Raw genomic sequence first — 54088 nt, forward strand, 5'->3', positions numbered from 1 at the left:
AAGCGCAAGCGTGCGGGGTGGAATCTGGGCTATCTGGAGCGCGTCTTGGGTATCACTATTTAGATGCGATTGCCCTGAAGGGAGTGCTTTGATGCTACTGAATGAATAGCTTCTGATGCTTATTGGATAAGCGCTGCATGGCTATTTTACTTTTGATATGCGCTGATGCCGAGTGGGCGCGGTGGCCGGTGTGGAATGCTGTGTGATGGTGTGTATCAGGGTCTCGGCGAAGAACTGCCGGAGGATGCAAGAATAAGCGCGCACTCAACGTTGAAACTGAGCCGCGAGCGGCGGCTTGCCAGCCCGAGTCGGCTCGAGCGACTGGTTAGACATCGTCTTCGTGCCTTCCATGAATGGAAAGACATACGGAACGCCATTCCCAGTAGCCTGAAAGGAGATGGTTCGCTGCAATTATTCTGTCTATGAGCTTTTCGAGGGAGTCAACGGAGAACTGCAAGTACTCTTGCAGCATGCCCTCTTTGGACCCCTTCAGCCGTACGAACGTGTAGCCCTCTTCGTCGGTACTGCTCCAATCCGCATGCACGACGAGATTTCTCAGTCTTGCGATCTCACCGAGTTCTTGAACTAGCCCAGTAAAGGACTCAGGTTGAATCGCAAAGCACAAATGAAAGTCATCGGAGAAACGTTTGAAAAGATCCAGCTTGGCGCTGAACATGAGCTTCTGAATCACGATGAGGCCAGGTGTATCGCTCCGGTCAGAAATGACCTCGCAAATGAAGGAGTCGAGCGACTTCTCCACAGCATTGAAATACATGACGACCAAGCCAACGAGCGGCAACGAGTCGTCCAGATATGACTCCGCGAGCTCCTCATCCTCGATCGCATGCGACAAATGCTGGACGAATTGTCTGGTTCTTGTTCTCATAAGTCGCCGCGGCCAGCAAAGATGTCTAACGTCTAATTTCAGCGGACGCAGAAGGCGGTCCGTTGGATAGGAATGTTAATCGGGTAAGAAAAATCCGTGAAACCCGGCACGTTTGTGCTGTGGAAACTATAGCTTGCGGGGATCACTGCACCTTGTGTATGCGACCGGCGATTTTGGGCGCTGGTTGTTTGAGCGGTACAACGAAACGACAGCTGGGTGCGGGGAATCGTCTGTTGACTTTTTGGGTGCAGGTTCGCTTGCGCACGGCGCAGCAAAGTTTTAGTATTACGTTTGTAATTACTTGGAGGCTGCCATGCACATGCTCAAACTCACCCAGATTGGAAATTCCGTGGGGGTGGTGCTGCCCAAGGAAGCGTTGGCGCGGCTGAAGCTGGGCAAGGGCGAGTCCATCTTTCTGACGGAAACCCCCGACGGCTACGCGCTCACGCCTTACGACCCGGCGCTGGAAGAAGAAATCAGGGCCGGGCGTGAGTTCATGCACGAGTTCCGCGACACCTTTCACCAGTTGGCCAAATGAGCTGGCGCTGGATCAGCAAGCAGGCGCTGGTGCTGTTGCACGGCGAGAGCCTGGCCACCCACGGCGGGCGTGAAGGCATGCGCGACGAGGGCTTGCTGGAATCCGCACTCATGCGCCCGCAAAACATCGTCGCCTATGCGGATGCGGACAACGCCCCCGATGCCGCCGCGCTGGCGGCCAGCTACGGCGTGGGCATCGCCAAAAACCATCCGTTTGTCGATGGCAACAAGCGCGCGGCGTTTCTGGCGGTGGGTCTGTTTTTGTTCCTCAACGGCTTGCGACTGCAGGCCAGCCAGGCCGAGGCCACGGTCACCATGCTGACCGTGGCCGCTGGCGACATGCTTGAAGAAGACTTTGCCGCATGGCTGCGTGCGCACAGCGCGACGCGGGCATGAGAATGCTGTATGGATTCCAAGACATTTAGCCCTCAAGCGCTCTTGCAGCAAGCGCCACCAGCTATCAAATATATAGCTTGCGACGTGGCGTAACCCGGCGCTGGTGGCTCTATCTGGAACGCGGTCGAGCTTGCGATTTGCCGGGGCGGTGTTTCAGCAGCCTGGGAAGTCCATACAACGCCGCGCACCAAAGGGCCGTGAATACCGTCAGCAGCAGCACGGCGATAAAGGCAAAAATATCGGGCGCTTTCATCAGCGTGGTCATCAGCGAATCCTGGTAATAAAAGAACCACTGGTGGCCGTCGGGAAAGGCCTGTTCGTGAAACCAGTAAAACACCGCCTTGGGGCCGATGGCAAAAATGGCAGCGGCGATCACGGCAAAACCCACCAAAAATCCCCGAAGGATTTGATGCACGGGGGGCCAGAGCATGTGCCGTTGCCACAGGATGAAAATCAAGACGACCCACAGCGCCAGGCTGGCCATTCCCATGCCATACAGCACATCGACCAGATGGGCCACGTCCTGCAGGTGGATGATTTCTGCCTCGTGCAACAGGGCGGCGGGTTGCCCGTTTTTCAGGGGGTAGGTGATTTCGGCCAAGCCCTTGCCGCCCGCATGCACGGCGTCGCTGATTTGCCCAAACAGGCGCCAGTGATCCGGGGGCGTGGTGAATTCAAAATCCGCCTTGAAGCGGTTGTGGGGCGCGTATTGGGCAATGGTCTGGTCCAGCCCCAAAAGCCGGTAGCCCACCGGGTACGCAAAATGGTACTGCGCCAGCAATACCCAGCTGATCCAGGCAAGGGCGAGCAGCTGGCTGGTGAAGAACAAGGGCCAGAAAATGAATCGCTCTGTCATGGCACAGGGGTTTGGATCGCTCCGATTGCTATTTAAATGAGAGCTGCGGGTGAATTATGCATATGCGCTCGCAGCTCATTTCATGCTTGCCGTGGCTCAGCCGGCAGACAGCGTCATGTAGCCCATCATGGGCCAGTAAGTCAGCGAGAAAATCACCAGCAGCACCATGGCCACCAGGGTGAGGACGAAGCCGGTGCGCACGAAGTCGCGCGCGGTGAAGGTGTCGGTGCCGTAGGCAATCATGGCCTGGGGCGAGTTCACGGGCAGGATGAAGCCGATGCTCACCACAAACTGCAGCAGCATGGTCATGCCGATCACGTTGATGCCCGGCGTCTGCACGGCCATGAGCACGCTGATGACGATGGGGATCATGGTTGAGGCCAGGGCGGTGGCGCTGGCAAAGCCCAGGTGGATGACGATCAGAAACAGCGACAGCAGCATCAGGATGGCAAAGGCGCTGGCGTTCTGCAGGCCCAGGTTGGCCACGATGAGGTTGGCCAGCCAGCTGGCGGCGTTGGTCTTGAGCAGGGCCGAGCCCACGCTGATGCCCACGGCAAACAGCACAACGGTGCCCCACGGAAAGCCTTTTTGCGAGTCTTTCCAGCTCATCACGCCAATGCGCGGCGCCAGCATGATGGCGATGGCCGCGATGGTGGTCGATGAGGTGTCCAGGCTGTGCAGCACCTTCTCGGTGGACCAGAATGCCAGCAGGCCCAGCACCAGCGCCAGCAGCTTCCATTCCTTGGTGGTCATGGGGCCCAGTGCGTCGAGCTGGGCGCGGATGGCGGCCTTGCCGCCGGCGATATCGTCCATCTCGGGACGCATCATGCGCGTCATGATGAAGTAGAGCGCAACCGACAGCACGGCCGAGAACGGCGCACCGGCGATGAACCAGTCGGTCCAGGTGATGTCGTGGCCGAACTGCTTTTCGATGAAGCCGATGGCCACCATGTTCTGCGCGGCGGCGGTCTTGATGCCGATGTTCCATACGCTGGTGGTTTGCGCGGCGGTCAGCACCAGCAGCGCGGCAAAGCGGCTGCGCTTGTCCACGCGGAAGGCCAGCACAAAGCCCATCATGATGGGCATCAGGCAGGCAGCGCGCGCCGTGGCGCTGGGCACGATGAACGACAGCAAGAGGCCCACCACCATGGCGCCAATCACGATCTGGTTGGAGCGCGCCTCTACCTTGGACAGCACCGCGAGCGCAATGCGCCTATCGAGCCCCGTGGCCGTCATGGCGGCGGCAATGAAGCAGGCCGCCGCCACCAGCGCCACGGCGCTGCTGGAAAACCCCGACAGCGCCAGGTTCAGTGCCCCGCCGGTGCCCATGTCTCCCTCGGTCTTGCCCACCGCGGGTGCGAAGGCCAGCAAAAAGATCATCAGTGCGCCAATCACTACCGCGCTGACGGCGTAATCCATTGCCTCGGTCATCCAGACGATCACCGCAAAGGCCAGGATGCCCAGCATCACCTGGCCCGCCACCGGCAGGCCCTGCGCAGCGGGCATCAGCACGATGGCGGCCAGCGCAACCAGGGCGGCAATCAGGCCCGCGCGTTGCACCCAGCTTGCGCCGGGCGCCGCCGCAACGGGGGCAGGGGTTGCAGGGGATGTGCTCATGGGTTGTTCCTTGTTGTGGTGGCCGTGCCGGGAGCAAGCCTGGGCTCGGACAGCGCTCCTGAAATGATTGTGCTCCGCTGTGGGTGCAGCGGTTGTGACAAGGCTGACCGGCTTGCTCGGGCAACGGTGCTGCGTTATCCCGCACAGGTCTGGTTGCGTCCCAGGTCCTTGGCCTGGTAGAGGGCTGCGTCAGCGCGTGTGAGCATGGCTTCCAGGGAGTCCTGCGGGCCTTGCCAGGTGGCGACCCCGATGCTGAGCTGGCAATCGAGCGGGTGCCCTGCCTGGAGCAGGACATGGATGCGTTGTGCGACATGGCGGGCTGCTGCGGCATCGGTGTCAGGCAGCAGAATCAGAAATTCCTCGCCACCGTAACGGCCCAGCCAGTCTCCGCTGCGCAAGACAGACGCCGTGCAGGCCGTGAAATGCACCAGCACGGCATCACCGTGCTGGTGGCCGTGCGTGTCGTTCACCGCCTTGAAGTGGTCCAGGTCGAGCATCATGATCGACGGCCCTCGGCCATGGCGGCGGGCGCGCTCCAGTTCCTCGTGGCACCGCTGCATGATGGCGCGGCGGTTGAGCGTCTGTGTCAGCGAGTCGTGCATGGCCAGGTGCTCCAGCTCGGTGCGCACCCGGTCGGTCGCCAGCAGGACGGCGCCAATGGACAGCATCAGCACCGTCAGCACATAGGCGCCGATGTAGGCCGTCTGGAAATGCGAAGGCTCCATCGCGTCGCTGTCGGCCCGGCCCATGACGATCGAAGTGAAGCGCGCTACCAGTACCAGGATGTGCAACGCCAGCACGACCTGCACCAGCCGCATGGGAAAGCCCTTGCCGCCGTGGCGCCAGAGAAAGCGCAGATGCGCGCCATACAGCACCGCCATCAGCAGCGCGAAAATGGCAACCCGCAGTTGATAGCTGGGCGCGACGTAGGTCAGCCATGTCAGCACCAGCAGGGACGCGGCGGCAACGCTGCCCCACAAGATCCACCCTCCGCCATGCCCCAGGAACCGGCGGCTGCCGATGTAATAAACCGTTGCGCCCAGCAGCAGCGCCTGGTTCGCCAGCACGACGGTGAGGAAAGGGGAGAGTTGACCCCGGCCGCTGAAGAGCAGCGTTGCGACCAGCCACAGCACCGGGCTTGCTGCCCAATAGTCCAGCCCGCGGATGCTGGGCGGGTAGTTGCGCCGCATGACCCACAGCACCACCGCCATCATGGCCGACATGAGGCCGCCCAGGGCAATGAGGGAGCGCGGATCGAGTGGCATCTTCCGGCAGGGGGCGATGGGGTGGCGGTGTAAAAAAATGTTTATTTCAGTATAGCCAGACCATGTTTCCCGGCAGGGTGAATTTGTGGGCTGGCTGCCGGTGCGCAGTGCGGCTGCCGGGGGGCTGTGCGGGCTGCGGAAAAGCAGGGCGAAAAAAAGCCACCCACGGACCGGGTGGCTTGCCGGGTGCTGGCGCCGGACCGTTCAGGCAGGGGTGGTCACACGTTCCATGCGCGTCAGCGGCAAGGCTTCGTCGGCGCTGGCGGCGTTCTGCATCACGAAGTTGAATTGGGTGCGCGTGAAGGGCGCGCTGATGCCCAGCGACTCGTAGCCTGCGGGTGCCACGTTCCTCTCCAGGCCCACGATCAGGCCATCGCGCGTGGCGAAGGCAAAGTCGTCGTCGATGTAGCTGTCGCCAGGAATGTTGACCTGCGTGGTCAGTGTGCGCATGCCGGGGGCTGCCACCAGGAAGTGGATGTGCGCAGGACGGTTGCCATGGCGGCCCAGGGCCTCAAACAGCTCGGACGTGGGGCTGTTCGGGGGAATGGCATAACCCGGCGGCAGGAAGGAGCGGAAGCGGTACTGGCCCTTGGCATCCGTCTCGATGCGGCGGCGCAGTTCGTAGGGTTTCATGCCAGGGAAGAAGTGCGAATAGCCGCCCTGCTCATTGGCATGCCACACGTCCACCGAGGCGTGGGCCACGGGCCGGCCGTTCAGGTCCAGCACCTGGCCTTCCATCACGAACACCTCGCCCTTGGGCTCGCCCTCGTCCAGGCGCACTTCGCCCTGGGACATGGGGGCACCGGCCACAAACAGCGGGCCTTCGATGGCGCGCGGCGTGCCGCCTGTGCGGCCGGCCTTGGCGTCGGCTTCGTCGGCGCGGATGTCGATCAGGCGGTCAAACCCAAGGCCTGCGGTGATCAGGCCCGTCTGGCCCGCGGCACCCAGGCGCGTGAGCCAGCCGGCCGCGGCCCAGAATTCGTCGGGGGTCACATCCAGTTCGTCGATGGTCTTGAACAGGTCGGTGACGATGCGCTCGGTGAGCTGGCGCACGCGTGCATTGCCGGGGGCGATCTTCCTGGTGTTGACCAGTTCCAGCAGCTGGGCTTGGGTGAGTTCGGACATGGACGTCTTCTCGGTGGGATGGGGTGGAATAAAGGCAGGTGAAATCAGTCGAGCTTGATGCCGCGCTCGGTGATCAGCTTGGTCCAGCGATCGGACTCACGGGTCAGGTGCTTGGCCAGTTCGTCGGGCGTGGAGCCCACGGGCTCGGCGCCGATGGATTCAAAGCGTTTGGCCACCTCGGGGTCCTTCATGGCGGCCAGCAGGGCTGCGTTGAGCTTGCTGACGATGGCCTTGGGCGTGGACGCAGGCATGAACACGGCAAACCATGGCGATACTTCGTAGCCGGGCACGCCCGCCTCGGCCAGCGTGGGCACATCGGGCAGGGTGCTGGAGCGCTTGGCCGTGGTCACGCCCAGGGCGCGCAGCTTGCCCGACTGGATGTGCGGGCGTGCCGAGGTGATGCTGTCGAACATGTAGTTGACCTGCCCGCCCAGCAGGTCGGACACGGCGGGGCCGCTGCCCTTGTAGGGGATGTGCAGCATCTCGATCTGCGCCAGCGAGGTGAACACCTCGCCCGCCAGGTGGATGGAGGTGCCGTTGCCAGCCGAGGCGTAGGTGAGTTTGCCGGGTGCCTTGTGCGCGGCGGCGATCACGTCCTTGACGCTCTTCACGTCGGGCTGGGTGGCGTTGGTGACCAGCACGTTGGGCACCACGGCCAGCAGGCTCACGGGGGCGAAGTCCTTGATCGGGTCGTAGCTGAGCTTGCCGTACAGCGGCTTGTTGGTGGCCATCCCGATCGAGGTGATCATCATGGTGTAGCCGTCGCCGGGCTGCTTGGCCACGTAGTCGGCACCAATGTTGCCGCCCGCGCCGGGCTTGTTCTCGATGACGAAGGGCTGGCCCAGCGTCTTGCCGGCCTTCTCGCCCAGCGTGCGGGCGATGGCGTCCATGGCGCCGCCGGGCGGGAAGGGCACCACCCAGCGGATGGGCTTGGCGGGCCAGTTGGCCGCGGGGGCCTGGGCGTGCGCAGCGGGCAAGGCGGCAAGGGCCAGACCGGAGGCCAGCAGTGCCAGCGTCTGTCGTTTCATCATGGTGGGTGTCTCTTTATGGGATTGCGAAGGCTCAGATGGCCGAGGGGTGCTGCGCCAAGGGGGTGACGGAGATCTTCATGAACGGGAACAGCGGCAGCCCTTGCAGCAGTTGGTGCAGTTCGTCGTTGGACGCCACATCGAAGATGCTGTAGTTGGCGTATTCGCCCACCACGCGCCAGATGCTCTTCCAGCGGCCGTCGCGCTGCAGGTCTTGCGAATAGGCCTTTTCGCGGGCCTTGATCTCGTTGGCTTCTTCCACGGGCAAGTCGCGCGGAATGTTCACATCCATACGTACCAGAAACAGCATCGGTGTTCTCCTTAAGCGGGGGTGGGGGTGTGTGCGGCCATATCGACATGCACGGCGGTAAGACCCTGGCGGGCGCGGTCGAAGCGCTCGATCTGGGCCAGCGAAACCTCGACGCCAAAGCCGGGGCCATCGGGCAGCTGCAGCTCGAAATCGACGATGGGCATCTGGCGTTCGACGATGTCGTCCACCAGCAATTGGGGGCCGAACAGCTCGCAGCCGTGGTGCTGTTTGCCCAGCGTGGCAAACACATGGGCCGATGCGGCGCTGCCCAGCGATGTCTCCAGCATGGTGCCGCCGTACCAGCCGATGTCGGCCGCTTCGGCCACGGCCGCCACCTTGCGTGTGCGAATCAGGCCGCCATGCTTGGCGACCTTGAGCGAAAACACATGGCTGGCTTTTTCACGCGCCAGCATCATGGCGTCCTGCGGTGTGCACACGGTTTCGTCGGCCATGATGAGGGCGCCATCGAGCGTGGCAGTGAGGTTCTTGAGCACCTCCACGTTCCACTGCGCCACGGGCTGTTCGATCAGCGTCACGCCGGCCTCGACCAGCTGCGGCAGGTAGCGGCGCGCGGTGTTGCCGTCCCAGGCCTGGTTCACGTCCACGGTGAGCGTGGCCTTGCCCTGCAGGCCGCGCGCGATCTGCGACACATGGGCCACGTCGTCCTGCGGCGCGCGGGCGCCGATCTTCATCTTGAAGATGTGGTGGCGCTTTTGTTCCAGGCGCAGATGGGCTTCCTGCAGGTCACGCTCCACGTTGCCGCTGGCCAGCGTCCAGGCCAGGGGCAGGCTCTGGTGCACCTTGCCACCCAGCAGCTGCCAGGCGGGCAGACCCAGCGTGCGGGCCGCGGCGTCGATCAGCGCCATCTCCACCGCGCTCTTGGCAAACGCATTGCCCTTGCAGGCCTTGTCCATGCGCGCCAGGGCGGCTTCAAAACCGCCCGCATCCTGGCCGACGAGGGCGGGGGCCAGGTAGTGGTCGATGGCGTGCAGGATGCTTTCGGGCGACTCTTCGTTCCATGATGGGCCGCCGATGGTGGCGGCCTCGCCAAAGCCCGTGGCGCCATCCTGGAGCCAGACCTGAACAATGACCGGACTCTGGCGGCTGATGGAGCCAAACGAGAGCTTGTGCGGGCGGATCGTGGGAATGTCCAGAATCCGTGCCTGCATGCGTTCGATGGTGAAACGGCTGTGCATCGCTGTGTACCTTTTTTGGATGGACCAGGAAATGACGCTGGCCCACCGGTGGACCAAAAAAATGCAAGGTTAGGTTTAATTCCTATGACGTTCCAATGATTTATTTGCGACTTATCATTCGACTGAATCGAACGAATGAATGGGGGGTGTCTTGATGGAAATCCGGCAACTGCGCTACTTTCTCGACATCGCCCAGACCGAGCATCTCACACAGTCGGCGCAGAACCTGTTTGTCACGCAGTCCACCTTGTCGCACGGGCTGCGCCAGCTGGAGCAGGAACTGGAGATACAGCTCTTTGACCGGCTGGGCCGGGGCTTGCGGTTGTCGCAGGCGGGTGCGGCTTTCAGGGTGCATGCCGCCCGCGCGCTGCAGGAAATCGAGGCCGGGCGCATGGCGCTGGCCGACATGACGGGGCTGCAGGCGGGCATGCTCACCGTGGGTGTCATTCCCACCTTCCTGCACACCCTGGTGCCGGCCACGGTGGCGGCCTTCAGCATGGCCTATCCCAAGGTGAACATCGTGGTGCGCGACCTGCGCGCCGGGCCCATCGAGGAGCAACTGGTCGCGGGCCTGCTGGATGTAGGCATCGCCTTTCACCCCACGCAGCGTGAGGAGATCGAGACCGAGCCCCTGTTCGAGGAGCGCATGCAGCTGGTGGTGAATCGCGCCCACCCGCTGGCGCGCCGCCGCACCCTGGCCGTCAAGGCCCTGGCCGGGGTGTCGCTGGCCATGCTGCCGCGCGCCTTTGCCACGCGCCGCCTGATCGACGACAGCCTGCGCGAGGCCGGCGTGCAACCCTGGGTGCGGGTGGAGATGGAGTCGGTGGAGGGCCTGATCGACGTGTGCCGCTGGGGCGAGCTGGCCTGCATCGTGCCCGAGCGTGCCGCACGCCAGGCGCCGGACATGCAGGCCATCCCGCTGCATTCGCCGCAGATGGTGCGCCACGCCGGCATCCTGTGGCGGCGTGGCGCCTCGCGCAGCCGGGCTGCCGTGGAGTTTGCGGCCTTGCTGCGGCCACGGCATCGGCTGCCCGGTGTGGGGCGGATATTGGAATGAAGAAGACCGATGGCGCTGATGGAAAAACACAAAATGCTCTATAAGTGATAGCAATTGTGCTCATGCGCGAGGCGCTGCGAACGGCGCTGCTGCAGGCGCGTTGTGAGCCCGTGGCGCCGTCCGCCGGTCAGGGCGTGTTCGTCTTGGGCTGAAAATCGCAGTAGGGCGCCACCCGGCATTCCCAGCAGCGCGGCTTGCGTGCCTGGCACACGTAGCGGCCCAGCAGGATCAGCCAGTGGTGCGAATCCACGGCGTAGGCGGCGGGCACCCGCTTCATCAGCTGCAACTCCACCGCCAGCGGGTTCTTGCCGGGCGCCAGGCCGGTGCGGTTGCTCACGCGAAAGATGTGTGTATCCACCGCCATGGTGGGCTGGCCGAAAGCCACGTTGAGCACCACATTCGCCGTCTTGCGGCCCACGCCGGGCAGGGCTTCGAGCGCTTCGCGCGTGCGCGGCACCACGCCAGCGTGCTGCTCGACCAGGATGCGGCAGGTTTCCATCAGGTGGCGCGCCTTGCTCTTGTACAGGCCAATCGTCTTGATGTAGCCCTCCAGCCCGTCCAGCCCCAGGTCCAGGATGGCCTGCGGCGTGCCCGCCACGGGGAACAGCTTGCGTGTGGCCTTGTTCACGCCCACGTCGGTGGCCTGGGCCGACAGCAGCACGGCGGCCAGCAGCTCGAACACGGTGGTGTATTCGAGCTCGGTGTTGGGCAGCGGGTTGGCTGCTTTCAGGGTGGCAAAAAAAGGTTCGATCTGCGCGGTTTTCATGGCGGGCAGTGTAGGGGCTGCGTGTCCGCAGCGGCCCGTGGATGCCCGTGGGCCGGAAATCTGCATGCCGATTGGCGACAATGTGCGATCTCCTGCCCACCTGAAATCCAAGCCATGCAATTTGCCGACCGCCTGAACAATGTAGAAACCTCCGCCATCCGCGAACTCTTCAAGCTGCTGGGCAAGCCCGGCATCATCAGCTTTGCGGGCGGCTTCCCCGACAGCGCCATGTTCGACGTGGACGGCATCCGCGCCGCCAGCAATGCCGCCCTGGCCGAAGAGCCCGGCGCCGCGCTGCAATATGGCGCCACCGAGGGCTACAACCCGCTGCGCGAGCAGCTGGCCGCCTTCATGGCCAGCAAGGGTGCCAAGGATGTGGCGGCCGACAACCTGATCGTCACCACCGGCAGCCAGCAGGCCCTGGACCTGCTGGGCAAGACGCTCATCAGCCCCGGCGACAAGGTGATTGTGGAAGGCCCGACCTTTCTGGCCACCATCCAGTGCTTCCGCCTGTACGGCGCTGAACTCATCAGCGCGCCCATCGATGGCAACGGCGTGAAGACCGATGAGCTGGAAAAGCTCATCGCCGAGCACCAACCCAAGTTCGTTTACCTGATTCCCACCTTCGGCAACCCCAGCGGCGCCATGCTGAGCCTGGAACGCCGCAAGGCCGTGCTGGAGATGGCCGTCAAGCACAACACGCTGATCGTCGAGGACGACCCCTACGGCGACCTGTACTTTGGCGACGCGCCTCCCCCCAGCCTGCTCAACCTGTCGGCCACTGTGCCCGGCAGCCGCGAGCTGCTGGTGCATTGCGGCAGCTTGAGCAAGGTGCTCTCGCCCGGCCTGCGCGTGGGCTGGATGATTGCCCCGGCCGAGCTGCTGGCCAAGGCCACCATGTGCAAGCAGTTCAGCGATGCGCACACCAGCACCTTTGCCCAGGCCACGGCCGCGCAATACCTCAAGGCCGGCCGCATGCCCGGCACGCTGGCCCATGTGCGCAAGGTGTACGCCGAGCGCGCCCAGGCCATGGGCAACGCGCTGCGGAACGACCTGGGCGATGCCATCGAGTTCGTGCAGCCCCAGGGCGGACTGTTTGTGTGGGCGCGCCTCACCGGTGCGGGCGGCAAGGTGGTTGACGGCAATGTGCTGGCCAAGCGTGCCATCGACAAGGGCGTGGCCTTTGTGCCCGGCACGCCGTTCTTCTGCGCCAACCCCGACCACGCCACCTTCCGCCTGTCGTTCGCCACGGCCGATGCGGACAAGATCCGCGAAGGTGTGGCGCGCCTGGCCCAGGCAGTGTGACCTGTCCATCCATGCCAGATACCAACAACCTCGGCAACATCCTCCAGCGCCTGGAAAACCTGGAGGTCAAGGCCAGCTTTACCGAAGACTTGCTGGACCAGCTGAACATGACCATCTACCAGCAGCAGCAACTGATCGACCGGCTCACGCATGAGATCATCGCCCTGCGCCAGCAGGCGCCCGAGGGCGGCTCCAACGGCCCGCGCAACCTGCGCGACGAGCTGCCGCCGCATTACTGAGCGCCAGAACTCCCCATGTCGTCCTCTGCTGCCACTCCGGCGCCGTACCCGCACCTGCTGGCGCCGCTGGGTCTCGGCTTCACCGCGCATCGGATGGGCGGCACGCTGGAGGCCGGCGAGCTGGATGCCAAGCGCGCCATTGACCAGGCGGCACGGCTTTAACGGCAGGCGCTGCAGAGGCGATCACCACAGTACCATGCGGTGCCGGGCTGCACATGGGGTGCCGGGCCGGTGTTCTCCGCTGTTCCCGTTCTTCAGGTCTGTTCCATGCAATACCGCAACCTTGGCAAAAGCAATCTCCAGGTCTCCCGTCTGTGCCTGGGCACCATGATGTTTGGCGACCAGACTTCCCGTGAGGAAGCTGCCGCCATCGTGTCCGATGCCCATGCCCAGGGCGTCAACTACATCGACACGGCCGACGTGTACACCAAGGGTGCCTCCGAATCCATGCTGGGTGGGCTGCTGCGTGGCCAGCGCCACGACTGGGTGCTGGCCACCAAGCTGGGCAACCCCATGTCAGTCCGCGTGAACGAGGTGCACTACTCGCGCAGCTGGATGCTGCGCGAGGTCGAAGCCAGCCTGGGACGGTTGCAGACCGACCATGTGGACATTCTTTACCTGCACCGCGACTACAACGGCATGAACCTGGAGGAGCCGCTGTGGGCGCTCGACGCCCTGCTGCGCGCGGGCAAGATCCGCTACTGGGGCGTTTCCAATTTCCGGGGCTGGCGCATCACGGAACTGGTGCACCTGGCCCGGCAGATGGGCATGCCCGGCCCCGTGGTGTGCCAGCCTTACTACAACCTGCTCAACCGCATGCCCGAGGTGGAGGTGTTGCCGGCCTGCGCCTACCACGGCCTGGGCGTCACGCCCTACAGCCCGGTGGCGCGCGGCGTACTCACGGGCAAATACCTGCCCGGCCAGCCGCCGGTGGAGGGTTCGCGTGCGGCACGGGGTGACAGGCGCATCGCGCAGACCGAATGGCGCGAAGAGTCGCTGCAGATCGCCCAGACCCTGCAGCAGCATGTGCAGGCGCGGGGCGTGACGCTGGCGCAATTTGCCACGGCCTGGGTGCTGGCCCATCCGGCGGTGAGCTCGGTGATTGCCGGGCCCCGCACGCTGGCGCAGTGGCAGGATTACGCGCCCGCGCTCGGCTACACCCTGACCCCGGAAGACGAGGCGCTGGTGAATTCGCTGGTGGCGCCGGGCCATCCGTCCACGCCGGGATACAACGACCCGGCCTACCCGCTGGACGGGCGCTAACCGGTTCGTGGGGCGCGGCGCTGCGGCACCTGTGCCGGCGTCGATTTGCCCCTGGCCGGGGTGAGGCAGTTGCCGCAGGCGGTACGATCGCCCATGAAGAAAACTTTCCAGCTCCACATCGAAGGCAAGAACAGCGACCGCGTCCTGGATGCCATCAAGCATGAAATCCGCAAGTACATCAAGCGTGAGCGCGGCCGCCCCGTGCCTGCCGGCGCGGACTTCTGGGACTTTGACTGCAAGTTCGGCAGCACCGCCGAAAACGCCGCAGTCGCCCATCTTTCCGCCTTGATCGGCCTGATTGACGGCGTGGTCCGCGAAGGCGGGACGCAGTTTTATGTCGAAATCCTGGCCAAGGGCGGGCATCGCCAGGCCCGTCCTGCGCCGGCGGGTGAAGAAGGCGAGGGCGGCGCCACCAGCGACGGCAACGGCGCCGACGGATCCGCCGACTGATCGCCCGGTCTCAATCCTGCCCGGCCGCCGCCTGCGCTGCTGCGGCCGCGGCGCGCAGCTTGTCTTTCTTGCTGGGCCGCTTGCCCTTGATGCCTCCGGTGCTTGCGGGCGCGGCCTCTGGCGGCACTTCGGTGGGCTCGAAACCCGCGATCTGTTCGCGCGGCAGGGCGAGGTGCTGGCGCTTCTCGATCAGGCGCCAATGCGCCTCGGTGTCTGCGCTGACAAAGCTCACGGCCACGCCGGCCTCGCCGGCACGCCCGGTGCGCCCGATGCGGTGCACGTAATCCACGGCAGAGCGGGGCAGGTCGTAGTTCACCACGGCGGGCAACTGGGCGATGTCGATGCCGCGCGCGGCCAGATCAGTGGTCAGCACCACCTGCCAGCGCTCGTCCTTGAATTCCTGCAGCACCTGCTTGCGTGCGCCCTGGCTCAGGCCGCCATGGAAAGGCGTGGCAAAAATGCCGGCCTTGTAGAGTTTTTCGGCCACATGCTCGGCGGCATATTGCGTGGCCACGAACACCAGCACGCGGCTCCATTGATGCTGCTGCACCAGGTGGCGCAGCAGCTGCGTGCGGCGGCTGGCGTCCACTGCAATGGCGCGTTGCACGATGGCGGGCGCACTGCCGGGGGTGTCGGGCACGGTCACGCGCACGGGCTCGTGCAGCAGTCCCTCGGCCAGTGACTGCACTGCGGTGGGGAACGTGGCCGAAAAGAACAGGTTCTGCCGCTGCGCTGGCAGCAAGGCCAGCACGCGGTTGAGTTCGTCGGCAAAGCCCAGGTCGAGCAGCCGGTCGGCCTCGTCCAGCACCAGCAGCTGCACGGCAGAGAGCTTCAGGGCGTTGTGCTCCACCAGATCGAGCAGGCGGCCGGGCGTGGCAACCACGACATCGGCCCCACCACGCAGCGCCATCATCTGCGGGTTGATCGAGACGCCGCCAAACACCACGGCCACCTTGGGCGGCTGCGCCAGGTGCTGGCCCAGGCTGCGAACCACTTCACCCACCTGGGCGGCCAGTTCGCGCGTGGGCACCAGGACGAGGGCGCGCACCCGCCGCGGTGTGTGGGCCGCGCCGGCTTGCAGCCGCTGCAGCAGGGGCAGGGCAAAAGCGGCCGTTTTGCCGGAGCCCGTCTGGGCCGAGCCCACGACATCGGCGCCGCGCAGGATGGCCGGAATGGCGGCCTCCTGGATGGGCGTGGGCGTGGCAAAACCCAGGGCGGTGGCGGCCTGGACGAGGGCGGGAGAGAGACCGAGGGCAGAAAATGGCATGGTGTGGAGCAAAGAATTCAGGCCACCCACCCTGGCGCCACTGCGCACAAGGCCATGGCCCGCAAGAAGGGCGGCGCCGCAGTCTGCGGGCGTGCATTGTGCGCCACCCGCGCGGCTGGCGATAATCGCAGCCTGCCTGCCCCGGCGCTGCACAGGCCTTTTGACACCATGAACCTTGCTTTTGATTCATCCACCATCACCCACAGCATCCAGCTGGCCGTGGCCCCGGTGTTCCTGCTCACCGCCGTGGCCGGCATGATCGGTGCGGTGGCCGGGCGCCTGGCGCGCATCATCGACCGGGCCCGCGTGGTGGAAGACCGGGCCCGCCACTCCGATGAGGCCGAGTTTCTCGAGCGCGCCGTGATCGAGCTCGGCTACCTGCGCACCCGCGGGCGCATGGCCAATGGCTGCATCGGCCTGCTCACCCTGTGCGGTTTTCTGATCGGCGTGACCATCATCCTGCTGTTTCTGGGCGAGACCACCGATTTTCGGGGCCACACCTGGGCCCTGGCGAGTTTCTTGAGTGGCGTGCTCTCATTCCTGCTGGCGCTGGTGCTCTTTTTCGTGGAGACGGTGATGGCCACGCGCATCCTCAATTTCCACATGCTGCGCTCGCCGTTGCCGGCTCCCGTGCCAAAGCAGTCTTGAGGTTTGCCGCATGAAATCCTTGCGTGATCTGGCAGGCCTGGGCGGCCTGGTCTATTCCACCGACCATGGCCGCATGTGCCCCGGCTGCCGCCAGCCGCAGGCGCAGTGCGTGTGCAAGGCCGCGCCCGTGCCTGCGGGCGACGGCATCGTGCGCGTTGCGCGCGAGACCAAGGGGCGCGGCGGCAAGGCGGTCACGGTGGTCAAGGGCGTGGCGCTGGATGCCGATGCGCTGGTCGCGCTGGGCAAGCAGCTCAAGGCCGCGTGCGGAAGCGGCGGCACGGTGAAGGACGGCGTGATCGAGGTGCAGGGCGACCATGTGGAGCGCGTGATTGAGGCGCTGAAAAAAAGCGGCCACCAGGTCAAGCGCGTGGGCGGCTGATGATGGACCCCGCCCAGCTGCAGCGCCTGGTCACGGTGACCATGCCCTATGGCAAGTACAAGGGCCGCGTGCTGGCAGATCTGCCCGGCAATTACCTGAACTGGTTTGCCCGCGAGGGCTTTCCGCGCAGCGACCTGGGGCGTCTGCTGGCGCTGATGCACGAAATCGATCACAACGGACTGTCGCCACTGCTCGAACCCCTGCGCGCCGCCGCCCGCTTGCCGCCGCGCGCGCAAACCGACTGAGTTTTCTTCTGCGCGCCGAGGCTGCAAATCCCGCGAAGGGAAGCGTGCGCGATTTGGGTAAGGTGGCTCTGGCGCGCGTATTGAAAGCGCTATGAGCTATTAAAAACAGAGCATTCAGGCGTTTTTCACCGCGATTGCATCACCCTCGCGCCGCACTGTCCACCAGCCCACCCGCGCCAGCCAGCCCAGCGCCAGCAACGCCGCCAGACCCACCAGCCATTGCCCCAGGCGCGCCTGGTCGTCCAGCAGGTAGGCGTTGCACAGGCGCAGCGGCGTGTCGATGTAGAGTTGGCCCACCACGGCGGTCATGGGCAGCACATTGCCGAGGAAGAAGCCCTGCACCACCAGCCCCGCGGCGCGCCACGACAGCCGCAGCGCCGCGCCCGCGCCCAGCAGTGCAGCGCACTTGGAGATTTCGATGGCGGGTTCGCGCAGCGCCAGGTCGAGCACGCGCGGCACCATCAATACGGCCAGCACCCCGGCCACCAGCACCAGCCCGGCGATGCCGTGGGCGTTCCAGCGGGAGACCACGGTGTGCGCGCGCGGCGGCAGCGCGGCCGCCAGCAGCGCACCGACCCCCATCAGCAGTGGGAACTGCAGCACCATGTGGCGCCACATGCTGGCCTCCAGCGCCTGGCGCAGCGCGGGCCAGGCCAGCAGCGCGCACAAGGCCAGCCCCAGGGCGGCCTGGGTGCGCGGCGTGCAGCGTGGCCAGGGTGTCATGGCGCGTTCCGGGCGAGGTGGCGCGCGTAGTCCAGCGCGAGCTGCTGCTCGGTGATGTCGAACACGCGCACCATGCGGCCGCGCGCATCGAACACCAGCAGCGCGGCGTTGTGCTCGTAGTCGCCCCGGCCGTTGGGCACCACCACCACGCCCAGGCGGCGAAGCAGGGCCTGCTGCTGCGCCGCGTCGGGCACGCGCGCGAAGCGCCACAGCGCCGGGTCGGCGTGCAGCCCGCGTGCATAGGCGAGCAGCACGGCCGGGTGGTCGTGCGCGCCATCGAAGCTGATGGACAGCAGGCGCACGTTCGCGGGGTGGCCCGCCTCGGCATCGGCCTGCAGCGCCGCCTGCAATTGCTGGAAGGTGCTGCCCAGCGACAGGCAGACGGTCTGGCAGCGTGTGTAGATGAAGTCGGCGATGGTCGCGCCGCCGTCCTGCGCCAGCAGCGCGGGCAGGTCGGGGGCGGCCACGCCCGGGCCGTCCACCGCCACGCGTGGTGCGTCCACGGGGTGCAGCGCCACTTCCAGGCGGCGCGCGCCCTCGTCGGTCCAGACCTGGAAGCCGTGCGTGAGCCAATTGGCCGCTGCCCAGCCGCACAGCGCCAGCAGCAGGCTCAGCACGGCGGTGCGCAGCATGGCTTCAGCGCGCCAGTGCCTGCAGCGCGGCGCCGCCCTCGAACGGCGTGGTGCGGTCGCTGGCCTTGCGCTCCTGCGCGATCAGGTCGGGCGCCACGGCAGCGGCCTGGTTGCCCCAGGCACTGCGGACATAGCTCGCCACGGCGGCGAGTTCGGCATCGCCCAGTTGCTTGAAGCTGGGCATGGCGCCCTGGTAGCTTTTGCCCGCCACGGTGATCTCGCCCGTCACGCCGTGCAGCAGGATGTTGGCCAGCACGCGCGGCTCGCCCTTCACCCACTCCGAGCCCGCGAGCGGCGGGAACACGCCCGGCAGGCCCTGGCCCGTGGCCTGGTGGCAGGCTGCGCACTGCGCGGCGAACAGCGCCTTGCCGTCCACGGCAGCACCTGCAGCGGCCGGCGCGGGGCCAGAGAGGTCGGCCACCGTGCGGCGGTCACCCAGGGCGGCGTTACCGAAGGGCTCGGACAGGAAGATGTAGCCCACGCCGAACAGCACCATGGCCAGCGTGATGGCGGCGGCTACCAGCGGCACGGGGCGGATGCGTTCCTCGGGGTCGGCGTTCTCGCGCTGTTGCGCGCGGTGGGTGTCGTCTTGGGACATGGCGGGTGCCTCTCAGGATGCGGGACGGGCGGCCGGGCCGGCGGCGCTGCGCGGCGGGGGCGGCAGCACGGGGTAGGTGTGGTCCAGGCCCTGCAGGTACTTCACGAGGTCCAGCGCCTCGGGGCGTGCCACGACCACCTTGCCCTCGGGGCCCTGGCCCGGCGGCAGCTTGACGACCTCGTCGCCCGGCTCGGCGGCGGCCTTGGTTTCGAACAGGTACGGGTAGGACGGCATGATGGACCCCGGCACATAGGCGCGCGGCTGGTACAGGTGGCCCAGGTGCCAGTCCTTGCTGGGCTGGCGCGCGCCGATGTTGAACAGGTCGGGCCCGGTGCGCATGCTGCCCAGCAGGTGCGGCTTGTCGTACACGTAGTCGCCCGGCACCGAGGCGCGGCCCCAGCCGCGTGCATGGTCGGGGCCGAGGTTGCGGTCGCGCGGCTGCTGCGTGTGGCAGTACACGCAGCCGTTGGCGATATAGACCTCGCGCCCGCGCAGCTGCGCGCTGGTATAGGGCTTGAGTCCTTCGGGCGGCGTGATGTCGCGCACCTCCATGTAGGGCAGCACCACCAGCGCCGCCGTGGCCACGGCCAGGGACACCATGGCCCCTGCCGCCAGCTTGATTTCATTTTCCATGGACCAACTCCAGTGCCTTGGGAGATGCCGGTGCGAACAGGGCGGCCCCCGTGCGCGCCGGGCCGAAGCGCAGCGCCATGGCCAGGAAGTGGCCGGCGAAGACGAGGTGGCTGGTCACCATCAGCGCGCCGCCCACGCTGCGCCACTGCAGGTAGGGGATGGTCAACGCGACCGACTCCATGAAGGGCCGCGAAGCGTCGAGCATGGCCAGGCCTTGCAGCCAGCCGCCGATGGTCAGGCCGACGAAGTAGATGCCGATGCCGATGGCCGCGAGCCAGAACTGCAGCGAGATGAGGCGCGGGTACGGCCACTCCCAGTTGAGCACGCGCGGCAGCATGAAGTAGATGGCGCCGAACAGCACCATGGTGACGAAGGCATAGGCCCCCAGGTGCGCATGCGCCACCGTGAAGTGCGTGAAGTGCGCCACCTGGTTGACGCTGCGCAGCGCCTCCAGCGAGCCCTGCACCGACGACAGCATGTACATCAGCCCGCCGAACATCATGAAGCGCAGCGTGGGCGAGTGGCGCACCAGGTGCATGCGGCCCCACATGGTGCCCGCCATGTTGATGGTGAAGGCCGCCACGGGGATGATCATCATCATGCTCTGCACGATGGACAGCGTACTCAGCCAGCCCGGAATCGGCCCACCGATCAGGTGGTGCCCGCCCACCTGGCCGTAGAAGAAGGCCAGCGTCCAGAAGCCCAGGATGGACAGGTTGTATGAACGCACCGGCCGGCCGATGATCTTGGGCAGGAAATAGTAGATGGCGCCCACGCTGATGGGCGTGAACCACAGGCCCAGCACGTTGTGGCCGTACCACCAGTTGGTGGTGGCCTGCTGCACGCCGGTGTGCACGCCGGGCAGCTTGCCCACGAGGAACAGCAGCGTGATCCACAGCAGCGCCGCCACCAGGTACCAGACGCTCACGTACAGGGATTCGACCTTGCGGTTGACCAGCGTGTACAGCACCGGCCCGATGATGCAGAGGAAGCCCGCGACGATGAACAGGCCGATCTGCCACGGCATCTCCAGGTACTCCATGCCGTCGCTCCAGCCCGCGCCAATGGCGCCGATGGCGCTGGCGATGCCCGCATTGATGAGCGCACCGCCCAGCATCACCCACACGGCGCCGATGAGCGGCGTGCGCAGCAGGCGCGGCAGCAGCCAGACGATGAGGCCGAGCGCGGCGTTGGTGATCCAGCCGTAGAGGACCGCCGTCAGGTGCATGGTGCGCACGCGGCCGAAGGTCTGCCAGGCCTCGCCCACCAGCCAGTCGGGCATGTGCAGCTTGAGTGAGGCCGTGAGCCCCGCCGCGGAGCCCAGCACCAGCCAGAAAATGGCGAAGGCGATGAACATGAACACGGGGAAGGCGCTGGAGCGGTCGGCCTGCACGCGGTGCTCCAGCTCTTGCGGGTCGGGGGCATGGCCCTCGTGCGCGTCGTCGCCCGGCTCGGCGGCAGCCGCTTGCAGGTGAGCACGCCCGGCATCCTGCAGCGCCGGATCGTCGATCTGGCCGATCTCGCCGCGCGCGAAGATGACCGAAGCCGCCCGGGGATTTTCAACCAGCAGGCCCTTGCGCATCGACCAGATGAAGACAAACAGTCCCATGATCGACAGCAGGAAGGCCCCTAGCAAACTCAGTATTGCACTGTCCATGGGTGGGTTTCCTTGTGGTTCTGGCGTGCGCCGCACGCCGCTTTTTTGATGCACTACAAGGACCCATCAGAAATCCTGTGGTACGCGCTGGTGCGTCGGATTTTAAGATTCATGAAAAATGTATATTTATGCGCGCATCCAAGCCCCTGACGGTGGAAGTGTTAAAGCATACTGGGGTGGAACCACGTACCCCATCCAAAGGCCACGAACCGGTTTTAAAGGCGAAAAGGGCGAAAGTGACGGCGGCCTATCTGTAGGCGCTATTGGCTATGTTTTTGATGGCTTTGATGCTCACGCTTTCTCTGCCGGCACCAGCCATTGGCGGGCTGCCGCCATCACGCAATCAGTCAGTCGCTCCAGGCTGGTCTGGGCCGAGCGCGCGTGCACCCAGTACAGCGGCATGGTCATGCCGGTGCCGGGCAGCAGTTCCATCAGGGTGCCGGCGCCGAGCTGGCGCTGGATCAGCCAACGGGGGTGCATGCCCCAGCCCATGCCTGCCTCGCAGCCGCGCACAAAGCCATCGTTGGACGGCACAAAGTGCTTGGGCGGACTCTGGCGCGAGGCCAGACCCTGCCGTTGCAGCCACTGTTCCTGGAGGCGGTCCTTGCGGTCGTAGGTCATCATCGGCGCGTGGGCGATGGCCTCGGTGGTGACGCCGTGCGCGAAATGCTGCGCCACAAAGGCAGGGCTGGACGCTGCCACGTAGCGCACCGATCCCAGCGGCCAGGTGTTGCAGCCCGCAATGCTGCCCGCGCTGGCCGTGACGGCGGCCAGCACATCGCCTTCCTTGAGGCGCTGGGCCGTGTGGTCCTGGTCGTCGATGCGGATGTCCAGCAGCTCGTTGCCGCCGCCTGTGAAAGCGGCCATGGCATCCATGAACCAGGTGGAAAGCGAATCGGCATTCACCGCCAGCTTGAGCGTGGGGGGCGTGGCGTGGCCGTCGGGCATCAGCGTGGGGTTGGTGCGGCGCAGCTCGTTTTCGAGCAGCGCCACCTGCTCCACATGCAGGCACAGCCGCCGCCCGGCCTCGGTGCCGGTGCAGGGCGTGCCGCGCAGCACCAGCACCTGGCCCGTGCGTTCTTCGAGCTGCTTGATGCGCTGCGATACCGCCGAGGGCGTGACGTGCAGCCGGCGGGCCGCGCGTTCGAAGCTGCCTTCGCGCACCACGGCGGCCAGGGCCTGGAGTCCGATGTAGTCAAGCATGAAGAACTGCTAACTTTGATTCAGATGAATTAATTTTACTTAATCCATACCGCCGCCCAGAATCGGTGCCATGTGGACTGCCCATGCTTCTTCTTCGTGGCTCGCCGGATTCACCGTCTGCCTCTCGCTGATCGTTTCGATCGGGGCCCAGAACCTGTATGTGCTGCGCCAGGCCGTCAGCGGCCAGCATGTGCGCGCCTGCGTGGCGTGGTGCGTGGCCAGCGATGCGCTGCTGATCGGCGTGGGCGTGGCCGGCATGGCGCAGTTGCTGGGGCGCTCGCCCGCGCTGGCTTATTACCTCACCGTGGGCGGCGCCATCTTTCTGCTGGCCTATGGCCTGTTTGCCTGGTGGCGCGCGCTGGTTGCGCCGGATGCCAGCCTGGGTGCTCCGCAGGACGCGGCCCCGCGGGGTCTGCTGGGTGTGCTGGGCACCCTGGCGGTGATCACGCTGTTCAACCCCCATGTCTACCTGGACACCGTGGTGCTGGTGGGCTCGATTGGTGCGCGCCAGGACGGCGGCCTCAAGTGGGTGTTCGTGGCAGGGGCGGCCTCGGCCAGCCTGGTGTGGTTTGCGGCTTTGGCGCTGGCCGGGCGGCGGCTGCAGGGCCTGTTTGCCGATCCCCGCGCCTGGCGGGTGCTGGATGCGCTCACGGGCTGCATGATGCTGGTGCTGGCGTGGTGGGTGTGGCAAGGGGTGGCGGGCTGAGGCCGGCTGGCAATGCCAAGGGTGAGTTTGTCGGGGATGCTGCCTTGTGTTGCTGCTCTGCGGCGGCTGGGCCGCGCAGGTGAGCCCGTCCCCATTTTTCGCCACGAAACCACGCACCATGCAACCCGCTTTGGTCATCCGCCACTTTCGTGGTCACGGGTTCGGGCAATCGGTACAACTCAACTACGGCAGCGCCATGAACAGCCGCTGCAGCGACACGGCTTTTAGCCAGGGCCGGGCGGTGAACCTGGATGAAACCCGGAGTTCAATGGCCGGCTTCTGACGGATGATCCCCGGCGCCATCGCCAAACACCGGGTGCGTGCCGAAATACCCGAGAAACAGATTGCGGGCAATGCCGTGGGCAGTGACCTGCAGGTCGTGCGCCACCTCGGGTGCGAACAGTCGGGTGGTCTGTTCGCCCCACAGGCGCACCCACACGGCGAAATGCGCGGGTGTCACGCCCTGCAATGCCATGTGCTTGCCAAAGACGTTGCCACGAAAGCTCTTGCTGCCCAGCGCAACGGTGCTCCAGAAGTCCACCATGCGCGCCAGATGGGGCTCCCACCGATCACGCAGGGCCTCCTCGAACACGGGGCCCAGCAGGGCGTCGGCCCGGACCGCGGCATAAAAGCTGTGCACCAGCTCGGTCAGGCTTTCCACGCTGGGCGTGCGCCACCCGCCGGTGTTGTCCGCATCGTCCGGCGCCTGGCGGGGCGCAGAGGGGTTCAGCTGCATCCGCAACCCGAGGAGCCGCAGCCTGCAGCCGCAGCAGGCGCGGCCTCGAACTGGGGAAACAGCACGTTGTTTTCGATGTGGATGTGGTTGACCAGGTCGTCGCCAAACTGGGCAATGCCGGCGTACAGCGCGCGCCAGGTGTTGCAGGCACCGGTGGGCGGCGTGGCGTCGTGGGTGAGGGCGTTCAGCTGGTCAAGGGCCGCGCCATGGTCCGTATGCTCGGCACGCATCATGCCGATGGGCTGGCCCACGAACGGGTTGCCGCCCGACTTGAGCATGGGAAACAGGATGGCTTCTTCCTTGTGCATGTGCGACAGCAGTTCTTGCTGGATTTCTTCGAGCAGGTCGCCCAGTCCGGTGGGCACATCGGGGTTGGCGCGGTGCACGGCTTCCACGCGGTGCGCCATGCGGATCAGCTCGGGCAACTGCACGCGATGCACGTCATGGTAGCGCGTGAGGATGTGGTCGATCAACGCGCCGGGTTCTTCCACCCCGGGCAGGGCGCTGGGGCGCTGCAGGGCTGCCAGCTCGGCCAGCACGGCATTCACGTCCAGACCTTTCTCGGCCGCGGCCGTTGCCAGGGGGACCTGGCCGCCGCAGCAAAAATCGAGTTTCAGGCGCCGGAACACGGCGGTGGCGCCGGGCAGCTGGACCGCAATCTGGCCGATTTGCTGATCGGCACTCAGGGCGGCAGGGGCGGATGCGGTGGATTCCAGACGGGCGTTCATGGCGAGGTCCTTTTAAGATTCATATGATGTGAATATTTTATGGCATAAAATTCATATCCACTACCTCTTTTAATTGACCTGTGGCAATCCAATGCGTCTGACCCAATGGACCGATTACACGCTGCGTGTGCTGATGTATTGCGCGGCGACTGAAGGGCGTGTGCAACCCGTCACCATCAGCGAGGTGGCGGAAAGCTATGACATTTCACGCAGCCACCTCACCAAGATTGTCCAGGAGCTGTCTGCCCAGGGCCTGCTGGAAACAACGCGTGGGCGCGGCGGCGGCATGCGCCTGATGAAACCCGCCGCAGAGATCAACATCGGTGCCGTGGTGCGTGCCACCGAAACCGATTTCAACCTGGTCGAATGCTTTGACCCCGCGCAAAACCAGTGCCGGCTGAGCAGCCACTGCTACCTCAAGGGCGTGCTGGGCCAGGCCATGCGGGCCTTTCTCGCCGTGCTGGACAAGGTGACGCTGGCCGATTTGCTGGCCGAACCCCAGAGCGTGGTGGCGATGCCCCAGTCGCGCCGCCTAGCGGCGGCGCAGCCGGTGCCGGGGTTGCCGGATGCGGCCGGGTAGCGCCTGAAAACTTCTGTGTGACTGCCGGTTTCTGGCTGGGTGCAGAAAGGGGCTTTTTTCTCAGGTCCGCAGCACTTCGAGAAGCCGGTCCAGCCCCCCCTGGTTGATGGCAATCTTGGCTTGCGCACGCACGGCCGGCTTGGCGTGGTAGGCCACCGACAGGCCGGCGGCACCCATCATGGGCAGGTCATTCGCGCCATCGCCCACGGCAATCGCCTGCGCTGGCGAAATACCCATGAGCGAGGCCACTTCCAGCAGCGTGCGGCGTTTTTCTGCACCGTCGCAGATATCGCCCCAGGCCTGGTCCACCATGCGGCCGGTGAGCAGGCCATTGTCCAACTCCAGCAGGTTGGAGCGGGCAAAGTCGATGCCCAGGCCCGCCCGCACGCGGTCGGCAAAGAAGGTGAAGCCGCCCGACACCAGCAGCGTGGTGAGGCCGGCGGCCCTGGCGGCGGCGATCAACTCTTTGGCGCCGGGGTTGAAGCGCAGGCGCTCGGTGAACACCTGCTCCATGTGCTGCACGGTCACGCCCTTGAGCAGGGCTACGCGCTGGCGCAGGCTTTCCTTGTAGTCGGTGATGAGGCCTTGCATGGCGGCCTCGGTAATGGCCGCCACTTCGGCCTTGCGGCCGGCGGCATCGGCGATTTCGTCCACGCACTCGATGTTGATGAGGGTGGAGTCCATGTCAAAGGCAATCAGCTTGTAGCTCGACAGGGACAGCGGGGGCTCAATGCCCTGGACAACAAGGCCCGGGGCGAATTCGGTGGCGTGGGTCATGGGAAACGGGGCTGCGTCATGGATGCGAAGGGCGCAATGTTAGCCCGTCGGATGGTGCACCCACCACCGCAGGGGCCTGTGGAACCCGGTGCTCAGCGGGAGCGCGGTAACCGTGGGGCGGGTTCTGCCGCCTACTTGGGATGCCCCAGGTAGAGCGGGTCGGACCAGGTGGCCAGCCATTGCGGTTTGAAGGCCACGAAAATGGCCGTGAGCATGCCGGTGACAAACGCATCACCCCAGGCCATGAGCCAGCGTGCCACCAGTGAGAGCTCGTCGCCCACCCCCGGCAACTGGTGGCCGCTCCATTGCGACAAGGCCCCCGAGGCAAAGAGGCACAGCACCGTGCCCAGAAAGGCGCGGCCCAGCACATAGACAAAGAGGTGGGTTCCGAGAAACCGCCGAATCAGTGCCCCCACCATCAGCGCAAGGGTGGCAGGCACCACGCCTTGCCAGGCGATGGCTCCCAGCGCCTCGGGCCAGCCCATGGCGGATGACAACAGGCAGGCGATCACCCCCACCTCGATGAGTGCCGGGATCGCCAGCGGCCAGCCCAGCATCAGCACCACCATGCATGCACCCGACCACTGCAGTTGCAGCGGCATGGCATGCAGCGTGGGCAGGGCCCACATCCAGGGCAGCAGCACCAGCGTGGCGAGCAGCGGTGTCCACAGTGCGGCTGGGGCACCCCGGGTTTCGTGCGCCAGCGGCGTGCGGCTGGCCAGCATGCGCCAGGGCCGTGCGGCCAGGGCGGCAGCCAGGGCAAGGAGGGTGAGGGTGGCTTCCAGCCACATGATCGTTTGCTATTGGTTGATAGCTCTGACGCTTTGTGGATAAGAACCAGAGGCTGTTTTGATGAAAATTCAGACAGCAACCAGCGGCTGCCCCAGGCTGCGCAAGATGTCGCGCACCATCTGCGCGCGGTCCTTGGGCTCTTTCAGTTCGCGCTCGATGCGCAGCTTCTCGTTGCCCGCCAGCTTGATGTGCTTGTTCTTCTGGATGAGCTCGATGATGCGCATCGGGTCGATGGGCGGCTGGGGCTTGAAGGTGATGTTGATCACCCCCGGGGCGGCATCGACCTTCACCACACCGTAGGGCTGGCTCAGCACGCGCAGGCGGTGCACGTCGATGAGGGTCTGGGCCTGCGGCGGCAGCTTGCCGAAGCGGTCCACGATCTCTTCGAGCAGGCCGTCGATCTGGTCGGGCGTTTTGGCCGTGGCCAGCTTTTTGTAGAACGACAGGCGCAGGTGCACGTCGCCGCAGTAGTCGTCGGGCAGCAGGGCAGGGGCGTGCAGGTTGATGTCGGTAGTGACCGACAGGGGGCTGAGCAGATCGGGCTCCTTGCCGGCCTTGAGCGCCTTGACGGCCTCGTTGAGCATCTCGTTGTACAGCTGAAAACCCACCTCCAGCATGTTGCCGCTCTGGTTCTCGCCCAGCACCTCGCCCGCACCACGGATCTCCAGGTCGTGCATGGCCAGGTAAAAGCCGCTGCCCAGCTCTTCCATCTGCTGGATGGCCTCCAGCCGCTGCTGCGCCTGCTTGGTGAGGCCTTCCACGTCGGGCACCATGAGGTAGGCATACGCCTGATGGTGGCTGCGGCCCACGCGCCCGCGCAGCTGGTGCAGCTGCGCCAGGCCGAACTTGTCGGCGCGGCTCATGATGATGGTGTTGGCCGTGGGCACGTCGATGCCGGTCTCGATGATGGTCGAGCACAGCAGGATGTTGTAGCGCTGCGCCACAAAGTCGCGCATCACGCGCTCCAGCTCGCGCTCGGGCATCTGGCCGTGGGCCACGGCGATGCGCGCCTCGGGCAGGATCTCTTCGAGCTTCTGGCGGCGGTTCTCGATGGTTTCCACCTCGTTGTGCAGGAAGTAGACCTGGCCGCCGCGCTTCAATTCACGCAGCACCGCCTCGCGGATCACGCCCGTGCCTTCATTGCGCACAAAGGTCTTGATCGCCAGGCGACGCTGCGGCGCGGTGGCGATGACGCTGAGGTCGCGCAGGCCTTCCAGCGCCATGCCCAGCGTGCGCGGGATGGGCGTGGCCGTCAGCGTCAGCACGTCCACCTCGGCGCGCAGGGCCTTCATCTGCTCCTTGTGGCGCACGCCAAAGCGGTGCTCCTCGTCGATGATCAAGAGGCCCAGGTTGTGGAACTTGGTGGATTCGCTCAATAGCTTGTGCGTGCCCACCACGATGTCCACCGTGCCGTCGCCGATGCCCTTGATGGCGGCGGTGATCTCCTTGCCCGAACGGAAGCGCGAGACTTCGGCCACCTTCACCGGCCACTTGCTGAAGCGGTCCACCAGCGTCTGGTAGTGCTGCTCGGCCAGCAGCGTGGTGGGCGCGAGGAAGGCCACTTGCTTGCCGCCCGTGACGGCCACGAAGGCTGCGCGCAGGGCGACCTCGGTCTTGCCAAAGCCCACGTCGCCGCAGACCAGGCGGTCCATGGGGCGGGGGCTGATCATGTCCTGGATGACGGCGTGGATGGCGGCGTTCTGGTCGGCCGTTTCCTCGAAGCCGAAGTCGTTGGCAAAGGTCTCGTAGTCCTGCGGGCTGTAGCGGAAGGCGTGGCCCTCGCGCGCGGCGCGGCGGGCGTAGATGTTCAGCAGCTCGGCGGCCGAGTCGCGCACCTGCTCGGCGGCCTTGCGCTTGGCCTTTTCCCACTGGCCGCTGCCCAGCTTGTGCAGCGGCGCCTCGTCGGCACTCACGCCCGTGTAGCGGCTGATGAGCTGCAGCTGGCTCACCGGCACGTAGAGCACGGCCTTGTCGGCGTATTCGAGGTGCAAGAACTCCTGCATGGCGGGCGTGCCGTCGGGGTTCTTGTTGCCCACGTCCATGTTCACCAGGCCCCGGTAACGGCCGATGCCATGCTGGCTGTGCACCACCGGGTCGCCCACGTTCAGTTCGGCCAGGTCCTTGATCAGCGCCTCGACGTCGCTCACCTGTTCCTGCTTCTTGCGCCTGCGCGTGGTGGGGCCGGCGGCGAAGAGCTCGGTCTCGGTGACGAAGTCGATGCCGTCCTCGATCCAGCTGAAGCCCACGGTGAGGCCGGCGGTGGCAATGCCCACCTTCTCGGTGGTGTCGGCCTGGAACTCGGCCAGCGAGTCGAAGGCCGGTGGGTTCAGTTGCGAGGCGCGCAGGAAGTCCAGCAGGCTCTCGCGCCGGCCATCGCTCTCGGCCAGCAGCAGCACGCGGTGCTGCGTATTGCGGATGTGGGCGTGCAGGCGGGCCAGCGGGTCCTCGGCACCGCGCGCCACCGACAGGTCGCCGAGCTGGTGAAAGTGCGGGTTGTCATCCACGTCCTGTACGCCAGGACGCAGCGACAGTTGGGCGTGTTGATTGGCGCGCGTGTAGAACTGGTCGATGGACAGGAACAGCGACTCGGGCGGCAACGCAGGGCGCTCCGGGTCGCCCTGGATCAGGCGGAACCGGTCTTTCGTGTCCTGCCAGAAGAGCTGGAAGGCGGGCTCCAGATCGCCGTGCAGTACCACGGTCGCTTCGTCTCCAAGATAGTCGAACACCGTGGCTGTGTCGTCAAAGAACAGCGGCAGGTAGTACTCGATGCCGGCCGTGGCGACGCCGGCGCCCATGTCCTTGTAGATGCGACTCTTGGTCGGGTCGCCCTCCAGCATCTCGCGCCAGCGGCTGCGGAATTTGGCGCGGGCGTCGTCGTCCATGGGGAACTCGCGGCCAGGCAGCAGGCGTACCTCGGGCACGGGGTACAGGCTGCGCTGGCTGTCCGGGTCGAAGGTGCGGATGGAGTCGATCTCGTCATCGAACAGGTCCACGCGGTAGGGCACCAGCGAGCCCATGGGGAACAGGTCGATGAGTCCACCTCGCACCGCGTATTCGCCCGGGCTCACCACCTGCGAGACGTGGCTGTAGCCGGCCAGCGTGAGCTGGGCCTTGAACTTGGCTTCGTCGAGCTTCTGCTTGACCTGGAAGTGGAAGGTGTAGCCCGCCAGGAAGGACGGCGGCGCCAGGCGGTACAGGGCCGTGGTGGCGGGCACCAGCACCACGTCGGCTTCGCCCTGCGAGATGCGCCACAGCGTGGCCAGGCGCTCGCTGATCAGGTCCTGGTGCGGCGAGAAGGTGTCGTAGGGCAGCGTCTCCCAGTCGGGGAACAGCGCGCAGCGCAGGCCTGGGGCGAAGAATGCCATTTCCTCGATGAGGCGCTGCGCATCGGTGGCGTCGGCCGTGACGATGGCGGTGGTGCGGCCATTGGCCTTGTCGCGCTCTGCCAGGCGGGCCAGCAGCAGGGCATCGGCGCTGCCCACGGGCCGGGGCAGGGTGAAACGTTTTCCGGGGGAGAGTTTGGGCAGTTCCATGCGGACGGTGTCGTCTGGGCCGCCGCATCCCCTGGGGCGCGAAACGCGCACGGGCCGGATGGGGGGCAGCCGGAGATTTTAGAATGAGCGACCCATGACCGCTCCGTTGCTGCCACCTTCGCTTGCTCCCCTGTCTGCCCGAGGGCGCTTCTGGGCGCTGGTGCCCTGTGCGGGCATGGGCTTGCGTGCCATACCCTCTGCCGCCACGCCGGTCGTGGCATCGGCTGCGCCACCCTTGCCCAAGCAATACCATCTGGTGGCAGGGCATCCCATGGTCACGCACACCCTGGCGGCCTTTGCCGGGGTGAGCCGCTTGCAGGGCACGCTGGTGGCGGTGGCGCCAGGGGACCATTTTCTGGATGCCTACGCCCACCCCGCATTTTTTACCGTCGAATGTGGCGGGCCCACGCGTGCGGATACCGTGCTGGGCGGCCTGCGGGCCCTGACGGAGCGCGGGGCCCAGGCCAACGATTGGGTGCTGGTGCATGACGCCGCGCGCTGCCTGGTCACGTCGCAGCAGATTGACTCCCTGATCGACGCCTGCCAGCACGATGGCGTGGGTGGCCTGCTCGCGCACAAGCTGGCCGACACGCTCAAGACCTCTATGGATGGGCCTGGTGGCGTGCGCGTGGCATCCACCGTGGACCGCAGCGACAAATGGCTGGCGCAGACGCCCCAGATGTTCCGCATGGGCCCTTTGATCGCGGCCATCGAGCATGTGGGCTCGGGCGCCACCGACGAAGCCAGTGCCATGGAGGCGATGGGCCAGCACCCGCGTCTGGTTCCGGGTGGCGCGCAGAATTTCAAGGTGACCTACCCGGACGACTTCGCCCTGGCGGCCGCCGTGCTAGCGCAACGGGCGCATGGCGCCACGCTGGATTGTTTTGGTGGCGCATACGGGCAGGCGGCCGTGGGCAAAAAGACCATTTTTTGAGCCCCTTGCGGGCGAAGGTGACGCAATGAATTTCAGGATAGGCGAGGGCTGGGATGTGCATGCGCTGGTGCCTGGGCGCCGGCTGGTGATTGGCGGCGTGGAGATCGCCCATTCGATGGGCCTGCTGGGCCATTCGGATGCGGATGTGCTGCTGCATGCCATCACCGATGCCCTGCTGGGGGCCGCCGCGCTGGGCGACATCGGCAGCCATTTTCCGGACACCGACGCGGCATTTCGGGGTGCGGACTCGGGCATGCTGCTGGCGGAGGCGGCGCGGCGGGTGCGCGCAGCCGGTTACGACATCGGCAATATCGACAGCACCGTGGTCGCGCAGGCGCCGCGCCTGGCCGCCCATATTCCGGCCATGCGCGCGTGCATTGCGGCTGCGGTGGGGGTGGGCGAGGGGCAGGTGAACGTCAAGGCCAAAACCGCTGAACGCCTGGGGCCGGTGGGCCAGGGGCTGGCCATGGAGGCCCGGGCCGTGGTGCTGCTGTTCCGGGCCTGACCCACGCGGCCAGCGCGGCCTGGCCAGCCACCCGGCATGCAATCAATTCATATGGTCTTCGGCGCGGCGGCGCGGAAGTTGCCGCTTGACGGAAGGGCGCTGCAGACGCTGCTTGGGGTCCTCGCCATCGGGCATGTGGATGGCCCGCTGCAGCTGGATATGGGCCACCAGGCCGCCGGAACTGGAGTTGGCCAGCGCAAAGATGCCGCCCATGCGTTGCACGGTCTTGTCCACGATCGACAGGCCCAACCCGGCACCTGTGGCAGCGGTACGTGCTGAATCACCGCGAAAGAAGGGCTTGGTCAGGCTGGACAGCTGCTCGGGCGGCACGCCGGTGCCGTGGTCGCGCACCTTGATCAGCACCCAGTTTTCGCGGCCCTTGGCGGCGATGTCCACATGGGTCACGGCCGTGTCCACCGTCTTGCCATAGCGGCGTGCATTTTCCAGCAGGTTGGAGATCACGCGCGCCAGCTCCACTTCGTCGGCCAGCACGTTCAGGTCCTCGGGAATCGCCATGGTGATCTGCAGCTCGCGGTGGTCCTGCACCGCATAGACGCAGGACGACACCACCCCGTGCAGGTTGACGGGGGTGAGGGTGGCATGGTCCGGGCGGGCGTAGTCCAGAAACTTGTCGATGGTGGCGTCGAGCTGCACGATGTCCGCCACCATGTGTTCGCGGGCGATTTCGTCGTCAACGCTCATCTCGGTTTCGAGCCGCAGGCGCGCCAGGGGCGTGCGCAGGTCGTGCGAAATGCCGGCCAGCATGACGGCACGGTCCTGCTCCAGCTTGGCGAGCTTTTGCGCCATGCGGTTGAAGCCGATGTTCACCTCGCGGATTTCGCTGGTCACGGCTTCTTCGTCGAGGCGGCTGGCTGCAAAGTCGCCGTCGCGCACGCGGTTGGCGGCATACGACAGCTGCTTGAGCGGCTGGTTGATCAGCCGCGCAATGGCTGCGGCGCCGGCCAGCGACAGGGCGCCTGCCGTGATCAGCCAGATCAGCCATGTGCGGCCACCGGCCGGGCTGAAGCGCGAACGGTCCATCAGCAGCCAGTTGGGGTCGCCGTTGATGTTGAAACCCACCCACAGGCCGTTTTCGCCGTTCACATTCTGGGCCACGATGGTGTCCGGGCCCAGGCGCTGGGTGAGCTCCTCGGTGAGACGGCTGCCCAGCGCGGTGCTGTCGAGCAGAGTGAACTTGTCGCCCGGCTCGCGCGGCAGGATGCGCACCCCTTCCTGGTCGGCCATGGTCTTGATGAGCGACACGCGCGCGATCGCATCGGCGTGCACCAGGGCGGCTCGGCTGAGGTTGACCAGCGAGGCAATCTGCTGGGCCGTGTGCAGCGTGCGGGGCTCGAATTCGAGGGCGCGCAGTGTCTGCAGCCAGGCCAGTATGCTTCCCACCAGCAACAGCGCCAGCAGAAAGAAGGTGCGCCAGAACAGGTTCAACCCCACGCGCGCACGCTGCTCGCGCGCGCGGCGCAAGGATTCCAGGGGTGCCGGGCTGGTGGCGTCGGACGGTGGGATCACCGTTTGCCCGGGCGTGGGGTCCGCCCAGGCTTCAGAGTTGCGCATGAAGGGGTCAGCTTGTTCCGTCTGGTACGAAAACATAGCCCACGCCCCAAACGGTCTGGATATAACGTGGTGCTGCGGCATCGACCTCCACCAGCTTGCGCAGGCGCGAGACCTGCACATCCAGGCTGCGGTCGAAGGGTTCGAACTCGCGGCCGCGCGCCAGCAGCGCCAGCTTTTCGCGCGACAGGGGCTGGCGCGGGTGGCGCACCAAGGCCTTGAGCATGGCGAACTCGCCCGTGGTCAGTGGCAGCTCCTCGCCATTGCGCTGCAGCGCGCGGGTTCCCAGGTCGAAGGTGAAGGGGCCGAAGGTGACCACCTCGTTGTCGCCTGATGGGGCGCCAGGCGCCTCCTGGGCGGGGCGGCGGCGCAGAACGGCGTGCACGCGCGCCAGCAGCTCGCGGGGGTTGAAGGGCTTGCCCAGGTAGTCGTCTGCGCCTACTTCCAGACCCACGATGCGGTCCACGTCTTCGCCCTTGGCGGTGAGCATGATGATGGGCGTGCGGTCGTTGGCGGCACGCAGGCGGCGGCAGATGGACAGTCCGTCTTCGCCGGGCATCATCAGGTCGAGCACGATGAGGTCAACGGTTTCGCGCAGCAGCAGACGGTTCAGTGCCTTGCCGTCTTCGGCGACCATGACTTCAAAGCCCTCCTGGGTCAGGTAGCGGCGCAGCAGATCGCGGATGCGGGCATCGTCGTCCACCACCAGAATCTTGTCGGTGCGGTTGGTTGTTGTAGCCATGGTGAGTACGGGTCCAATTTGTAACAGAGCCAATTCTGACCAGCTTCAGCCCCGAAGTTCGGTATTCTGCCTGTTTTTTGACCAACTGTTACAAGTTTTGCCCCGGCACGCAGGCCGCTCACGCAGGCTTCACCAAGGGTGCCTTCGCAGCGGTTACTGTGGGGGCGTGTGCGGTCCGGTGTGGCGCTGTACGTAGATTGAAAGAAGGGTTCTGGTATGAAGAATGCTATTCGTTTGATAGCTGCTAGCGCTTTGATGATAAGCGCTGGAGCTGTTTTTTCTCAAAACTCGCAGACCACCGAACCGCGCAATGTGGTGCAGTTGTCGGCGTCTGGCACGGTGGAGGTGCAGCAGGATCTGCTGGTGCTCACCCTCTCGGCCAGCAAGGACGGCCCGGATGCCGCTGGCGTGCAGGAACAGCTCAAGCAGGCGCTCGATGCGGCACTGGCCGAAGCCAAGCGCAATGCGCAGACGGGGCAGCTGGACGTGCGCACCGGCCCTTTTGGCCTGTACCCGCGCTACGCCAAGGACGGCAAGATCAGTGGCTGGCAGGGCCGGGCCGAGCTGGTGCTGGAGGGGCGTGACTTCGCGCGCATCACCGCCACGGCGGGCAGGATTCCATCGATGCCCATCAGCCAGGTCGCTTTTGCGCTCTCGCGCGAGGTCCGTGCCAAAGTTGAAGCCGAGGCGCAGACCCAGGCCATCGAGCAGTTCAAGGCCCGTGCGGCTGAACTGGCCAAGGGCTTCGGCTTTGCCGGCTACAGCCTGCGCGAGGTGGCGGTGAACAGCAATGAGATGTCGCCCGGACCCCGCCCACGCATGGTGGCGATGGAGGCCAAGGCTGCGCCGTTGTCGGATGCGGCGGTACCGGTGGAGGCGGGCAAGGCGCAGGTGGTGGTGACTGTCTCTGGCTCCGTGCAGATGCGCTGAGCGCCAACACGTGTATGTCGCCGCCGGCGACCAAGATGATGGCGGGTGGGTGCAGGGGGTCATGGCGAACTTCCGTGGATAACGTCCGCCAGTGCCCGGCCCATGGCTTGAGCAGATTGTCGAAACCCTTTCATTCTTTGCCTGATTCTCCAAAGTCAGTGCCAGGCGGCCTGCAAGCCGGTACGCTCGGCAGTATGACAAACCCCTTGTTCCAGGCCGTAAGCCGCTATGCCGAAGCCCATGCCCACCAGGGCAGGGTGGTGCAGACCCCCATCCCCGGACTGAGCGCGGTGCGCGCTACCGAGCCCAGTGGGCTGCTGCACGCGATCGCCCACCCCCGCATCTGCCTGGTGCTGCAGGGCAGCAAGCAGGTGGCCATGGGGCCGCAGACCTTCGGGGTCGCGGCGGGCGAGTCCTTGCTGATCACGGCCGATGTGCCCACGGTGAGCCAGATCACCCGCGCCAGTGCGGCGGCTCCGTATCTATCGATTGCGTTGGAGTTGAGCCTGCCGGTTATTGCCGACCTGTCGGCCCAGATGGGGGCGGTACCCGGGGGTGAGCACGCTCCCGTGCGCGTGGACCCCACCGATGCCGAGGTGGCCGATGTGGCCCTGCGCCTCATGCGCCTGCTGGAGCGCCCCCAGGCTGTGCCGCTGCTGCACGCCTCGCTGGTGCGCGAGCTGCATTACTGGTTGCTGGCCGGTCGGCACGGTGCTGCCATCCGCCGCCTGGGCTGGCCCGGCAGCCATGCCCAGCGGGTGGCGCGTGCGGTGGCGGTGCTGCGTGCCGACTTTGCGCAGCCCCTGCCGGTGGAGAGCCTGGCTGCGCTGGCAGGCATGAGCGCGTCGTCCTTTCATCAGCATTTCAGGGCGGTCACATCGCTTTCGCCGCTGCAGTTCCAGAAGCAGCTGCGTCTGATCGAGGCTCGGCGGTTGATGCTGTCCGAGGTGGCCAGTGCCAGCAGCGCGGCTTTTGCCGTGGGCTATGAGAGCGTTTCCCAGTTCACACGCGAGTACGGCCGGCTGTTCGGCCTGCCACCCGTGCGCGACACGCAGGCCGCCAAGGGCTGGGCGCGTGCGGCAGCATGAGGGATGGGATTGGCCTTGCGCAGTCTTTGAAATCCGGCAGAACTGCAGCAAGGCGGGGCGCTGCGCCCCAGGGCCATGGCTTACTGCGCTGCCCAGCCGCCGTCCATGTTCCAGGCCACGCCGCGCACGTTGTTGGCGGCGGGGGAGCAGAAGAACACGGCCAGCTCGCCCAGCTCATCGGGTGTGGTGAACTGCATGGACGGCTCTTTTTCGCCCAGCAGCAGCCGCTTGGCTTCTTCGTTCGAGATGCCGCGTTCTGCGGCCTTGGCGTCCACCTGCTTTTGCACCAGCGGCGTCAGCACCCAGCCGGGGCAGATGGCGTTGCAGGTGATGCCTGAAGCGGCGTTTTCGAGTGCCGTCACCTTGGTCAGGCCCACGATGCCATGCTTGGCCGCCACATAGGCCGACTTTTGCGCCGAGCCCACCAGCCCGTGCACCGAGGCCACGTTGATGATGCGGCCCCAGTTGGCCGCCTGCATGGCGGGCAGGGCCAGGCGGGAGGTATGAAAGGCGCTGGTCAGGTTGATGGCGATGATGGCGTCCCAGCGCTCCACCGGAAAATCCTGGATGCTTGCCACATGCTGGATGCCGGCGTTGTTCACGAGGATGTCCACGCGCCCGAACTGTGCGGCGCTGTACTTCATCATGTCTTCGATGTCGGCTGCGCGACTCATGTCGGCGCCGTGGTAGGCCACCTGGGCACCTGCCGCCTGACCGGCCGCCAGCACCTCGGCACGCGGGCCGTCCACGTCGCCAAAACCATTGAGCACGATGTTGGCGCCCTGGCGCGCCAGGGCTTTGGCGATGCCCAGGCCGATGCCACTGGTGGAGCCGGTAACGAGTGCGGTTTTGCCTTTGAGCATGGGAGTCTCTCCGAATGAATTACGATGCAACGCAGCAATTATCGAACGCTGTCGCCAGATCCCGCACCCATGATTGAACCTACGCTGAACTACGTACTGTGCCCTGGCGCTGCCTCCGAGGCGGGCCCCCATGGGCGTGCGCTGGCCAGCCCGCAAGCGCAGCATCGCATGGCGTACTGGGAGTGGAACAGCACCGGAAACCCGGCCCATCCGCATGTGGTGGTGTGCGTGCATGGCCTCACGCGCCAGGGGCGGGATTTCGACACCCTGGCGCGCGCGCTCAGCCGCCATGCACGGGTCATTTGCCCAGACGTGGTCGGCCGCGGCCAGAGCGACTGGCTGGAAGATCCCGCTGGCTACCAGATTCCCCAGTACGCCGCCGACATGCTGGCCTTGCTGGGCCACCTGCAGCGGCAGGCCCCGGTGCAGACGCTGGACTGGGTGGGCACCAGCATGGGCGGCCTGATCGGCATGGCCCTGTGCGGCCAGCCGGGGCTGGGCGTGGCCGATGAGTCCACCTCTGCCGACCAACCCGCCACCGGTGTGGGGAGCCTGTGGCCGCTGACCGTGCCGGTACGCCGGCTGGTGCTCAATGATGTCGGCCCCGCCATCGAATGGGATGCCTTGCAGCGCATCGGCCAGTATCTGGGGGCTCCCGTCCGCTTTGATTCGCTGCAGCAGGCAGCCGATGCCATGTGGGCGATTTCGTCGAGTTTTGGCCCGCACACCGCTGCGCAGTGGCTGGAGCTGTCGCGGCCCATGGTGCGGGCCTTGCCGGCCGGCGGCCTGGCGCTGCATTACGACCCCGCCATTGCGCAGTCCTTTGGAACCATGACGCCCGAGGCCTCTGCCGCCGGGGCACGGCAGCTGTGGCAGCTGTATGACCGCATCCAGGCGCGCACGTTGCTGCTGCGCGGCGCGCAGTCCGACCTGCTGGCGCCAGAAACCGCCCAGGCCATGGCGCGGCGCGGGCCGAAGGCGCGGCTGGTGGAGTTCGAGGGCGTGGGGCACGCACCCACCTTGATGGCGCAAGACCAGGTGACGGCCGTCACCGACTTTTTGCTGGCACCGGAAGCGGCGGTGGCCGCATGAAAACGCACCCTCCTGCCGCCGCTGTGCAGGCAGCCACCGCCGACACCTTGCCACAGCTCATTGCTGCAACGGCCCACATATTGCCCGAGCAGGTCAATGCCCTGGCGCGGGCGCGCGCCTTTGCCGAGCCCCTCATGGCGGGCGAGACGCTCGATTCCGGTGAAAACACACTGGCCCATGCGGACGCCGTGGCCGCCATCCTCAAGGTCATTGGCGGATCGGAGGCCATGCAGGCGGCCAGCTACCTGGTGTATGCCTGCGGACACCTGAACAAGCCCCAGGAGGTGATCGCCAAGGCCTTTGGCGACAACTTTGCGGCCCTGGCAGTGGAAACCACCAAGCTCATGCGTGTGCAGCGCCAGGCGCGGGGGGCCCAGCAGCTGGACGACCCGGCGGTGCAGACCGAGAACGTGCGCAAGATGCTGCTGGCGTTTTCGCGCGATCTGCGCGTGGTCATGCTGCGCCTGGCGTCCCGACTGCAGACACTGCGGTTCCATGCCGCCAGCAAGCGCCCCGTGTCGCCCAGCCTGGCGCGCGAATCGTTGCAGGTGTTTGCCCCGCTGGCCAACCGGCTGGGCATCTGGCAGGTGAAATGGGAGCTTGAGGACCTGTCGTTCCGTTTCCTGGAACCCGACACCTACAAGGAAGTAGCCCGCCTGTTGGACGAAAAGCGCGGGGAGCGCGAGGTCTACATGGAACAGCTGCGCACGCGGCTGGAGTCCGACCTGCGCGCGCGCAGCATCAGTGCCAGCGTGCAGGGGCGGCCCAAGCACATCTACAGCATCGTCAAGAAGATGCGCGGCAAGTCGCTCAATTTCGACCAGGTGCTGGACATCCGTGCGCTGCGCGTGGTGGTGCCATCGGTCAAGGACTGCTATGCCGCCCTGAGCTGGGTGCACGAGCAGTTCACGCCCATCGTGGAAGAGTTCGACGACTACATCGCGCGCCCCAAGCCCAATGGCTACCAGTCGCTGCACACCATCGTGCGCGACGCTGCCGGCAAACCGATCGAGATCCAGATCCGCACCCAGGCCATGCACGACCACGCCGAGCACGGCGTGGCGGCGCACTGGGCCTACAAGGAGGCGGGCAGCAAGGGCTATGCAGGCGTGTCGGCCAGCGGCGAATACGACGCCAAGATCGCGGTGCTGCGCCAGTTGCTGGCCTGGGAGCGCGACCTTGTCGGAACGGCGCAAAACCGGGGCCTGTTTGACGACCGCATCTACGTGCTGACCCCCGAAGCCGCCGTGGTCGAGTTGCCCCAGGGCGCCACACCCGTGGACTTTGCCTATGCCGTGCACACGAGCCTCGGCCATCGGTGCCGCGGCGCCAAGGTGGACGGCGCCATGGTGCCGCTCAATACGCCGCTGCAGAATGGTCAGACCGTGGAAATCACCACCGTCAAGGAAGGCCGCCCCTCGCGCGACTGGCTCAATGCCGAGCTGGGCTACCTCACCAGCAACCGGGCCAAGGCCAAGGTGCGTGCCTGGTTCAATGCCCAGGCAACCCACGAAACGGTGGCCCGGGGGCGCGAGGCGGTGGAGAAGCTGCTGCAGCGCGAAGGCAAGACGGCCATGAAGCTGGACGACCTGGCGGTGCAGCTGGGGTTCAAGTCGGCCGACGCGCTGTTCGAGGTGGTGGGCAAGGACGAGTTTTCACTGCGCAGCATCGAAACCCTTTTGCGCCCGCCAGAGCCGGTACTGCAGCCCGACGATTACCTGCTGCTGAAAAAGACCCGCACCAACGATGCCGCCCCCAAGGGTGGCGTGCTGGTGGTGGGGATCGACTCCCTCATGACCCAGCTGGCCAAGTGCTGCAAGCCTGCGCCACCCGACGATATCCGCGGCTTTGTCACTCGGGGCAAGGGCGTGAGCGTGCACCGGGCAGACTGCAGCAATTTCCGGGAGATGGCGGCGCGCAACAGCGAGCGGGTGATTGAAGTCGAATGGGGCAAGCCCAAATCCGCTGCAGGTGCTGCGGTGTATCCCGTGGATGTGGCGGTGGAAGCGACCGATCGCCAGGGCTTGTTGCGCGACATCTCCGAAGTGTTTGCCCGGGAAAAGACCAATGTCATCGGCGTGCAGACCCAGTCGGTCAAGGGCACGGCCTGGATGACCTTCACTGTGGAGGTTGCCGATTCCGGGCGGCTGAACAAGGTGCTGGGCATTGTGGCCAGCGTTGCAGGGGTGCGCGCTGCACGGCGGCGCTGAGTTGCGTGCCGGTATCCGCGAATGATGGTGATGCTCTGCCCATGATTTGTTGAAGAGCCAGCCAAACCGGCTGATTTTTATGGCTATAATCGCTGTCTAAACAACGACAGGCGCGTAGCTCAGCTGGTTAGAGCACCACCTTGACATGGTGGGGGTCGTTGGTTCGAGTCCAATCGCGCCTACCAACTCACCATTGGTACAAAGCCTTCCAGATCAACGGTCTGGAAGGCTTTTTTGTTGGTGTTGCTGTGGATTGAAGTAGTTGGGGCGCTGCCTCGCCATCTTGCACATTGCAATCATCCCAGGGGTGGAGCGTACCGCGTGCGCTAGTGGCGCCGTAGGGGCGGCATTCGCGGCTTGGGTCGCGCGGGACCATCAGGGTAATCCTTCGCCGGCACAGTGCTCCTCACTCTCTAGAATCTGTTGCACTGCAATAAATGGGCCGCAGGCCCGAGGAGTCCGTAGTGCCCGACAAGAAAAGCGCCCCCGCCGCCAAGATAGCGCAGCGCGTGATCAAGAAATACCCCAATCGCCGCCTGTACGACACGGATACCTCCACCTACATCACCCTGGCCGAAGTGCGCCAGCTTGTCATGGAGCACCAGAACGTGGTGGTGCGCGATGCCAAGACGGGCGAAGACCTCACGCGCAGCATTCTGCTGCAGATCATTCTGGAGGAGGAAGCGGGCGGCGCGCCCATGTTCACCGAGGCGGTGCTGGCCAACATCATCCGCTTCTACGGCCACGCGATGCAGGGCTTCATGGGCGCCTATCTGGAGAAGAATGTGCAGGCCTTCACCGAGGTGCAGGCCAAGCTGGCCGAGCAGTCCCAAAGTGTGACGCCAGAGATGTGGGCGCAGTTCATGAGCCTGCAGTCGCCCATGCTCAAGGGCATGATGGGCAACTATGTCGAGCAGTCGCAGTCCATGCTGACCCAGATGCAGGAGCAGATGCAAAAGCAGACCGAGCAGATGCTCGGCGCCTTTGGTTTGAAGCGCTGAAAAAGGGTTGGATCAGCCCTTGCCAACCTGCCCGGTGCTGGAACTGGGACAATACAGGGATATGAGCGAAGCACTCTCCCCCCAAAAAATCCCCAAGGTCGGATTCGTCAGCCTCGGCTGCCCCAAGGCGCTGACCGATTCCGAACTGATCCTGACGCAACTGAGCGCCGAGGGTTACGAAACCTCCAAAACCTTCGACGGTGCCGATCTCGTCATCGTCAACACCTGCGGCTTCATTGACGATGCCGTCAAGGAAAGCCTGGACACCATCGGTGAGGCGCTGGCCGATAACGGCAAGGTCATCGTCACCGGTTGCCTGGGCGCGCGCGCGGGCGAGGGTGGCGGCAACATGGTGCGCGAGATGCACCCCAGCGTGCTCGCCGTCACCGGCCCGCACGCCACGCAGGAGGTGATGGATGCCGTGCACCTGAACCTGCCCAAGCCGCACGATCCATTTCTGGACCTGGTGCCGGGCAGTTTCGGCGTGGCAGGCATCAAGCTCACGCCCAGGCACTATGCGTATCTGAAGATCAGCGAGGGCTGCAACCACCGCTGCACCTTCTGCATCATCCCGTCGATGCGCGGCGACCTGGTGTCGCGTCCGGTGGGGGATGTGCTCAGCGAGGCCAAGGCGCTGTTCGAAGGCGGCGTGAAGGAGTTGCTGGTGATCAGCCAGGACACGTCGGCCTATGGCGTGGACGTGAAATACCGCACCGGTTTCTGGGATGGCAAGCCTGTCAAGACGCGCATGCTGGAGCTGGTGCAGACGCTGGGCGAGATCGCCGAGCCCTATGGCGCCTGGGTGCGTTTGCACTATGTGTACCCGTACCCCAGCGTGGACGAGATCATCCCGCTCATGGCCACGGGCAAGGTGCTGCCGTACCTGGACGTGCCGTTCCAGCACAGCCACCCCGATGTCTTGAAGCGCATGAAGCGCCCTGCCAGCGGCGAGCGCAACCTCGAGCGTATCCAGCGCTGGCGCGAGGCCTGTCCCGAGCTGGTCATCCGCAGCACCTTCATCGCGGGCTTTCCGGGCGAGACGGAAGAAGAGTTCCAGCACCTGCTCGACTTCGTGCGCGAGGCGCAGATCGACCGTGCAGGCTGCTTTGCCTACAGCGACGTGAATGGCGCTGCCGCCAACGAGCTGCCCGGCATGCTGCCCCTGGAAGTGCGCGAAGAGCGCCGCGCCCGCTTCATGGCCGTGGCCGAAGAGGTGTCGATTGCCAAGCTGCAGCGCCGCGTGGGCGCCACCATGCAGGTGCTGGTGGACCATGCCCCCGCTTTGGGCAAGAAGGGCGGCCGGGGCCGCAGCTATGCCGACGCACCCGAGATTGATGGCGTGGTGCATCTGCTGCCACCGGAGAAGATCAGCAAGCAGCTCAAGGTGGGTGAATTCACGCGTGCGCGCATCGTGGGCACGCAGGGGCATGACCTGGTGGCCGTGCCGGTGTGATCCTGTTGGTCGCTGCGGTTGCTATGGTTTGAATGGTTGCTGGCGATTTTCCATCAAACGCTAGAACCAAATATGACCAGTAAAAAAGGCTTCCCTCGGGAAGCCTTTTTGTTGGGCGGAGGCGCAAGCCTCAGACGCGCTTGCGGTATTCGCCGGTGCGGGTGTCGATTTCGATCTTGTCGCCCTGGCTGACGAACAGCGGCACGGGCACTTCGAAGCCGGTGGCGATCTTGGCGGGCTTGAGAACCTTGCCGGAGGTGTCGCCCTTGACGGCGGGTTCGGTCCAGGTGATTTCGCGCTCTACGCTGGTGGGCAGCTCGACCGAGATGGCCTTGCCGTCGTAGAACACCACTTCCAGGGCCATGCCATCTTCGAGGTAGTTCAGGGCATCGCCCATATTTTCGGCTTCGACTTCGTACTGGTTGTAGTCGGCGTCCATGCACACATACAACGGATCGGCGAAGTAGGAGTAGGTGCACTCCTTTTTGTCGAGGATGACGTTGTCGATCTTGTCGTCGGCCTTGAACACGATTTCTGTGCCGAAGTTGGCGATGAGGCTCTTGAGCTTCATGCGCACGGTGGCGGCGCCGCGGCCGCCGCGGGCGTATTCGGTCTTGAGGACGACCATGGGGTCCTTGCCGTGCATGATGACGTTGCCGGCGCGGATTTCTTGAGCGATTTTCATAGCAGGTTGCTTGGGTTGGGGCCGCTCAACGCAGGGGCGGGTGACCTTCAGGGGCTGAAGGCGCGCCGTGCCAATGCATGTTCCGCGGCGGGAATGCGCTCGGGGCTTGCACCGATGTGCCGCACCCGTTTTGCGCAAAGCCTTGAATTTTACCGTTTTTCGGCGACAAAGCCCAAAAGTTGTGCCACCAGATTGTCCTGCGTCAGAAGGCGTGCGCGGGCGGCGGCAATGCAGGCGGTCCACTCCGACAGGGTGTTGTCGTCGGGCCATTGCAGCGGTGCGTTGTCCAGCCCGTTCCAGGTGGCGTGGAATTGCCGCAGCGATGCGGGGGCCTGCAGCCAGTCGAGAAAGGCCCACAGCTTGTCGTGGTGGGCGTTGTCGTGCTGCGGGTAGATGTGCCAGACCAGCGCCTGCCCGGCCCACAGCGCCCGCACCAGCGAATCCTCGCCGCGCACGGCGTTGAAGTCGCAGGCCCAGAGCATCTCGTCGAATGCCGCCTGCGGGCGGTGCGGAAGGTATGAAACAGTTAGCTGCTCGCGCTTGTCTGATAAGCGCTTGGGGGCGATTTCGCCCCTATCTTCTGTCAAGGCTGCCTGCACAGCCGCCGTGGGGCGGCCGGGGGTGACCAGCAACTGCGTGGGCTGCGCTTGGCATTGCCCCAGCAGAGCGGGCAGGGCGGCGGGCTCGTAGCAGAACAGCGACACCCAGCGCTGCCCCGCCCCGATATCGCCGAGGCCAAAGGCCGCTGCGTGCGCGGCGCGCCAGTCGCTGCGGTCGAACGCCTCGCGCCGGGCCATCAGATCGGGCTCGCGCAGCAGGCCGCCGGTGGCGGGGGTGAAGCCGGGATAGAAAAACCAGCGGGTCCAGCCGGCGGCGGGGCCGGTGAGCAGGGGGGAGGGCAGCCGGTGGTTGCGCTCCACGTATGCCTCTGCCGACAGGTATTCGAGGTTGATCCAGACAGGTTTTTGACCCCTGGTGATTACCTGTTGTACGCTGTAAGCTATGAATTCAGGAGCAACCTCGCAACCGAAAGCTTCCAGCATCACGTCGGGCGGGGCCTCGTGGGCGGCCGGCACGAGCGCGTCCCAGGCGCGCACCTGTACGCCCGGGCAGCCGTGGGGCGCCATCCATTGCAGGGCCGAGGCGTCGTCCACCCACAGGCGCACCCGCTGGCCTTGACCTGCCAGTTGCGTGGCCAGGCGCCAGCACACGCCGATGTCGCCAAAGTTGTCGATCACACGGCAGAAAACATCCCATTGCAGGGGGGCGAAGGGCGCGGTCATGGCGTGGCGGCCGCTTGTGGCGGATTGCGCAGGTGGTCCACCAGCAGCCGCGCGACGCTGGAGAGGGATTCTTCGGCGCGCACGCACAGCATCAGCCGCCGCTGCGCCCAGGGTTCGTTCAGCGTGATGGCCCGGATGGCCAGCGTGCCGCGGTAGAGCGAGGCGCTGCCGCGCGGCATCACGCCAATGCCCAGGCCGGCGGCCACCATCAGGCACAGCGCGTCGTAGCTGGTGACCTGGATGCGCAGCCGCAGGGGCAGGTCCACCTCGGCGGCGGCGCGCATGAGCTGGTTGTTGACGGCGCTGCCCGGGTGCATGCCGACAAAGGCAAAGGGCAGGGCTTCGGCCAGGCGCACCGCCTTGCGCCGGGCCAGCAGGTGGCCCGTGGGCACGATCAGCACCAGTTCGTCGCTGCGGTAGGGCAGCAGCGTGATGCGCTCGCCATAGTTGCCATGGTTGAGGATGCCCACATCGGCGGCGTTCTCGGCCACCGACTGCGCAATCGCCGTGCTGATCTGTTCCTGCAGGCGCACATCGACCTGTGGGTGCAGCGCCAGAAAGCTCTGCAGCTCGCCCGGCAGGAACTGCGTGATGGCCGAGATGTTGGCCACCACGCGCACATGGCCGCGCACGCCACTGCCGTATTCGCGCATCTGGCTGGCAATGCCATCGAGGTCGTTGAGCACGCCGCGCGCCAGGTTCAGCAGGGTAAACGCCGCCGCGGTGGGCTCGGTGCCGCGGTTGCTGCGGGTGAACAGTGCCACCTGCAGTGCGGCCTCCAGGTCGGCCAGGCGTCGGCTCACGGCCGATGCTGCCAGGTGTTCGCGCGCGGCGGCGGCGGCGATGGTGTTTTCTTCCATCACGGCAACGAACAGGCGCAGGGAGACGGGGTCGAGTTTCATGGGGTGCGTTGATCGTACCTTGTCGCCATGCCGGTTTGCGATGGCAGCTTCGTGCATCAGCGTTTTACGGCTGGCGCGGGCCTGCGCATGATGCGGGCCAGACCCACACAGGCTGCATGCCTGCGGAGATGACACTGCATGAATTCGCCGCAATCACTTCAGGACCTCAGCCCTGCCGCCCTCGCTGGCGTGCGCGTGGTCGAAATGGGCCAGCTCATCGCCGGGCCGTTTTGCGGCAAGACGCTGGGCGAGTTTGGCGCCGATGTGATCAAGATCGAAGCCCCCGAGACCGGTGACCCGCTGCGCAACTGGCGCCTCATCAAGGACGGCACTTCGGTCTGGTGGCAGGTGCAGTCGCGCAACAAGCGCTCGGTGGCGCTGGACCTGCGCCAGAAGGAGGGCCAGGATATTGCCCGCCAGCTGATTGCCGAGGCCGATGTGCTGATCGAGAACTTCCGCCCCGGCACGCTGGAAGGCTGGGGCATGTCGCCGCAGGAGCTGCAGGCGCTCAACCCCGGCCTGGTGATGCTGCGCATCTCGGGCTATGGCCAGACCGGCCCCTACCGCGACCTGCCGGGCTTTGGCGTGATTGGTGAGGCCATGGGCGGGTTGCGCCACCTCACCGGCGAGCCCGGCCGCGTGCCGGTGCGCGTGGGCGTGTCGATTGGCGACACGCTGGCGGCGCTGCACGGCACCATCGGCGTGCTTATGGCGCTGTACCACCGCAAGGTCAACGGCGGCCAGGGCCAGGTGATCGACGTGGCGCTGCACGAGGCCGTGTTCAACGTAATGGAAAGCCTGATCCCCGAATACAGCGCCTTTGGCGCCGTGCGCGAGGCAGCAGGCAGCGCGCTGCCGGGCATCGCCCCGTCCAACGCCTACCCCTGCCAGGACGGCTGGGTGCTGGTGGCGGGCAACGGCGACAGCATCTTCAAGCGGCTGATGGATACCATTGGCCGTCCCGATCTGGCCGCCGCGCCAGACCTGGCCGACAACGCGGGCCGCGTGGCCCGCGTACAGGAGCTCGACGCCGCTATTCAAGCGTGGAGCGCGCAGCGCACAGTGCAGCAGGTGCTGGATGCCCTGGGCGCTGCCCGCGTGCCCGCCGGCAAGGTCTACACCGCCAAGGACATCGCCGAAGACCCGCACTACCGCGCCCGCGACATGCTGCTCTCGCAGACCACGCGCGATGGCTACACGGTGGAGGTGCCCGGTATCGTGCCCAAGCTCTCGGCCACGCCCGGCACCATCCGCAGCAGTGCGCCGCACCTGGGCGACGACACCGATGCCGTGCTGGCAGAGGCGGGCCTGACGCTCGAACAGATTGCGCTGCTGCGCAGCAAGGGAGTGATTCAATGAGTGCATCCAACACCGTGTGGGAGGGCGCGGGCCGCCGCATCCACATCCAGGAAGTGGGCACGCGCGACGGCCTGCAGATGGAGCAGGCCTTTGTGCCCACCGAGGACAAGATCGCGCTGGTGAATGCGCTGTCGAATGCGGGCCTGTCCAAGATCGAGGTCACCTCGTTCACCTCGCCCGCAGCCATCCCGGCGCTGAAAGATGCCGAGATCGTCATGCGCGAGATCACGCGTCGCCCCGGCACCGTCTACACCGCGCTGGTGCCCAATCTGCGCGGTGCCGAGCGCGCCATCGAGGCGCGCACCGATGAGCTCAACCTCGTGATGTCGGTGAGTGCCACGCACAACCTGGCCAACCTGCGCATGACCCAGGCCCAGTCGTTTGCTGCGCTGGCGCAGGTGGTGGCCATGGCACAGTCGGCGGGCGTGGCGGTGAATGTCTCGCTGTCCTGCGTGTTCGGCTGCCCCATGGAGGGCGATGTGGCACCGGCCGAGGTGCTGGGCTGGGTGCAGCGTTTTGCCGATCTGGGCGTGCGCGGCGTCACGCTGTGCGATACCACGGGCATGGCTTACCCCACGCAGGTGCACCAGCTCACGGCCGCTGCCCGTGCGCGCTGGCCGGGCGTGGATTTCACGCTGCATTTCCACAATACGCGCGGCATGGGCCTGGCCAATGTGCTGGCAGCCGTCGACGCGGGCGCCGACCGGTTCGATGCCTCGCTGGGCGGGCTGGGCGGCTGCCCCTATGCGCCGGGTGCCAGCGGCAATGCGTGCAGCGAGGAGATCGTGCATGCGCTGCAGCTCATGGGCTATGACACGGGTGTGGATCTGGCGCAGCTCATTGGCGCCGCGCAGCGCCTGCCCGCGCTCATCGGTCACGACATTCCCAGCCAGATCGCCAAGGCGGGGCCGCGCCTGGCGCTGCACCCGGTGCCCGCGGATTTCGAAGCGATTCGCGAAAGGGCGCTTTCCCGTTGAATACTGACGGGCCTGCATTCCCCATAACCCCAGGAGACAAAAACCATGACATTCCAAACCACGTTGTCTCGCCGCCTTTTCACTGCGGCCGTGCTGTGCTCTGCTGCCTTGGCAGTGGGCGCGCAGGACAAGTACCCGTCCAAACCCATCACCGTGGTGGTGCCCCAGGCCGCTGGCGGCGCCAACGATGCCATCGCCCGCGTGGTGGCGCAAAAACTCACCGAGCAGCTGGGCCAGAGCGTGATCGTGGACAACCGCCCCGGCGCGGGCGGCACCTTGGCCACCGCCGCCACGGCCCGCGCGCGCAACGATGGCTACACGCTGATGCTCACCGCCGACAGCGCCCACGTCATTGGCCCCGCGCTGTACAAGAACCCCGGCTTTGATCCGGTGAAGGACTTCACGCCCGTGGCGCCCGTGGCCACGGCAGGCTATGTGCTGGTGGCGCACCCCTCCTTTCCCGCCAACACCGTGGCGGAGATGGTTGCGCTGGCCAAGGCCAGCCCCGGCAAGTATTCGATCGCTTCGGCGGGCAACGGTACGCTGAACCACCTGATCGGCGAGATGCTGCAAAAGGCCGCAGGCATCCAGCTGCAGCACATTCCCTACAAGGGCTCGGCGGCGGCCGCTACCGATGTGGTGGGCGGGCAGGTGCCTCTGTCGGTGCAAAGCCTGCCCTCGGCCATTGCCTTCATCAAGGCGGGCAAGCTCAAGGTGCTGGGTGTGGTCAACGAGAAGCGTGTGGCTGCCTTGCCCGACGCGCCCACTATTGGCGAAACCCTCAAGGGCTTTGGCCAGGCGCCCTGGTACGCGCTGTTTGCCCCGGCCGGCACACCCGCGTCCATCGTGGCAATGCTGCAGGCCGAAGTGGCCCGTGCACTGGAGCACAAGGACGTGGTCGAGAAACTGGCCGCCGTGGGCTGCGAACCCTTCAAGGGAACGGCCGCACAGTTGGGCGCGCTGGTGCAGGCCGACCTGCCCAAGTGGAGCCGGGTCGTCAAGGACACCGGGGCCACGGTAGATTGAGCAAGTGGGCGGTGGCACCCGGGCCCTCGCCCCGCCGGACAATATTCAACCACAGTGAAAACGGAGACATCGCATGAAAACCCATCGCCAGCCATTCACCACCCTGGCCATCGCCGCGCTGGCCCTGGGCCTGGGCAGTGCCGCCTGGGCGCAAGGCGCCTACCCCACCAAACCCGTGACCATGGTGGTGCCCACCGCTGCTGGCGGCACCACCGACCTGTCGGCGCGCATGGTGGCGCAGGCGCTCGGCCCGGTGCTGGGTCAGTCGGTGGTGGTGGACAACAAGGGCGGTGGCAATGGCAACATTGCGGCCAGCATCGTCAAGCGCGCCGAGGCCGATGGTTACACGCTGTTCATGCAGTACTCGGGCTACCACGTGATCTCGCCCCACCTGACCAAGGTGGCCCAGTGGGCGCAGAGCGACTTTCAGCCGGTTGCCAACGTGATTTCGGCGCCGCAGATCATCGTGGTGCGCAATGACCTGCCGGTGAAGTCCTTGCCTGAGCTGATGGCCTACGCCAAGGCCAACCCGGGCAAGCTCAACTACGCCTCTTCGGGCAACGGTTCGCTGCAGCATGTGACCGGTGCCATGCTGGAGCAGCAGGGCGGCATCAAGATGGTCCATGTGCCCTACAAAGGCACGGGCCCCGCGCTGCAGGACCTGCTGGGCGGCCAGGTCGACCTGACATTTGGCACCGCGCCGCCTTTCATGCCCCATATCGCCAGCGGCAAGCTGCGCGTCCTGGCCGTGACCGGCAAGGAGCGCCTGCCCAGCCTGCCCGATGCGCCCACCACGGCCGAGGCGGGCTACCCCGGTGTGAACGCCACGTCGTGGTTTGCGCTGTTTGCGCCGGCTGGTGTGCCCAAACCGGTGGTGGACAAGCTCACCGCCGACATCCGTACCGTGGTGCAGAGCGCTGCCTTCAAGCAAAAGGCGCAGGAGCAGGGCGCGACGGCCGACTACCAAAGCCCCGCGCAGCTGGGCGAGAAGGTCAAGACCGATCTGGCCAGCTGGGCCAGCGTGGTGAAGAGCGCCAAGATCGAAGCAGAATAATGCTCCAATAGGCTGCTGGCTCATGTTTTATTGCACTGGTAGCTATGTAAATAGTAGCGTTCGGGTGGTGGTTTCTCAAGGGGCCTGGCGCGCGGCCACAATACGCGCCATGTCTGATGTGCATTCCGAAGAACTCCTGGCGCAGGTGGCTGCGCTGCCGGCGCTGCCGGGTGTCTACCGCTATTTCGACGCGCAGGATGCGCTGCTCTACGTGGGCAAGGCGCTCAACCTCAAGCGGCGCGTCTCCAGCTACTTCCAGAAGAACCATGGCGGCACGCGCATCGGCCACATGGTCAGCAAGATCGTGCGCATGGAGACCACGGTGGTGCGCTCCGAGGCCGAGGCGCTGCTGCTGGAAAACAACCTCATCAAGACGCTGAACCCCAAGTTCAACATCCTGTTCCGCGACGACAAGAGCTATCCCTACCTCAAGATCACCGGCGTACCCGGATCGGGCAGCCGCAGCGACGCACCGGGTCAGGTGTTTCCGCGCATGGCCTACTACCGGGGCGCGGTCGATAAAAAGCACCGCTACTTCGGCCCGTACCCCAGCGCCTGGGCGGTCAAGGAAACCATCCAGCTGCTGCAAAAGGTGTTCCGGCTGCGCACCTGCGAAGACACGGTGTTTGCCAACCGCACGCGGCCCTGCCTGCTGTACCAGATCAAGCGTTGCACCGGGCCCTGCGTCAACCTGATTTCGCCCGAGGCCTATGCGGCCGACGTGCAGCACGCCGAGGCGCTGCTGCGCGGCGAGACCCAGGCGCTGCTGCAGGCGCTGGAGGCGCGCATGATGGCGCATTCCGACAAGCTCGAATTCGAGCAGGCCGCCGAGGTGCGCAACCAGATCCAGGCGCTGTCGCGCGTGCTGCACCAGCAATCCATTGAAACGGTGGATGACAAGGATGTGGACATCCTGGCCGTGCGCGTGCAGGGTGGCCGCGCCTGCGTGAACCTGGCCATGGTGCGCGGCGGGCGCCATCTGGGCGACCGGCCGTACTTTCCTGTGCATGTGGAAGACGCGGCCGGGGTTTTTGCGCAGGAAGGCGACGAGGCGGCACCTGCAGCCGCCCGGCCCGTGCCGCCCGTGGAGGTGCTGGTGCTGCAGGCCTTTATCGCCCAGCACTACATCGGTGTGCCCGTGCCCCCGCTGCTGGTGACCAGCGTGCCGGTGGACAAGGCCCTGCTGGCGGCGCTGACCGAGCAAAGCGGCCTGCGCGTGAGCGCCATCCACCAGCCGCGCGAACAGCGCCGCGCCTGGCTGGACATGGCGCAAAAGAACGCCGACCTGCAGCTGGCCCGCCTGCTGGCCGAGGAGGGCTCGCAGCAGGCTCGCACGCGGGCCCTGGCCGAGGCACTGGATTTGCCGCCGGAAGATCTGGACCAGCTCACCATCGAGTGTTTCGACATCTCGCACACGGCGGGCGAATCCACGCAGGCATCTTGCGTGGTGTTTCACCACCACAAGATGCAGAGCAGCGAATACCGCCGCTACAAGATCGAGGGCATCACCGGCGGCGACGACTACGCTGCCATGCGGCAGGTGCTCACGCGCCGCTATAGCAAGGTGGCCGAAGCCGCGCGCGAAGCGGGAGGCATCGACTATGCCGCCAACCCTGCGCCGGGGGCAGAAGAGGCTGCCCGACCCAGCGGCCAGGCGCGCCTGCCCGATCTGGTGCTGCTCGACGGCGGCAAAGGCCAGGTGGCGGTGGCGCGCGAGGTGTTCACCGCGCTGGGGCTGGACCTCACGCGCATCGTGGGCGTGGAAAAAGGCGAGGGCCGCAAGGTGGGCCTGGAAGAGCTGGTGTTTGCCGATGGGCGCGAAAAAGTCTATCTGGGCAAGGATTCGGCCGCGCTGATGCTGGTGGCGCAGATCCGCGACGAGGCCCACCGCTTTGCCATCACCGGCATGCGCGCGGCGCGCGCCAAGGTGCGCGTGGGCGGCGGGCAGCTCGAAGAAATTGCCGGCGTGGGACCCAAGAAGCGCGCGCGGCTGCTGCAGCGCTTTGGCGGTGTGCGGGGCGTGGCGGCGGCCAGCGTCGAAGACCTGGTGACGGTGGACGGCATTTCGCGCGAACTGGCCGAAGAGATCTATCGCGCACTGCGCTGATATCCACCAAGCCAGCGTGACACAATCACGTCCATGTTTTTCACCATTCCCACCATCATGACCTGGACGCGCATCGTCGCGATACCTTTGATTGTGGGGGTGTTCTACGCGCCGCTCGACCCGTCCACGCGCAATCTCATCGCCACCGTGATGTTCGTGGTGTTTGCCGCCACCGACTGGCTCGACGGCTTTCTGGCGCGCAAGCTCAACCAGACCTCGTCTTTTGGCGCTTTTCTGGACCCGGTGGCCGACAAGTTCCTGGTGTGCGCATCGCTCTTGGTGCTGGTGCACCTGCAGCGCGCCGATGTGTTCGTGGCGCTCATCATCATCGGCCGAGAGATCGCGATTTCGGCCCTGCGCGAGTGGATGGCGCAGATCGGTGCCAGCAAGAGCGTGGCCGTGCACATGATCGGCAAGCTCAAGACCACGGTGCAGATGACGGCCATCCCTTTCCTGTTGTATGACGGGCGCCTGTTCGGCGTGATCGACACCGGGGTGTGGGGCACCTGGCTGATCTGGATTTCTGCCGTGCTCACGGTCTGGTCCATGGTGTATTACCTGCAGAAGGCGCTCCCGGAAATCCGGGCCCGTGTCAAGTAATTCCAGATTTTTTGGTCGCAGGCGCTTGATGGATAAGCGCTGGTTGCTATACTTTCAGGAGCATTTGAATGGCGAAGCATCGCATTGCAGTCGTTGCTGGTGACGGCATTGGCAAAGAGGTCATGCCCGAGGGTCTGCGCGTGCTGGACGCGGCAGCGCGCAAGTTCGGCATCGACCTGCACTTCGACCATTTCGACTTCTCGAGCTGGGACTACTACGAGAAGCACGGCAAGATGCTGCCCGACAACTGGAAGGAGCAGATCGGCGGCCATGAGGCGATCTACTTTGGCGCCGTGGGCTGGCCCGAGAAGATTGCCGACCATGTCTCGCTCTGGGGTTCGCTGCTGCTGTTTCGCCGCGAGTTCGACCAGTACATCAACCTGCGCCCCGCGCGCCTCATGCCCGGCGTGATCGCGCCCGTGGTGCGCCGCGATGGCAGCCCGCGCCTGCCCGGCGAGATCGACATGCTGATCGTGCGCGAGAACACCGAAGGCGAATACTCCAGCATCGGTGGCCGCATGTACGAAGGCACCCCGCGCGAGATCGTGATGCAGGAGACGGTGATGTCCCGCCACGGCGTGGACCGCGTACTGAAGTTCGCCTTCGACCTGGCCCAGTCGCGCCCCAACAAGCACCTGACCAGCGCCACCAAGTCCAACGGCATCGCCATCACCATGCCCTACTGGGACGAGCGTGTGGCCGAGATGGCCAAGGCCTACCCGGATGTGAAGGTGGACAAATTCCACATCGACATCCTCACGGCCCACTTCGTGCAGCGCCCTGACTTCTTTGATGTGGTGGTGGCCAGCAACCTGTTTGGCGACATCCTTTCGGATCTGGGCCCGGCCTGCACCGGCACCATCGGCATCGCACCCAGCGCCAACCTGAACCCCACCCGCACCATGCCCTCGCTGTTCGAGCCCGTGCATGGCTCGGCGCCCGACATTGCGGGGCAGGGCATTGCCAACCCCATCGGCCAGATCTGGTGCGGCGCGATGATGCTCGATTTTCTCGGTTACCGTGCCGCGCACGACGCCGTGCTGGCTGCCATCGAGGCCGTGCTGGCTCCCCAGGGCGGCGGCCCGCGCACACCGGACCTGGGCGGCAAAGCCAGTACCCAGGATGTGGGGCGCGCCATTGCGTCTGCCTTGTAACCCGCAACATCAGTGTGGTGTCAATCAGGAATGTTGCCCATGCGGCGGCTTTGAGACAAAACCGCCCTGCAAGCCCCGTCGTACCGTGAAATACGACTAGAATTCAAAGCAACGCTGCTGCAAATCAGCGCGTTGTATTGACACCCGGAAACTCGATGGCTTTAATCTGATGCAGCAGCGCCTGCTGCATACGCCAGTCATTCCCCCGTCTGATCCCGTCCAGTCCCCCGGGGCTGTGCTTTCGGACGTGTGAAGACCAGATATCCGCGAGACATTCCATCAACTCTTTTCCGAGAGGCTTCTTGTGAACAAAACCGAACTGATTGAGCACATCGCTACCAACGCCGACATCTCCAAGGCCGCAGCTGCGCGTGCCCTGGAATCCACGATTGAGGCCGTCAAGAAGACCCTGAAGAAGGGC

Annotated in this window: 56 protein-coding genes and 1 tRNA gene (1 of these 57 cut by a window edge); 30 read left to right on the top strand and 27 right to left on the bottom strand. The window is 65.7% G+C overall.

Annotation, left to right across the window (positions count from 1 at the left end):
• Positions 1–325 precede the first annotated feature (325 nt).
• Positions 326–853 (bottom strand): hypothetical protein, encoded by a 528-nt coding sequence (locus AC1RDS_RS03535; protein WP_348689407.1) that lies wholly within the window; start codon positions 851–853, stop codon positions 326–328.
• A 346-nt stretch (positions 854–1199) separates the two neighbouring features.
• Between AC1RDS_RS03535 and AC1RDS_RS03540 the strand changes: the two genes are divergently transcribed.
• Both AC1RDS_RS03540 and AC1RDS_RS03545 read left to right on the top strand, forming a co-directional pair.
• Positions 1200–1424 (top strand): AbrB/MazE/SpoVT family DNA-binding domain-containing protein, encoded by a 225-nt coding sequence (locus tag AC1RDS_RS03540; protein WP_092697992.1) that lies wholly within the window; start codon positions 1200–1202, stop codon positions 1422–1424.
• On the top strand, positions 1421–1819 hold the full coding sequence (locus tag AC1RDS_RS03545; protein ID WP_092697982.1) for a type II toxin-antitoxin system death-on-curing family toxin: 399 nt from the start codon (positions 1421–1423) through the stop codon (positions 1817–1819). The genes AC1RDS_RS03540 and AC1RDS_RS03545 overlap by 4 nt, the downstream gene beginning before the upstream one ends.
• A gap of 109 nt (positions 1820–1928) precedes the next feature.
• On the opposite strand, the gene AC1RDS_RS03550 is transcribed toward AC1RDS_RS03545, so the two are convergent.
• From AC1RDS_RS03550 to AC1RDS_RS03580, 7 genes are all read right to left on the bottom strand, one after another.
• Positions 1929–2675 carry a lipoprotein intramolecular transacylase Lit gene (locus tag AC1RDS_RS03550; RefSeq protein WP_092697981.1) on the bottom strand — a complete coding sequence of 249 codons (747 nt, stop codon included), beginning with the start codon at positions 2673–2675 and terminating at the stop codon, positions 1929–1931.
• Positions 2676–2771: 96 nt separating this feature from the next.
• Positions 2772–4292 carry an SLC13 family permease gene (locus AC1RDS_RS03555; protein ID WP_092697980.1) on the bottom strand — a complete coding sequence of 507 codons (1521 nt, stop codon included), beginning with the start codon at positions 4290–4292 and terminating at the stop codon, positions 2772–2774.
• A 134-nt stretch (positions 4293–4426) separates the two neighbouring features.
• Positions 4427–5557 carry a GGDEF domain-containing protein gene (locus tag AC1RDS_RS03560; protein WP_092697979.1) on the bottom strand — a complete coding sequence of 377 codons (1131 nt, stop codon included), beginning with the start codon at positions 5555–5557 and terminating at the stop codon, positions 4427–4429.
• Positions 5558–5761: 204 nt separating this feature from the next.
• A complete protein-coding gene (locus tag AC1RDS_RS03565) occupies positions 5762–6682 on the bottom strand; it encodes a dioxygenase family protein (protein ID WP_092697978.1) in 921 nt (306 codons plus the stop codon).
• Positions 6683–6726: 44 nt separating this feature from the next.
• The gene (locus AC1RDS_RS03570; RefSeq protein ID WP_208859712.1) at positions 6727–7710 is read right to left on the bottom strand and encodes a tripartite tricarboxylate transporter substrate binding protein; all 984 of its coding nucleotides are present in this window, start codon (positions 7708–7710) and stop codon (positions 6727–6729) included.
• A 34-nt stretch (positions 7711–7744) separates the two neighbouring features.
• A complete protein-coding gene (gene catC / locus AC1RDS_RS03575) occupies positions 7745–8020 on the bottom strand; it encodes a muconolactone Delta-isomerase (protein ID WP_026435659.1) in 276 nt (91 codons plus the stop codon).
• 11 nt (positions 8021–8031) lie between these two features.
• Positions 8032–9216: a muconate cycloisomerase family protein gene (locus AC1RDS_RS03580; protein ID WP_092697976.1), complete on the bottom strand. Its 1185-nt coding sequence runs from the start codon at positions 9214–9216 to the stop codon at positions 8032–8034.
• 154 nt (positions 9217–9370) lie between these two features.
• On the opposite strand from AC1RDS_RS03580, the gene cynR reads away from it, so the two are divergent.
• Entirely contained in the window at positions 9371–10273 is a 903-nt protein-coding gene (cynR, locus tag AC1RDS_RS03585; protein WP_092697975.1) for a transcriptional regulator CynR, read from the top strand.
• 127 nt (positions 10274–10400) lie between these two features.
• On the opposite strand, the gene nth is transcribed toward cynR, so the two are convergent.
• Entirely contained in the window at positions 10401–11039 is a 639-nt protein-coding gene (gene nth / locus AC1RDS_RS03590; protein ID WP_092697974.1) for an endonuclease III, read from the bottom strand.
• 114 nt (positions 11040–11153) lie between these two features.
• Here nth and AC1RDS_RS03595 point away from each other — a divergent pair, with 114 nt between their 5' ends.
• The 5 genes from AC1RDS_RS03595 (at position 11154) to AC1RDS_RS03615 (ending at position 14296) form a co-directional block, all read left to right on the top strand.
• A complete protein-coding gene (locus AC1RDS_RS03595; RefSeq protein ID WP_092697973.1) occupies positions 11154–12344 on the top strand; it encodes an aminotransferase-like domain-containing protein in 1191 nt (396 codons plus the stop codon).
• A gap of 11 nt (positions 12345–12355) precedes the next feature.
• A complete protein-coding gene (locus AC1RDS_RS03600) occupies positions 12356–12583 on the top strand; it encodes a SlyX family protein (RefSeq protein WP_092697972.1) in 228 nt (75 codons plus the stop codon).
• Between the two features lie 15 nt (positions 12584–12598).
• Entirely contained in the window at positions 12599–12745 is a 147-nt protein-coding gene (locus AC1RDS_RS03605) for a hypothetical protein (RefSeq protein ID WP_159433776.1), read from the top strand.
• Positions 12746–12850: 105 nt separating this feature from the next.
• Positions 12851–13846, top strand: coding sequence for an aldo/keto reductase (locus AC1RDS_RS03610; RefSeq protein ID WP_092697971.1), 996 nt, complete (start codon positions 12851–12853; stop codon positions 13844–13846).
• Between the two features lie 93 nt (positions 13847–13939).
• On the top strand, positions 13940–14296 hold the full coding sequence (locus AC1RDS_RS03615; protein ID WP_092697970.1) for a DUF6172 family protein: 357 nt from the start codon (positions 13940–13942) through the stop codon (positions 14294–14296).
• A gap of 10 nt (positions 14297–14306) precedes the next feature.
• Here AC1RDS_RS03615 and AC1RDS_RS03620 read toward each other — a convergent pair whose 3' ends face one another.
• On the bottom strand, positions 14307–15563 hold the full coding sequence (locus AC1RDS_RS03620; protein WP_092697969.1) for a DEAD/DEAH box helicase: 1257 nt from the start codon (positions 15561–15563) through the stop codon (positions 14307–14309).
• Positions 15564–15731: 168 nt separating this feature from the next.
• Between AC1RDS_RS03620 and AC1RDS_RS03625 the strand changes: the two genes are divergently transcribed.
• The 3 genes from AC1RDS_RS03625 to AC1RDS_RS03635 are packed head-to-tail and all read left to right on the top strand — an operon-like array spanning position 15732 to position 16835.
• Entirely contained in the window at positions 15732–16211 is a 480-nt protein-coding gene (locus tag AC1RDS_RS03625) for a DUF2721 domain-containing protein (protein WP_092697968.1), read from the top strand.
• 10 nt (positions 16212–16221) lie between these two features.
• Positions 16222–16590, top strand: a complete 369-nt coding sequence (locus tag AC1RDS_RS03630) for a translation initiation factor Sui1 (protein WP_092697967.1) — start codon at positions 16222–16224, stop codon at positions 16588–16590.
• Between the two features lie 2 nt (positions 16591–16592).
• Positions 16593–16835: a DUF3820 family protein gene (locus AC1RDS_RS03635; protein WP_092697991.1), complete on the top strand. Its 243-nt coding sequence runs from the start codon at positions 16593–16595 to the stop codon at positions 16833–16835.
• A gap of 114 nt (positions 16836–16949) precedes the next feature.
• Here the strand turns inward: AC1RDS_RS03635 and AC1RDS_RS03640 are convergent, their stop codons facing one another.
• The 6 genes from AC1RDS_RS03640 to AC1RDS_RS03665 all read right to left on the bottom strand — a co-directional run bounded on the left by AC1RDS_RS03640 (position 16950) and on the right by AC1RDS_RS03665 (position 22281).
• Complete coding sequence (locus AC1RDS_RS03640; RefSeq protein WP_092697966.1) at positions 16950–17558, bottom strand: hypothetical protein; 609 nt, start codon at positions 17556–17558, stop codon at positions 16950–16952.
• A complete protein-coding gene (locus tag AC1RDS_RS03645) occupies positions 17555–18190 on the bottom strand; it encodes an SCO family protein (RefSeq protein WP_092697965.1) in 636 nt (211 codons plus the stop codon). The genes AC1RDS_RS03640 and AC1RDS_RS03645 overlap by 4 nt, the downstream gene beginning before the upstream one ends.
• 4 nt (positions 18191–18194) lie before the next feature.
• Complete coding sequence (locus AC1RDS_RS03650) at positions 18195–18788, bottom strand: c-type cytochrome (RefSeq protein ID WP_092697964.1); 594 nt, start codon at positions 18786–18788, stop codon at positions 18195–18197.
• Positions 18789–18800: 12 nt separating this feature from the next.
• On the bottom strand, positions 18801–19421 hold the full coding sequence (locus tag AC1RDS_RS03655) for a cbb3-type cytochrome c oxidase subunit II (RefSeq protein WP_092697963.1): 621 nt from the start codon (positions 19419–19421) through the stop codon (positions 18801–18803).
• A complete protein-coding gene (locus AC1RDS_RS03660; protein ID WP_092697962.1) occupies positions 19411–21078 on the bottom strand; it encodes a cbb3-type cytochrome c oxidase subunit I in 1668 nt (555 codons plus the stop codon). Before AC1RDS_RS03660 ends, AC1RDS_RS03655 begins: the two co-directional genes overlap by 11 nt.
• A gap of 291 nt (positions 21079–21369) precedes the next feature.
• On the bottom strand, positions 21370–22281 hold the full coding sequence (locus tag AC1RDS_RS03665; RefSeq protein ID WP_092697961.1) for an HTH-type transcriptional regulator ArgP: 912 nt from the start codon (positions 22279–22281) through the stop codon (positions 21370–21372).
• Between the two features lie 70 nt (positions 22282–22351).
• Here AC1RDS_RS03665 and AC1RDS_RS03670 point away from each other — a divergent pair, with 70 nt between their 5' ends.
• Positions 22352–22987, top strand: coding sequence for a LysE/ArgO family amino acid transporter (locus tag AC1RDS_RS03670; protein WP_092697960.1), 636 nt, complete (start codon positions 22352–22354; stop codon positions 22985–22987).
• Positions 22988–23252: 265 nt separating this feature from the next.
• On the opposite strand, the gene AC1RDS_RS03675 is transcribed toward AC1RDS_RS03670, so the two are convergent.
• Both AC1RDS_RS03675 and ytfE read right to left on the bottom strand, forming a co-directional pair.
• Positions 23253–23723, bottom strand: coding sequence for a group III truncated hemoglobin (locus AC1RDS_RS03675; protein ID WP_244273651.1), 471 nt, complete (start codon positions 23721–23723; stop codon positions 23253–23255).
• Positions 23714–24451, bottom strand: coding sequence for an iron-sulfur cluster repair protein YtfE (ytfE, locus tag AC1RDS_RS03680; protein WP_092697959.1), 738 nt, complete (start codon positions 24449–24451; stop codon positions 23714–23716). The genes AC1RDS_RS03675 and ytfE overlap by 10 nt, the downstream gene beginning before the upstream one ends.
• Before the next feature lie 91 nt (positions 24452–24542).
• Here ytfE and AC1RDS_RS03685 point away from each other — a divergent pair, with 91 nt between their 5' ends.
• Positions 24543–25031 (top strand): RrF2 family transcriptional regulator, encoded by a 489-nt coding sequence (locus AC1RDS_RS03685; protein ID WP_092697958.1) that lies wholly within the window; start codon positions 24543–24545, stop codon positions 25029–25031.
• A 60-nt stretch (positions 25032–25091) separates the two neighbouring features.
• Here the strand turns inward: AC1RDS_RS03685 and serB are convergent, their stop codons facing one another.
• The 3 genes from serB to mfd form a co-directional block, all read right to left on the bottom strand.
• Complete coding sequence (serB, locus tag AC1RDS_RS03690; protein WP_092697957.1) at positions 25092–25808, bottom strand: phosphoserine phosphatase SerB; 717 nt, start codon at positions 25806–25808, stop codon at positions 25092–25094.
• A gap of 131 nt (positions 25809–25939) precedes the next feature.
• Positions 25940–26599 carry a hypothetical protein gene (locus AC1RDS_RS03695; protein ID WP_092697956.1) on the bottom strand — a complete coding sequence of 220 codons (660 nt, stop codon included), beginning with the start codon at positions 26597–26599 and terminating at the stop codon, positions 25940–25942.
• 69 nt (positions 26600–26668) lie between these two features.
• Positions 26669–30133 (bottom strand): transcription-repair coupling factor, encoded by a 3465-nt coding sequence (gene mfd / locus AC1RDS_RS03700; RefSeq protein WP_092697955.1) that lies wholly within the window; start codon positions 30131–30133, stop codon positions 26669–26671.
• A 94-nt stretch (positions 30134–30227) separates the two neighbouring features.
• Here mfd and AC1RDS_RS03705 point away from each other — a divergent pair, with 94 nt between their 5' ends.
• On the top strand, positions 30228–31067 hold the full coding sequence (locus AC1RDS_RS03705) for an IspD/TarI family cytidylyltransferase (protein ID WP_092697954.1): 840 nt from the start codon (positions 30228–30230) through the stop codon (positions 31065–31067).
• Positions 31068–31092: 25 nt separating this feature from the next.
• Entirely contained in the window at positions 31093–31572 is a 480-nt protein-coding gene (gene ispF / locus AC1RDS_RS03710) for a 2-C-methyl-D-erythritol 2,4-cyclodiphosphate synthase (protein WP_026435639.1), read from the top strand.
• A gap of 42 nt (positions 31573–31614) precedes the next feature.
• Here ispF and AC1RDS_RS03715 read toward each other — a convergent pair whose 3' ends face one another.
• A complete protein-coding gene (locus AC1RDS_RS03715) occupies positions 31615–33144 on the bottom strand; it encodes an ATP-binding protein (RefSeq protein WP_092697953.1) in 1530 nt (509 codons plus the stop codon).
• Positions 33145–33151: 7 nt separating this feature from the next.
• Entirely contained in the window at positions 33152–33883 is a 732-nt protein-coding gene (ompR, locus tag AC1RDS_RS03720) for an osmolarity response regulator transcription factor OmpR (RefSeq protein ID WP_026435637.1), read from the bottom strand.
• Positions 33884–34099: 216 nt separating this feature from the next.
• On the opposite strand from ompR, the gene AC1RDS_RS03725 reads away from it, so the two are divergent.
• Both AC1RDS_RS03725 and AC1RDS_RS03730 read left to right on the top strand, forming a co-directional pair.
• Positions 34100–34813, top strand: coding sequence for an SIMPL domain-containing protein (locus AC1RDS_RS03725; protein ID WP_092697952.1), 714 nt, complete (start codon positions 34100–34102; stop codon positions 34811–34813).
• 194 nt (positions 34814–35007) lie between these two features.
• Complete coding sequence (locus AC1RDS_RS03730) at positions 35008–35901, top strand: AraC family transcriptional regulator (protein WP_092697951.1); 894 nt, start codon at positions 35008–35010, stop codon at positions 35899–35901.
• Positions 35902–35981: 80 nt separating this feature from the next.
• Here the strand turns inward: AC1RDS_RS03730 and AC1RDS_RS03735 are convergent, their stop codons facing one another.
• Positions 35982–36764, bottom strand: a complete 783-nt coding sequence (locus tag AC1RDS_RS03735; RefSeq protein WP_092697950.1) for a 3-hydroxybutyrate dehydrogenase — start codon at positions 36762–36764, stop codon at positions 35982–35984.
• 69 nt (positions 36765–36833) lie between these two features.
• On the opposite strand from AC1RDS_RS03735, the gene AC1RDS_RS03740 reads away from it, so the two are divergent.
• The 5 genes from AC1RDS_RS03740 (at position 36834) to rimO (ending at position 42520) form a co-directional block, all read left to right on the top strand.
• Positions 36834–37856, top strand: a complete 1023-nt coding sequence (locus AC1RDS_RS03740; protein WP_092697949.1) for an alpha/beta fold hydrolase — start codon at positions 36834–36836, stop codon at positions 37854–37856.
• Positions 37853–40066: a RelA/SpoT family protein gene (locus AC1RDS_RS03745; RefSeq protein ID WP_092697948.1), complete on the top strand. Its 2214-nt coding sequence runs from the start codon at positions 37853–37855 to the stop codon at positions 40064–40066. Before AC1RDS_RS03740 ends, AC1RDS_RS03745 begins: the two co-directional genes overlap by 4 nt.
• A 108-nt stretch (positions 40067–40174) precedes the next feature.
• Positions 40175–40251, top strand: a tRNA-Val gene (locus AC1RDS_RS03750).
• A 252-nt stretch (positions 40252–40503) separates the two neighbouring features.
• On the top strand, positions 40504–41067 hold the full coding sequence (gene phaR / locus AC1RDS_RS03755) for a polyhydroxyalkanoate synthesis repressor PhaR (protein WP_208859709.1): 564 nt from the start codon (positions 40504–40506) through the stop codon (positions 41065–41067).
• A gap of 61 nt (positions 41068–41128) precedes the next feature.
• The gene (rimO, locus tag AC1RDS_RS03760; protein WP_092697947.1) at positions 41129–42520 is read left to right on the top strand and encodes a 30S ribosomal protein S12 methylthiotransferase RimO; all 1392 of its coding nucleotides are present in this window, start codon (positions 41129–41131) and stop codon (positions 42518–42520) included.
• A 130-nt stretch (positions 42521–42650) separates the two neighbouring features.
• On the opposite strand, the gene efp is transcribed toward rimO, so the two are convergent.
• The 3 genes from efp to AC1RDS_RS03775 form a co-directional block, all read right to left on the bottom strand.
• Complete coding sequence (efp, locus tag AC1RDS_RS03765; protein WP_026436894.1) at positions 42651–43205, bottom strand: elongation factor P; 555 nt, start codon at positions 43203–43205, stop codon at positions 42651–42653.
• 149 nt (positions 43206–43354) lie between these two features.
• On the bottom strand, positions 43355–44488 hold the full coding sequence (gene earP, locus AC1RDS_RS03770; RefSeq protein ID WP_092697946.1) for an elongation factor P maturation arginine rhamnosyltransferase EarP: 1134 nt from the start codon (positions 44486–44488) through the stop codon (positions 43355–43357).
• Positions 44485–45390 (bottom strand): LysR family transcriptional regulator, encoded by a 906-nt coding sequence (locus tag AC1RDS_RS03775; protein ID WP_026436896.1) that lies wholly within the window; start codon positions 45388–45390, stop codon positions 44485–44487. Before AC1RDS_RS03775 ends, earP begins: the two co-directional genes overlap by 4 nt.
• 138 nt (positions 45391–45528) lie before the next feature.
• On the opposite strand from AC1RDS_RS03775, the gene AC1RDS_RS03780 reads away from it, so the two are divergent.
• The 8 genes from AC1RDS_RS03780 to AC1RDS_RS03815 all read left to right on the top strand — a co-directional run.
• Positions 45529–46749, top strand: a complete 1221-nt coding sequence (locus AC1RDS_RS03780) for a CaiB/BaiF CoA transferase family protein (RefSeq protein WP_026436897.1) — start codon at positions 45529–45531, stop codon at positions 46747–46749.
• Positions 46746–47726 (top strand): hydroxymethylglutaryl-CoA lyase, encoded by a 981-nt coding sequence (locus tag AC1RDS_RS03785; protein ID WP_026436898.1) that lies wholly within the window; start codon positions 46746–46748, stop codon positions 47724–47726. Before AC1RDS_RS03780 ends, AC1RDS_RS03785 begins: the two co-directional genes overlap by 4 nt.
• A 45-nt stretch (positions 47727–47771) precedes the next feature.
• Entirely contained in the window at positions 47772–48752 is a 981-nt protein-coding gene (locus AC1RDS_RS03790; RefSeq protein ID WP_092697945.1) for a Bug family tripartite tricarboxylate transporter substrate binding protein, read from the top strand.
• A gap of 73 nt (positions 48753–48825) precedes the next feature.
• Positions 48826–49806, top strand: coding sequence for a Bug family tripartite tricarboxylate transporter substrate binding protein (locus AC1RDS_RS03795; protein ID WP_092697944.1), 981 nt, complete (start codon positions 48826–48828; stop codon positions 49804–49806).
• Between the two features lie 109 nt (positions 49807–49915).
• Entirely contained in the window at positions 49916–51913 is a 1998-nt protein-coding gene (gene uvrC, locus AC1RDS_RS03800; protein WP_092697943.1) for an excinuclease ABC subunit UvrC, read from the top strand.
• Between the two features lie 33 nt (positions 51914–51946).
• On the top strand, positions 51947–52513 hold the full coding sequence (gene pgsA / locus AC1RDS_RS03805; RefSeq protein WP_092697942.1) for a CDP-diacylglycerol--glycerol-3-phosphate 3-phosphatidyltransferase: 567 nt from the start codon (positions 51947–51949) through the stop codon (positions 52511–52513).
• A 68-nt stretch (positions 52514–52581) separates the two neighbouring features.
• Entirely contained in the window at positions 52582–53667 is a 1086-nt protein-coding gene (locus tag AC1RDS_RS03810) for a tartrate dehydrogenase (RefSeq protein WP_092697941.1), read from the top strand.
• 304 nt (positions 53668–53971) lie between these two features.
• On the top strand, positions 53972–54088 hold the 5' end (the start) of the coding sequence (locus tag AC1RDS_RS03815) for an HU family DNA-binding protein (protein ID WP_024815362.1). The gene runs 156 nt beyond the window's last position; the window shows 117 of its 273 coding nt (coding positions 1–117); the start codon lies at positions 53972–53974; the stop codon falls past the right edge of the window.

The organism is Acidovorax sp. GW823-FHT02H02 (assembly GCF_058797075.1).

Bases quoted from the DNA above. Each gene is read 5' to 3' on its own strand.
- AC1RDS_RS03540 (WP_092697992.1), top strand. From the start codon at position 1,200: ATGCACATGCTCAAACTCACCCAGATTGGAAATTCCGTGGGGGTGGTG.
- AC1RDS_RS03545 (WP_092697982.1), top strand. From the start codon at position 1,421: ATGAGCTGGCGCTGGATCAGCAAGCAGGCGCTGGTGCTGTTGCACGGC.
- AC1RDS_RS03550 (WP_092697981.1), bottom strand. From the start codon at position 2,675: ATGACAGAGCGATTCATTTTCTGGCCCTTGTTCTTCACCAGCCAGCTG.
- AC1RDS_RS03555 (WP_092697980.1), bottom strand. From the start codon at position 4,292: ATGAGCACATCCCCTGCAACCCCTGCCCCCGTTGCGGCGGCGCCCGGC.
- AC1RDS_RS03560 (WP_092697979.1), bottom strand. From the start codon at position 5,557: ATGCCACTCGATCCGCGCTCCCTCATTGCCCTGGGCGGCCTCATGTCG.
- AC1RDS_RS03565 (WP_092697978.1), bottom strand. From the start codon at position 6,682: ATGTCCGAACTCACCCAAGCCCAGCTGCTGGAACTGGTCAACACCAGG.
- AC1RDS_RS03570 (WP_208859712.1), bottom strand. From the start codon at position 7,710: ATGAAACGACAGACGCTGGCACTGCTGGCCTCCGGTCTGGCCCTTGCC.
- catC (WP_026435659.1), bottom strand. From the start codon at position 8,020: ATGCTGTTTCTGGTACGTATGGATGTGAACATTCCGCGCGACTTGCCC.
- AC1RDS_RS03580 (WP_092697976.1), bottom strand. From the start codon at position 9,216: ATGCACAGCCGTTTCACCATCGAACGCATGCAGGCACGGATTCTGGAC.
- cynR (WP_092697975.1), top strand. From the start codon at position 9,371: ATGGAAATCCGGCAACTGCGCTACTTTCTCGACATCGCCCAGACCGAG.
- nth (WP_092697974.1), bottom strand. From the start codon at position 11,039: ATGAAAACCGCGCAGATCGAACCTTTTTTTGCCACCCTGAAAGCAGCC.
- AC1RDS_RS03595 (WP_092697973.1), top strand. From the start codon at position 11,154: ATGCAATTTGCCGACCGCCTGAACAATGTAGAAACCTCCGCCATCCGC.
- AC1RDS_RS03600 (WP_092697972.1), top strand. From the start codon at position 12,356: ATGCCAGATACCAACAACCTCGGCAACATCCTCCAGCGCCTGGAAAAC.
- AC1RDS_RS03605 (WP_159433776.1), top strand. From the start codon at position 12,599: ATGTCGTCCTCTGCTGCCACTCCGGCGCCGTACCCGCACCTGCTGGCG.
- AC1RDS_RS03610 (WP_092697971.1), top strand. From the start codon at position 12,851: ATGCAATACCGCAACCTTGGCAAAAGCAATCTCCAGGTCTCCCGTCTG.
- AC1RDS_RS03615 (WP_092697970.1), top strand. From the start codon at position 13,940: ATGAAGAAAACTTTCCAGCTCCACATCGAAGGCAAGAACAGCGACCGC.
- AC1RDS_RS03620 (WP_092697969.1), bottom strand. From the start codon at position 15,563: ATGCCATTTTCTGCCCTCGGTCTCTCTCCCGCCCTCGTCCAGGCCGCC.
- AC1RDS_RS03625 (WP_092697968.1), top strand. From the start codon at position 15,732: ATGAACCTTGCTTTTGATTCATCCACCATCACCCACAGCATCCAGCTG.
- AC1RDS_RS03630 (WP_092697967.1), top strand. From the start codon at position 16,222: ATGAAATCCTTGCGTGATCTGGCAGGCCTGGGCGGCCTGGTCTATTCC.
- AC1RDS_RS03635 (WP_092697991.1), top strand. From the start codon at position 16,593: ATGGACCCCGCCCAGCTGCAGCGCCTGGTCACGGTGACCATGCCCTAT.
- AC1RDS_RS03640 (WP_092697966.1), bottom strand. From the start codon at position 17,558: ATGACACCCTGGCCACGCTGCACGCCGCGCACCCAGGCCGCCCTGGGG.
- AC1RDS_RS03645 (WP_092697965.1), bottom strand. From the start codon at position 18,190: ATGCTGCGCACCGCCGTGCTGAGCCTGCTGCTGGCGCTGTGCGGCTGG.
- AC1RDS_RS03650 (WP_092697964.1), bottom strand. From the start codon at position 18,788: ATGTCCCAAGACGACACCCACCGCGCGCAACAGCGCGAGAACGCCGAC.
- AC1RDS_RS03655 (WP_092697963.1), bottom strand. From the start codon at position 19,421: ATGGAAAATGAAATCAAGCTGGCGGCAGGGGCCATGGTGTCCCTGGCC.
- AC1RDS_RS03660 (WP_092697962.1), bottom strand. From the start codon at position 21,078: ATGGACAGTGCAATACTGAGTTTGCTAGGGGCCTTCCTGCTGTCGATC.
- AC1RDS_RS03665 (WP_092697961.1), bottom strand. From the start codon at position 22,281: ATGCTTGACTACATCGGACTCCAGGCCCTGGCCGCCGTGGTGCGCGAA.
- AC1RDS_RS03670 (WP_092697960.1), top strand. From the start codon at position 22,352: ATGTGGACTGCCCATGCTTCTTCTTCGTGGCTCGCCGGATTCACCGTC.
- AC1RDS_RS03675 (WP_244273651.1), bottom strand. From the start codon at position 23,723: ATGCAGCTGAACCCCTCTGCGCCCCGCCAGGCGCCGGACGATGCGGAC.
- ytfE (WP_092697959.1), bottom strand. From the start codon at position 24,451: ATGAACGCCCGTCTGGAATCCACCGCATCCGCCCCTGCCGCCCTGAGT.
- AC1RDS_RS03685 (WP_092697958.1), top strand. From the start codon at position 24,543: ATGCGTCTGACCCAATGGACCGATTACACGCTGCGTGTGCTGATGTAT.
- serB (WP_092697957.1), bottom strand. From the start codon at position 25,808: ATGACCCACGCCACCGAATTCGCCCCGGGCCTTGTTGTCCAGGGCATT.
- AC1RDS_RS03695 (WP_092697956.1), bottom strand. From the start codon at position 26,599: ATGTGGCTGGAAGCCACCCTCACCCTCCTTGCCCTGGCTGCCGCCCTG.
- mfd (WP_092697955.1), bottom strand. From the start codon at position 30,133: ATGGAACTGCCCAAACTCTCCCCCGGAAAACGTTTCACCCTGCCCCGG.
- AC1RDS_RS03705 (WP_092697954.1), top strand. From the start codon at position 30,228: ATGACCGCTCCGTTGCTGCCACCTTCGCTTGCTCCCCTGTCTGCCCGA.
- ispF (WP_026435639.1), top strand. From the start codon at position 31,093: ATGAATTTCAGGATAGGCGAGGGCTGGGATGTGCATGCGCTGGTGCCT.
- AC1RDS_RS03715 (WP_092697953.1), bottom strand. From the start codon at position 33,144: ATGCGCAACTCTGAAGCCTGGGCGGACCCCACGCCCGGGCAAACGGTG.
- ompR (WP_026435637.1), bottom strand. From the start codon at position 33,883: ATGGCTACAACAACCAACCGCACCGACAAGATTCTGGTGGTGGACGAC.
- AC1RDS_RS03725 (WP_092697952.1), top strand. From the start codon at position 34,100: ATGAAGAATGCTATTCGTTTGATAGCTGCTAGCGCTTTGATGATAAGC.
- AC1RDS_RS03730 (WP_092697951.1), top strand. From the start codon at position 35,008: ATGACAAACCCCTTGTTCCAGGCCGTAAGCCGCTATGCCGAAGCCCAT.
- AC1RDS_RS03735 (WP_092697950.1), bottom strand. From the start codon at position 36,764: ATGCTCAAAGGCAAAACCGCACTCGTTACCGGCTCCACCAGTGGCATC.
- AC1RDS_RS03740 (WP_092697949.1), top strand. From the start codon at position 36,834: ATGATTGAACCTACGCTGAACTACGTACTGTGCCCTGGCGCTGCCTCC.
- AC1RDS_RS03745 (WP_092697948.1), top strand. From the start codon at position 37,853: ATGAAAACGCACCCTCCTGCCGCCGCTGTGCAGGCAGCCACCGCCGAC.
- phaR (WP_208859709.1), top strand. From the start codon at position 40,504: ATGGGCCGCAGGCCCGAGGAGTCCGTAGTGCCCGACAAGAAAAGCGCC.
- rimO (WP_092697947.1), top strand. From the start codon at position 41,129: ATGAGCGAAGCACTCTCCCCCCAAAAAATCCCCAAGGTCGGATTCGTC.
- efp (WP_026436894.1), bottom strand. From the start codon at position 43,205: ATGAAAATCGCTCAAGAAATCCGCGCCGGCAACGTCATCATGCACGGC.
- earP (WP_092697946.1), bottom strand. From the start codon at position 44,488: ATGACCGCGCCCTTCGCCCCCCTGCAATGGGATGTTTTCTGCCGTGTG.
- AC1RDS_RS03775 (WP_026436896.1), bottom strand. From the start codon at position 45,390: ATGAAACTCGACCCCGTCTCCCTGCGCCTGTTCGTTGCCGTGATGGAA.
- AC1RDS_RS03780 (WP_026436897.1), top strand. From the start codon at position 45,529: ATGAATTCGCCGCAATCACTTCAGGACCTCAGCCCTGCCGCCCTCGCT.
- AC1RDS_RS03785 (WP_026436898.1), top strand. From the start codon at position 46,746: ATGAGTGCATCCAACACCGTGTGGGAGGGCGCGGGCCGCCGCATCCAC.
- AC1RDS_RS03790 (WP_092697945.1), top strand. From the start codon at position 47,772: ATGACATTCCAAACCACGTTGTCTCGCCGCCTTTTCACTGCGGCCGTG.
- AC1RDS_RS03795 (WP_092697944.1), top strand. From the start codon at position 48,826: ATGAAAACCCATCGCCAGCCATTCACCACCCTGGCCATCGCCGCGCTG.
- uvrC (WP_092697943.1), top strand. From the start codon at position 49,916: ATGTCTGATGTGCATTCCGAAGAACTCCTGGCGCAGGTGGCTGCGCTG.
- pgsA (WP_092697942.1), top strand. From the start codon at position 51,947: ATGTTTTTCACCATTCCCACCATCATGACCTGGACGCGCATCGTCGCG.
- AC1RDS_RS03810 (WP_092697941.1), top strand. From the start codon at position 52,582: ATGGCGAAGCATCGCATTGCAGTCGTTGCTGGTGACGGCATTGGCAAA.